Below are 57,230 nucleotides of genomic sequence, written 5' to 3'. Positions count from 1 at the left end.
CCGCCAGGTAGCGCGCCCGCTGCCAGGGTGAAGCCTGCCCCAGATCAACATCACCGATGTGGATTTTGCCATCATCGGGCGTGAGCACGCCGCTGATCGCCCGGATCAATGTGGATTTACCGGCGCCATTAGGGCCGATCAGCGCCACAATCTGCCCGCGTTCCAGACTGAGCGAAATATCCTCCAAGACACGCCGTCCTTGTAAGACGACCGTCACATGCTCAACCGACAGTTTACCAGCTGCCTCTGGATCAACCAAGGCCGACGTCATCTTCCTAACGTTTAGGTTCACGCTACCACCTCCCTCAGACGCGCTTGCAGCCAAGCCGCGGTCTCTAACAGCGAAGGCCCATCATGAATCAGATTCTGCCCGCGCTGTACGGTCGAAACAATCACCCGTAAATCGGGAAGCATCTTATCCCACCCGCGCTCGCGTTTCAATGGTTCTGCATCTACCGGAAAATCCGGTTCGGAAAAGAGCACCCACACCTGTGGCTGCGCCGCCACCACTGCAGTTAGATCCAACGGCAGATAAGCCGCCGCACGGGTTCCGAAAATATTCTGCCCTCCGGCAATTTCGATCGCATCATGGATGAACGTGAGTGCACCGGGTGTGCGCGGGTGTGGTCCAAACCAGAGTTCGGCATAAACCCGCGGACGAGGTTGCGGCGCACGGACGGCTACCTCCATCCAACCTGCCTGCCAGCGCGCCACCAGTGCGCGCGCTGCTTGCACGGTATCCATTAAGCCACCCAGCACAATCACGTTCTCCCATATGCCATAGATGCTGTTTGGCAGCGGTAGTACAAACACTGGCCATCCCTGGCGCACAAGATTTTGTGCCAAAGAGCGCTGCACTCCCGTGGTCAGCAAAATGAGGTCCGGCTGTAACTCGTGCAAAAGAGATTCATCTACATGCAGGTAATCACCCACGACCGGCACGTTCAAGTTGGGCACATAACGCCCACAGTAGGCAGAAACCCCAACCACCCGCTCACCACACCCCATGGCAAACAACGCCTCCGTCCATCCCGAAACCAGACTTACCACCCGCCGTGGGGGGTAGAGAAACTCTACCTTCTGCCCTAACGCATCACAGAACAAACGGCGCTTTGTCATCTTAACCTATCCCTTGGGTTTTGCTACGTCGCAAGAGCCAAAGGAAGAACGGCGCACCCGCCAGGGCTGTAATGACCCCTACCGGCAGTTCCTGAGGTGCAAGCAACACCCGCGCCAACACATCCGCCAGCAGTAATGCCGTTGCCCCACCCAAGATACTGTGCGGGATCAACGCCCGATAATCCGGGCCAAAAAGCAGACGCATAACATGGGGAACAATGAGCCCAATAAAACCGATGATCCCGGCAAAGGCGACCGCGGCGGCAGTGCTTAGAGCAGCTGCCAGCAAGATGACCATGCGCACACGCGGCACGTTCAATCCCAACTGCTGCGCCTGCTCATCCCCAAACTGCAAGACGTTCAACGCATGCCCACTGATCATTAACCCACCTAATCCTAATAAAAGATATGGCAACATAACGCCCACGGCCTGCCATCCCCCTAGGGCGGCACCTCCCAGTAACCAGGCCAATGCCCGCCGCAACTCGCCGGTGGAGCGTAACATCAAAAACGAGGTCAAAGCCGAGGCGAAGGACGAAACTGCCACCCCGGCCAGGATCAGATTTGCCGTCGGCAGCGCCTGCCCACTGCGCGCCAGGGCCATCACCACCAACACAGTGATCATCGCGGCGAGAAAAGCCGCCGCCGGCACCGCCATCAGCCCCCAAAACGAGTAGGGCCAGCGCAAACTCATGGCAAGCACCGCCCCAAAACCGGCTCCCGAAGCCACACCGATCAGATAGGGATCGGCAAGAGGGTTGCGGAAAAGCCCTTGATAAGCGGCACCACTTCCGCCCAGGGCGGCGCCGGTTAATGCAATCAACACCGTTCGCGGCAGGCGAATCTCCCATAAGATGGTATGATGCGCGGAATTCGCCGCTTGGCCAAACAATGCCCGCCAGATTTCCCCTAACGGGATGCTCACGGCGCCAATGTGCACGCTTAGCACTAATGCCGCCCCCAGGGCCAGGATTAGGATGATCCAAGAAGAGGTCTTTTTCATTATTGGCAAGGTTGCGGCCCGAACCTGATCTTACCATCAGGATCGGGCCCAAAGGATTTATTTGAAGATTTCAGGGTGTAGGATTCTGGCCAGGTTCTCCAGCGCATCCACCAGGCGCGGGCCGGGGCGACTGATGGTGTCGTCATCAAAGGGGATGACCCGCCCCTCTTTGACTGCACGCAGGCTGCCCCATCCGGGACGTTGGGCTACACTTTCCGGCGTGATGCCCCATTTGGCATCCCCCAGCAGGATAATATCAGGGTCCGCCGCCACAATTTGCTCCAGGCTCATCTGCGCCCAAGCGCTATCGAGCTTAGCCGCGATATTCATGCCTCCGGCGCGGGCGATCAGCGCATCGTGGAACGAGCCGGGACCAGCCGTCCAGGGTTTGGCCGGGTCTTGAGATGCATCCAGTTCATAAAAGACCGTCGGCTTCTGGTTGATGGTGGCAATCTTGGCATCCACTGCCGCCACCCGTGCTTTAAGGCTCTCAATCAGGGCGGTGGCCTCTGCCTCCCTCCCAATCAGCCTTCCGACGGCCTCAAGATTGGCATATAGGTCTTCCAGCACGACCGGGTTGGGTACCAGGAACACTGTCAAGCCAGCATCTTCCATCGCCTTGACCTGTTCAGGGGATTGAATCCCAGCGGCCAGCACCAGGTCTGGCTGGAGAGCCACCAGTTGTTCTAGGTTGAGCGTCTCCCAAGTGGAGCCAATATCGGGCACCGTGGTAACTTCAGGGGGAAAATCCGAAAACGAATCACGCGCGATCACTTGACCCGCAGCGCCCAAAGCAAACAAAATCTCGGTATTCGAAGGCGCCAGCGAGATGATGCGCTGCGCTGGGGCGGCCAGCATAACCACCCGCCCCAAGCCATCCGTGGCGGAGATTTGGGCAGGGGTGGAGGTGGCACCAACCGTAGGTGCCGACGTTACCGTTGGCAGGACTATCCGTGTTTCGGTCATGGTTGGCGTTACCGCAGGTGTGGCCGAAACACAGGCCGTCAGCGTCAGGATTAAGAACAAAGTCAGAGCCAGAAAACGAGATAATGGTTTCATTGTTGGTCACTCCACAAAAAAGGGAACTTTTGAAGTGAAAGAATAACTCGCAGGGCTTGAAGCAAAGCCCAGTTCACATGGCCAAAAGGCCAGTCAGATGGATTCAAATTCGCGTCATCGTCGTTTCATCCGCGGCTCCGGCATTCAAAACACGACCTCCCTGTCGGGGTGACAGGGAGGTGAGAAACCAAGGCTGCCAGAGCATCGGTTCCCACCTCCTTTCCACGAGAGGTTGGCGAACCCCTACCGGGCGGGCGACCTGGCTTAGAGGACCTTAGCCCTCCTCACAGTTGCGGGACAGCACCGGACTTGCACCGGTTTCGCCTTTAAGCCGCTCCATCCGGGGAGACAGGCACCCGGCAGGTATTATGAGGTTGTCAAACTGAGATGATTGTAAGCGCGGGCGAGGTTCTTGTCAAGAAAAGGATTGCCAAAACGGCTCTTCCCGACTATAATAACGCATGTCTCGGGGCGTGGCGCAGCCCGGCTAGCGCGCTTGCATGGGGTGCAAGAGGTCCTGGGTTCAAATCCCAGCGCCCCGACCAATAAAACCTGACCTCCTTTCATCACGGCTCGTACAAGAGCCGTTTTTTAATCTTCGACATAAAGATTTCTATACCTCTACATTGAATAGACAACGGGCATTAACGGGATAATTGAGTATCTTCCCTAAATCCATAACCTGCTATAATCATTTTAGCGGGGTTGTATCGCGTGTCATAACTCCCTACCCCTGACATGTGTCTTTGCCCCTTTAAGGAACTTTCCGGAGGGATTTGACGTCATTATTTGGATGGATGCCCTGGATTTATCCCATTTGATTTCTTAAGGTAGGAGGAGAAGTATGAGAAAAATATCCCCTTGGGTCACAATGATTACGCTCATCCTGGCGTTACTCATCGCCGGGTGTTTCCCCCTGGGACCGCGTCCCAGCGGCAACCAAGCCGCCACCTACGCCGCCCAAACCGTGGAAGCACGCTTGACCGAAATGGCTTTGCAGACCCTGATCGCCCAATTAACCGTCACACCGGCCATCCCCAGCCCCATCCCCACCGCTACACCGGCCCCCCAAGAGGCCACGGCCACAACCTTGCCCCCCACCACTGCACCAACCGCTCTGCCGACCCTGGCGCCGGCAACGCCGACCGCCACGCCTATTCCCTGTAACTGGGCCAAGTTCGTCAAAGATGTTACCGTGCCCGACGGCACGGAGTTCCGCCCTGGCGAGAGTTTCACCAAGACTTGGCGCCTGCAAAATATCGGTTCCTGTACCTGGACGGCCGATTATGCTCTGGTGTTCGTCAACGGCAACGCCATGGATGGACCCGCTTCTCAGAAGTTGAACACCACCGTTCGCCCGGGCGAAACCGTGGATATCTCGGTTAATCTGAAGGCTCCCACCAATCCCGGCGATTACACCGGCAATTGGAAACTACGCAGCGCCGATGGGGTGGTCTTCGGCTTGGGACGCAATGCCGATCAGCCCTTCTGGGTCAAAATCAAGGTGACGCAACCCTCTCAAGTTGCATACGACCTGGCAGCGAACTATTGTACTGCCGAATGGCGCACCTCAACTGGCGTACTAACCTGCCCTTCGAGCGGAATTGACACCACCAACGGCTCGATCACCATTAACAACGCACCGAAACTGGAAGGCGGCCGCCAAGAAGATGAACCGGCGATCGTTTCCGTTCCCTCCTCTGGGGATGGCGGCTTCATCAGCGGTAAATTCCCGGTATTCAAGATCGCCAAAGGCGACCGCTTTAAGGCCATTATTGGCTGCTTGGATGGCGCTCCGAACTGCAACGTGATGTTCCAGTTGAATTACATCGCCGATGGTGGCACCGAACAAAATCTGGGCTCGTGGAACCAAACCTCAGATGGAAAGTGGGAGTCCCTTGATATTGACCTGAGCAGTCTGGACGGCAAGTCGGTACAGTTCATCCTTAAGGTGCTCAATAACGGGAACTCCCAAGATGATCTGGCCTTCTGGCTGGCGCCGCGTGTTGTGCGCTAGACCTTTCACCCGGCCCTCCCAACCAGGTGGAGGGCCGGGACTTTCAACCAAGGGCCAAAAGCCCAGGAGTAAAAAATGAAATCCTTGTTCTCTTCTCAATCCCGCCTGCGCTTTCCTCAGTCTAGCCTCTGGTTTAGCCTGATGCTTATCATTGCGCTTGCCCTTCCCCTATTACTTCCAACCGGTTTGGTGCAAGCCTATTCCGGTTATCCTACTTTTGATATCGTCTCGGTAAAGCCAGATGAATCGGTCACCATTAAAGTGATCAATCTACCCCCCAACCAAACCTTCACCGTACGCATGGGCAAAATCGGCACCCGCGCCATCGGGGGCATTGAGGTCGGGCAGTTCACGTCGGGTAGTGGTGGCACTCAAACGCTTACGTTCAATATCCCCGCTGCGCTCAAAGGATTGCACCAGATTTCCATCCGCATGGACAGTAAGCCCGGTGGGTACTTCGCCTACAACTGGTTCTACAACACCGCTACCGCAACCGCCACCCCAGGGCCCACGGCCACCCCTGGCCCTACCCCCACCCCCAAACCCACCTCAAGCGGGTATACCGGCATCCCTACCTTCACCATCCTGAGCGTGGTCGCGGATGAAAAAGTCACCATCCGCACCCATAACTTTCCCGCCAACCAGTCCTTCACCGTGCGCATGGGCAAGTATGGCACCAAGGGTATTGGTGGCATTGCTGTCGGGAACAGTGACTCGGGCAAAGGCGGCGTGCTGGAATTCACCTATACTATCCCGGCGGAATTGAAGGGTCAAAGTCGCATCGCCATCCGCATGGATAGCCCCGCTGGCTTTTATGCCTTTAATTGGTTTTGGAACAACACCTACCCCTAGACCCCTAACCTGAACAAAACCAGGGGCAGTCACAAGGGCTGCCCCTTTTCTCTATCTATTGTAGTGAATACTAGGACAAACGTGCCCGCAAAATGGCCTCAGTCATGCGCACCGCCCGCACCACGGCCTCAACGTCATGCACGCGCACAATATCTGCCCCCCGTTCCACCCCCATAACTACCGCTGCCAGGGTGCCTTCCAGGCGTTGGTCCGGGGGCAAGTTAAGCGTATAACCGATAAAGGACTTGCGCGAAGGTCCTAAAAGGATCGGATAGCCCAACGCCTTAAACGCCTCCAAGCGTTGAATTAGAACCAAGTTTTGCTCCACGGTCTTCCCAAACCCAATCCCCGGGTCGAGAATAATATGTTCGCGGGGCACGCCGGCGGCTTGGGCTATCCCGACACTGGCAAGCAGTTCGCGCTTGATATCTTCGATCAGATCCTCATAGTCAATCCCCACATACCGCCCGCCCAGGCGCTCACGCAGTTCGGCGTGCTGAGGTTGACTGCGATTGTGCATCAGGATCACCACCGCCCCATATCGTGCCACCACCTCAGCCATACGCTCATCGGCGCGTAACCCCCAGACATCGTTGACCCAATGCGCTCCCAGGCGCAAAGCAGCTTCGGCCACCTCGGCCTTGTAAGTATCCACCGAGAGGATAACATCCCAGCCCTGCTTGCTCAAAGACTCGATAACTGGCAAGACCCTCGTCATCTCTTCTTCGCCGCTGACCGGTGCCGCCCCCGGTCGTGTGCTCTCACCCCCGATATCCAGAATATCCGCACCAGCCCGAACGAAGCGTTCGGCTTGCGCCAGGGCCCGATCCACCACTTCCCCCTCACTCAGTAATCCATCCCCGGAGAAACTATCCGGGGTCACGTTAATAATACCCATGACATACGTGCGCTCGCCCCAGCGGGGTAAAGGTGTTGTTCGGGTCATTCCTTACCTCCGTTCTCTTCGTCTCATCCAACCTGCGGCCATACCGCAGCCGCCTCAGCCCATATTTCAATTTCCCGACAATCCACCCGCGCGCGTAACGCTTCAAACGTTTCATTAAGTAACGGATGGCGCCCTTGGGGATAGAGATCACACAGCGGCACCAGCACAAACGCCCGTTCTGCCATACGCGGGTGGGGCACAGTCAATTCCGGTAAATTGATTACCATGTCTCCATAAAGCAAAATATCCAGGTCAATCAAGCGCGGTCCATAACGCACCCCGGGTTGGCGCCCCAATTGGCTTTCCAGAGTCTTGAGATAGTGTAACAAAGGCAGAGGTTCCAGTCGCGTGCGAGCTTCAACCACCATGTTCAAAAAACGCGGCTGTTCGGTGATGCCCCAAGGCGGTGTCTCATACACTGCAGAAGCCCGCAACGGCTGGACCTCCGGCGGCAGGGCCGCCAATGCCCGACGCAAATTTGCCAAGCGGTCACCCAGGTTCGTGCCCAGTGCCAGATAAACGGTTACCCAGGCTGCTCCATGGTTCGCCTCTGTGCGCATGGTCACCTCAAACCGGCGAGATAACCAGGCCAATCAGATTGGATTGTACCTCGCTGACCAACACAACCTTTTCTACCTCTCTGCGGGTAATGTGTTCAGCCCATGCGTTTAATAGAGCGGGCAAAGGCTGGTTCGGCCAGGGGATGGCGGTATAAGCCCACCCAGCAGGCAAAGGGAAAGGAGATGTCTCCGGCATATCTAACCCCATCACTGAACCGCTGCCCTCGCCGTCCAGGCCATGCTGGCTCAGCCAGTCATTCCACATGTCAGATGACATCATCTCCCGTGTAAAGGGTATCAGGGGCTCCAGACGCGCCTGTGGCAAGCGGTTGTAACGCCCCACACCTGCCGCACTCGCCAAAACACTCCAGGCCACCCCTTCATTCACCGGCTCCGCCAATAAAAGCCACTCCCGTTCATGATAACGCAGCCCTGTTACCCGGTCCTGCAGCCACCGTAAGGCGCTGGGCGCAGAAAAAGGGGGCCAGGTGTAGGTCAAACCGGGCATGTCAGAGAAAGCACTCCCCGCCAGAATATGGCTCTCTTCGACCCAGCGGGGCTTAAGGCCGCTGGCCAGCAAAGACGACATCACCCCTCCTTCGACTGCAAGCCCACCAGCGACCCAATACGCTTCACCCATCTCCAGTTATTGATTTCGTAGCGCGTTGATCAAATCCGCCAATAACCCGTAAGCCGTCGTCTCCGGCCCAGGATCACTCTCTACAATCCCCAATCCGGGCAGGACATCAAGCTGAAACTCAACGTAGGAACTGGTACCACTGATGGCGTACAGCGCCGAATCGGCGGAGACCCGCTCTGGACGCACCCGCGCTTCCAACAACAGATCACCCTGGCGGCGTGCCGTGCACACCAGTTTCCAGCGCTCACCCGCTGCGCGCGCTTCGGCTACTTGCTCCCGGGTCAACTCTCGAATCCCCTGCCGTTCCACCTCTTGGGGTTTGAGCGGAATGCCCATTAGCACCGTCACCAGCGCCGCAACCTTGATCGCCGCATCCCAACCGTCAATATCGGCGCTGGGATCGGTCTCGGCAATGCCAATCGCCTGCGCCTGGCGTACCGCCTCTTCAAATGTGCGTCCCTGCTCCATCTCGCCCAAGATGAAGTTGGTGGTGGAATTAAGGATACCCCGAAAGCCCTGCAGGTTCACCGCCGGTAATGGGCCGCGGAAGAGCGAGAAAATCGGCGCTCCATCCATGACAGCCGCTTCAAAGAGAAAGCGCTTACCGCGGCTGGTAGCCATTTCGGTTAACTCTTTATAGGCATGAACAACCGGGCCTTTGTTCGCGGTAATGGCGTGCATGCCTTTTTGCAACGCTGCCTTAATGTGGTCTATTGCCGGCTGGCCGGTGAGGTGATTAACGGGCGAAGTTTCAATCATCACTTCCGCCGAACTCGCGTATAGAAAGTCCAGCGTGTTTTGGGGTACTGGCTGGGCTGAAAGAACATTTAGAGATTGACCGCGTTCGCTCAATTCCAGCGCATGATTAAGGTTGATCCCGCCGGGATTGATGGCTGCGCCGTGTCGCCCGGTCACAATCCCGGTCACGATCACCTGCCAGCCAAACTGCTTGAGCAGTTCCGGCTGTTTGCGTAAAAGCAAGCGAGCAAAAGCCCTCCCCACATTCCCAAAACCGACCATGGCCAGGGTTACCTGTCGCGTCATCGCTCATTCCTCCGCTTGTCTGTGATCATCGTGAATATCATGCATGTTGTACCATAAACCCCCAGAATGTCAAACCTAAACCGGTGGCCAGGGGTAGTATCGCCGCCCGGTCGGAGGGCGAGGGAAACAACCCCCACGAAGCAAGCGCTGTGCCCGCCGTAAGAGGGCTTGGATTTCGGCGGTGCTTAAGAGGGCCTCCAGCGTTGCAACCCACGGCGCAGAACGTCTTTCCAAAGCGCTAACAAAACGCTCAATGTCGTCCGCATACGGCGGTGGAATGGGCTCCCCGGCGAAATCCCACACGACCGTGCGCAATTTATCTTCTACGTGAAAACAAATCCCATGATCTATCAACCACAAATGATGATCATGGTCAAACAGAATATGTCCTCCCTTGCGATCGGCATTGTTGACCAGGATATCGAACAGCGCCACCGGGCGCAAACGCTGACGATCCTCAGGGGTAAAGGTGAAGTAGTGATACTCCGGGTCGTGGGCAATGAAAAATTGCAGCGAGCCTTTGCCCAATGGCCCTTTGCGCCGATAAATCGTGGGCGGCACCAACTCCCAACCCAGCGCCTGGCTTACCACATAGGCCGCCACTTCACGCAGGGCTAAAGTGCCAGGGGGAAAATCCCACAAGGGTTGTTCGCCCCGGGTAGGCTTGTAAACCGCTGGAATGTCCTCATCCTGATAATGCACCTGTACCAAAAACGTATCATTGGAGCCGAACAGCATCTCCCCTCGTAGCGTGATCTCCCCATGCTCCAACGCCTGGATGATCCGCGTCTCGTCACTTGTGCCACCCATTCGCTTACCGGCTCAGTTCACACCCTCAGGATCAATGTTTGTGCCCATTACGACGGGGGCAAAAATGGCCCTCGGGATCCATCGGCTCCCCGCACTGGGGACAAATCGGTCGCCCACGATTAACCACCTCTAAACCCCACGCCGCAAGCGCCAATAACTGAGAACGCGTGCACCAAAAGCGCACCACTGAAGTTTCCTCTTCTCCGCCTTCATCAGCGACCAGTTCATAGGCTACCAGGCAGACTAAGTCACGATCGGGGTCATAAGCCAACCCCATCTCACCCACGCGGAAGAGCGGATCCACCGGTGGCTGAATGTGCATGGCCACTTCCTGGTAAAGCGGTGACGCTGGTGGCAAACCGGGATAGCGCCGGCCCAGTTCCTCTAAGAACTGCGTCACGCCCAGGGCCAAAGTTTGCAACTGCACCTTTTCGATGAGCAAGGTCACCGACTGCGCCCCCTGCCAGGCCTGGAGGTAGAAAACGCGCTGGCCGGGCTTACCAATAGCATCGGCGGTGATGTGCGTTACCGGATCTAAGTCAATTTCCGTCCGTGGCATAGGATAAGTTCAGCCTCCTTGGTCTTATTTTAACCGACCTCAGGCGACCAGGGGTGCTTTTGCCCATGGCTTAACTGCGCTTGAGGGCATCCAACCGTGCAGCCTCAAGTTTAAGAGGTTGAAATAGTAACTGATGACATCAACCTAACCTCTCCCCCGCTCCAAACCACTTTTTCGACCGTCACTTCACGTTCACCCAACAGCCGCTGCACCTGCATCCGAAGCCGTTCCACCTCGCCACTGGTGAAAAACCGCACCTTGCCCGCACGGCCCAATGGCGTCAACCAGCCTCGTTGGTCCAATACGCGCTGGGTTTGGCGGGCCACTGCTGGGGCTGGATCAATCACCCGCACCTCTGCCCCCGTAATTTCTTGAATCAAGGGGATCACAAAAGGATAATGGGTGCACCCCAATACCACGGTATCAATGCCCTCTGCCAGCATGGGCCGGAGTGCCCGTTCCAGGATCTGGCGCGGGGTCTCGCCATTTAAATCGCCGGCTTCAATGGCTTCCACCAGACCCGGGCAGGTATCTTGATACAGGCGTACATGGCTGGCAAAGCGTTCCACCACCGAGGCATACAATGCACCCTGAAAGGTCGCCGGGGTAGCCAGCACGCCCACGCGCCCGGTCTGCGTCTGTTCTGCTGCGGGCTTGACCGCCGGTTCCATCCCCACAAACGGCACGTCGGGGTACATCGTGCGTAAATGGTATAACGCGGCTGCTGAGGCCGTGTTGCACGCCACCACAATTACCCGCGCCCCATGGCGGAGCAGAAATCGGGTAATTCCTTCGGCAAACCCACGCACTTCTTCCAGAGACCGCGGACCATACGGGACATGCGCCTGATCCGCCAGGTAGATGACAGGATGTTGAGGTAATAGCGCGCGGATCGCTCGCAAAACCGAAAGACCGCCCACGCCCGAATCAAAGATCCCAATAGCTACTGCTTCAGCCGTTGTATCCACCTTGCGCTGCCTGTATCAAGGCTTCAAATAATGCCAGGTGCGGTGGGGAATCCAGACGCCGTTCCGGATGCCATTGCACCCCCAACCCAAAGGGATGTCCGGGCACTTCCACCGCTTCAATCAGTCCATCCGGCGCCCACCCGACCGCCTTTAAACCCGGCGCCAAGCGCTCAATCCCTTGGTGATGATAGGAATTGACCCGAAGTTCAACGGTATTTACCACACTGGCCAGCCGACTGGAGGGATCAATCCGCACAGGATGTCCGACTTCCTCGGAGCGGTGCGCCACCTGAGGGCCCAATTGATCGGGCAGGTCGGTATAAAGTGTACCCCCTAGCGCCACGTTGATCACCTGAATCCCACGGCAAATCCCCAAGAAGGGCCACCCGTTTTCCACTGCCATACGCACCAGGGCGATCTCGGTAGCATCACGGCAGGCATCCACACCATAGACGCTGGGGTGAGGTTGTCCACCAAAGAGGGCAGGATCTACATCCGCACCTCCGGTAAGCAGCAAACCATCCAAGCGTTGAAACACCCGATGTACCGCTTCATCGTCGCGGAGGGCGGGAAGCAATACCCCAATGCCCCCCGCCCGTTCCACGGCGGTAATATAGGTCTCGCTGATCGCGAATAAACCCTCATCGTCCTTGAACTTGCGCCCTAATGTGATACCGATAAGAGGTTTTGGCATTCAGGCTTTACCTCTAAACCCAACGCAGATCAGTCGGTCTGTTCAACCAGATAGTTTTGCAACCCCATGTGGCTGATCTGATCCAATTGAGCCTCGATCCAGTCAGCATGGTCTTCTTCGTCTTGCAAAATGCTTTCCAGTAGAGCGCGTGTGCCGTGATCGGCTTCCTCAACTGCCAGCCGGATGGCGGCATTATAGGCTTTTATGGCGTCGTATTCAGCTTGCAGATCCCCTTTTAGTTGGACTTCAACCTCCTCGCCAATGTGAAGAGGGTTTAACTGGCTCACAATCGGTTTGCCTTCCAGGAAAATAATCCGTGCGATCAGTTTCTCGGCATGGTGCATCTCGGTGATGGCGCGCTTTTCGATGGCTTCATGCAGTTTCTCATATCCCCAGTTGGCGCACATTTCTGAATGCACCATGTACTGGTTGATGGCGGTCAATTCATCCGCCAGGAGGTGATTGAGTACATCAATAACCTTAGGACTCCCTTTCATGGCTGACTCCTTTCCCTGAAGATAGTAGATTCAAGTGATCTGGCATTACACGCTAGCCCGTTCTTTCTGTATTATAAGCCCTAGCACCAGCCCCAATGCCCTTCTTATACCTCCCAATCCTCTACCTCGTGGTAGGGGATTGGCGCAACATCGCGCTGCCGCTCTTCCCGACCGCTGACCACAGGTGGTGTTGATTGCGGGTAATAAAACGTCTGACGCAACGCCCAGGTTAACGGCCCGCTCTGGCGGTAACCCTGATACGTCCCCCAGAACTGCGCCCAGCGGAAGCGCATGACATTCCACCACTCGCGCCGCCACACCCCCTCTCGGCGTGCTACCTGCCAGTCATTCCACACGTTGCTTACCCACAGGCGTACCAGATCCCGTAAACCAAAACGCTCGTGAGGATAAATCTGCTTGAACGCCATCCCTTCTCGTCGGTAGCGGTTATAAATTCCACGCCAGGTCTCGCGGTGAACGTGAATCACCTCGGCTTCGGCCACATAACTGATGGCATAGCCCTGCGCTTGTGCCCAGCGCGCCCAGGCCAGGTCTTCCAGTGCCGGTAGCGACTCGTCATAAGGGTGCTGTTCCCATAAGGCACGCCGGATGGCTGCATTGGCGTTGTTACAAAATGGATGCGGCTGGCGCGGAATAGATTGATCCGGATACCAACGGCGAAAAATCTGGTGTTCCGAAAACTTGGTCACCGCATGCCCACGCTGCTTACCATAGGTCAGCGCCACTTGAGCGTCCTCAAACGGTTCCAGTAAACGCTCCAACCAATCCGGGTAGACCGGATAGACATGTGCACTGGCCATCACGATAAAAGGCGCTGTGGCCTCACGAATGCCATAATTTAGCGAGCGCCCAAAGGTGAATTCCTGGGGTTGGATGTGGGTAATTTTTACCCCGTAGCGCTTCGCAATGGCTACAGTTGCGTCGGTTGACCCCGAATCTACCAGTATCACCTCAACGTCGCGCAGAGTCTGATGACGGATACCCTCCAAGAGACGACCGATATGTTGCGCCTCGTTATACGCCCGAATCACCACCGAACAAACCGGCATGGTTATCCCTCAGACATAAGGGGTAGTGAATGTGCAAGCGCACCCTCTGCTGGTTCTAAGACAAAAGGATTGCCGCGGGTAATACCTTCGACAATAACGCGTAAGGTCGGCGATGCTTGAGGTAACAGCGCCTGCCAATCAAACGGCTTCAAACGCACGAACCCTGGCCAAATGCCATCCTCTTCGAGATAATCCTCAAATGGCAATGAAGCCACGAAAAGTTGATAATATAAGAACCGCCGCGCCTCCCGAACGAATTCGGGAGGGACTTCGATGCGTTCTGCGTTCAAAAAAGCCTCCGCCTGGCGCAGATATTCTCCAGCGTTGGGAGGGAAGAACACCGTGGGGTACTGCGTGTAACGGGCACGCCCCGCACACAGCACCGGCACGCCCATAATCGAGGCTTCTAGACCGATAGACGAGTTATAGACCATCACGAACTTGGAGCGCTGAATGAGTTCATACGAACTGAGATACTCGCGTGGTCCGACAAAAACCACATTGGGCAGATTTTTCACCCCGTGTTGCTCCACCCACGCCGCCACCGTCTCACGACTTTCTTTGCCCGGGCGCAACTCATCCGGATGGGCGCGGATGACAAATAGGGTTTCCGGGTGGGCGCGTATCAGATCTAAAAGGGCGTTCAGCCAGGCAAACATATCTGGGAACAGGGTGTTGGCATGCGGTTGGCTGGTATCAAAAATGACGTTGGTGAAGACCGGCACCACTTGACGGAAAGCACTCAAACGCTGCTGCCAGGTTTCATCCAAGCCGCGCATCTCCGGCCAAAAGCGAATACCCGCCATGGTAAACTGCCCCTGAAAGCGCTGCGAGAGATAGGCATCCAGGCGCGCTTCTTGCTCCGCCGTGAGGGTAAACTCCGTTGGAATCTGGATCGGATAAGCAGTGGCTTCCCCTTCCGTAAAGAAGGCCGAGAACGGGCGCAATCCTACTTCATGGGTGATAACGCGAATGCCCCGCTGCTGCGCCACCCAACGCGCCGTTGCCTCGGGGTAAAACTGACCGTTAAAGACCACAACCGCCAGCGGCTGCACCTGCTCCACAAGGGCAGCGAACTGCTTTCCCACGCTCCATGCCGAAAGGATATATTGGCGATACAGATAACGCGTCGGTTCATCATCCATCAGGGTGTGGCGCCGTAAAATCCAGCGCATTGCCGGTAGCACCAGCGCCCCTAACGGCATCCCTTCATAAACCAAATCCATCAACGCGTTCAGGGTCAATCCTTGCAGAGCCGCTCCCAGTTTTGGCTCTTCCTGATAGATAAAAGGAGCGACCTGGGCATGCGCATACACTGCCCGCGACTGGGCTAAGCAAGAGGCACACGGCGGGAGACGGGTAGGATCATCACGATCCGTCCCTAACACACATGGTCGTAGCCCCTGATGGCAAACAAAATGCACTACGGGCGTCCCGGAGAGATGCAAGGCCCAGGCGGTCAGTAGTGAGAAGGCCGCGTTCAGGCTCAACCCGACCAAGCGCGTGGAGGCATTAAAGAGGATAACCGGCGGTGTGCGGGCGTCCACCGGGGCGTGGGCGGCCACTTGCCGCCCCAGCCAGCGGAGGTGAAGATTATTCTGCCAGCGACGCGCTCGGTGCCTTATGCTATTGTGTAAGCGCGCGAGGGACAACGGGGAAGGTGGCACGCTTCAGACTCCAAACCGACGCAGTTTCCGCAGAGAGGGCAACTCGCTTTCGTAAACGCGCTTTACCCCATCCCCCAGGGCTTGCTCGGTCACTCGGATATACTTCACCAGGCGCTCAAAGCCACCGGGCTCAACCGAAGCCGCCTGATCACTCCCCCACATCGCTCGATCCAGCGTGATGTGGCGTTCGATCAGGCATGCACCGAGAGCAACGGCCACCACCGAAGGGATCAAACCCACCTCATGGCCGGAGTAGCCAATGGGAATATCGGGATATTCTCGTTTTAGAGTTTGGATCATGCGTAAATTGAGTTCTTCGGGCGGGCAGGGATACGTGCTGGTGGTATGGCAGATTAGCAGATTGTCAGGATCCAGCAGTTTCACGGCCTCACGGATTTGCTCAAAGGTGGACATACCAGTCGAGAGGATGATCGGGCGTCCAGTCGAGCGCACCTTGCGGAGCAGGTTGTGGTCGGTGAGTGCGGCGGAAGGGATTTTATACGCCACCGGGTCGAAAGCTTCCAAAAAGTCCACCGAAGGTTCGTCCCAGACCGAGGCGAACCAGGTAATGCCCAATTCACGGGCGTGGGCGTCAATTTCGCGGTACTCGGCCTCACCAAATTCCATCTTGCGGCGGTAATCCAGGTAGGTGATATACCCCCAGGGGGTTTCCCGCATGACATTTTGTTGGTCGGGTGGAACACACAATTCAGGGGTGCGCTTCTGAAATTTCACCGCGTCCACCCCGGCCCGATAGGCCGCATTCATCAGACGCTTGGCAATCTCAATGTCGCCGTTATGGTTGATCCCAATTTCGGCTACGATGTAGGTTGGATAACCCTCCCCCACCCATTGCTCGCCGATTTTAATCGCCTTCGCCATGATCTCTCCTTAAAAAGATGATTTCAAAATTCAGGCAGGGCAGAATCATACCCTTCCCAAGGGTTATCGTCAATGCCTGCTGAATGTGCACCCGGCGAAGATCAAAGCGCCTGCTCCGGGTGGAGCAGGCGCCAGTTCGTTGCTTCAACACCAAGGGTTCTAGAACAACCCCACCACGCGCCCGGTCTCAAAATCAAGGTCAATATCGTAAAAAGCGGGGCGAGTGGGCAAGCCAGGCATGGTGCTGATCGTGCCCAGCAGGGGGTAGAGGAAACCCGCCCCCACCGACGCGCGAATATCGCGCACCGGGATGCGAAAGCCTTTGGGCACACCCTTGAGGTTGGGGTCATGGCTCAGGCTGAGGTGGGTCTTGGCCATGCAGATAGGCAACTTGTCAAAGCCCAGCCGCGTGTACTCTTCGATCTTGGCCTCGGCCTCGGGCAGGTAATCCACACCATCAGCACCATAAACCTCACGGGCAATGATTTCAATCTTTTCCTTGATCGGTATATCCAGTGGATAGAGGAAGCGGAACTGGGAGGGTTTCTCTGCTGCCTTGACCACGGCCTCGGCCAGTTCCACAGCACCTTCGCCGCCGAGTTCCCAATGGCGGCACACCACCGCGGCTTCGGCACCACCTTCTTCCACTGCCACCTTACGAATGAGTTCCAACTCCGCCGGGGTGTCGGTGGCGAAAGCATTGATCGCCACCACCACTGGCACGCCGAATTTGCGCGCGATGCCAATGTGTGCCAGCAGGTTGCCCAGACCGGCGCGGAGCAAATCCAGATTCTCTTCGGTGTAGGCGTGATCCAGCGGTTTGCCAGCCACCACCTTAGGTCCACCGCCATGCATCTTGAGCGCCCGCACTGTGGCGACCATCACCACCGCATTCGGCACCAGGCCGGAATAGCGGCACTTGATATCGAAGAATTTCTCCATACCCATGTCGGAACCGAAGCCGGATTCGGTTACCACGTAGTCGGCCAATTTGAGCGCAATCATATCAGCGATGATGCTGCTGTTACCGTGGGCGATGTTGGCAAACGGTCCAGCATGGACAAAGACCGGTGTGCCTTCCAGCGTTTGCATCAAGGTCGGTTTGATGGCGTCTTTCATCAGAACGGTCATCGCGCCGGCAACGCCTAAATCGTCGGCGTCAATTGGCTCACCCCGGCGGTTAGTACCGATCACTACGCGCCCAATGCGGCGGCGCATATCGGCCAGATCCGTGGTGAGAGCCAGGATCGCCATTAATTCGCTGGCCACGGTAATATCGAAGCCGGTTTTGCGCTCCATGCCCTTCTCTTCGGGGCCCTGGCCAATGGTAATTGCCCGCAGAAAACGATCACTGGTATCAATGACCCGCCGCCAGGTGATCGAATCGGGGTCAATATCCAGGCGTACAAAACGGCTACGCTCTTCAGGAGTCATCTCATCCGGATCGGTTTTATCAATGCCTAACTTGCGCAGCCGATTCCACATATTGCGGGCGAAGTGGCGCTTGCCGTTCTTATCTTTGGGGAAAAGACGTTCAAAAAGTTGCTCGTCGGTGGCGCTGGCTTCGTGCAACATACGGGCATCAATAGCCGCTGCCAGCAAGTTGTTGGCAGCCGTGATGGCGTGGATATCGCCAGTCAGATGCAGGTTGAAATCTTCCATAGGAATGACCTGGCTGTAGCCACCACCGGCAGCCCCACCTTTGATCCCAAAGGTTGGCCCCTGACTAGGCTGACGTAAGCAGGTGACCACACTATAGCCCAGGTGCGCCCCCAGGGCCTGGCTCAAGCCCACTGTTGTGGTGGTCTTGCCCTCGCCCAGAGGGGTCGGCGTGATTGCGGTCACATCAATGTACTTGCCATTCGGGACATCCTTGAGTCGTTCGAGCACCTCCAGACGCACCTTGGCCTTGTAGGGGCCGTAGAGTTCAATCTCCTCGGGGAGTAACCCCAACTCCTCGGCCACCTGAGTGATGGGTTTAAGATCGGCTTCCTGAGCGATTTCAAAATCAGGTGGAACGGGACTGCGCCGCTTCAGCGGGGTAGGCTGGAAGGGGCGGCGCTTCGTAAGGCCGGATTTTTGTGACATGGCTGCCTTCTCCTGGGGAAATGATTAGGGCTCTGCTAATATTATCCTCCAGGATGAGACGAAAATCAAGGAAACAGGGTAATTTGTCAGACATATTTATGAGGAATGTCTATTGTCCCGAAGCCGAAACATAAGGAAGTGGTGCGCGGACAAAGGTCTCCACCGGCAACACATCCACCAGTTCGTACTGCCGCGTTCCTACCCCCAATGCCTCAGCATACTGGGTGACCAGATAGGGGTTTTTATATGGCCCATGCAGCCAGGCCAGTGGGTGTCCTTCGCGGGTGTGCACTTCCATCGAGGTCGGCACATTCTCTTCAATCAGAGGAGTACGGGCGGTCGCATCCAGCACCGCCTGATCCACCGCCACTAAATCATCCGAGCCAAAAATGCCAGCATCGGGCAGGATGGGCATCCCGGTGAAGCCGAAACAGTCACACACCGGCGTCATGTGCGTGGCCAGGACAATATGCACCGCCTTCCCTGGCGCAAAGGTGGACATCACAATCGAGGCACTAATGGCACAGGCTTCCTGAAACGAGGCAAAGTTGACCGGATCAATCTTCAGGCTCCCCGGCGGTGCCACCTGTAAGCAGCGTCCGCACTGATTACAGTTATCCACGTGAAGATGAAGGTGATCCGGGCGCTCTTTATCCTGCACCAATGCGCCATGAGGGCAGGATTCGATGATCTTCTGACGCAAGGCTGGATCGGGGCATTTTTCGGGGAACCAGTATGGGTCAAAGTGACAGACGTCGTGCATGGCACTGCGCGTTTCGGCTACCATACAACCCAATGCCAGATTCTTGATCGCCCCACCGTACCCGCATGAAGGATGCCCTTTGGCATGCGCCAGGTTGATCAGGAAGGTCGCTTCCTCGATCAAGCCAGCCACTTTCCACTCACGAATATTTTTGTACGGGCGGGTATGGGCGTAATAATAGCGTTCCTGTGGTCCTGCGGCGGGATAGATGGGGCATCCCACGACCTCGGGGGTGTACCCACGGGTTTCAGCTCCGGCTACATCCCACGAGACATCGGCAATGAATGGCTTACCTCCACCTTCCTTAACGGCTTGAACCACACGGCGCACGAAGACCGGATGCACGGTGGAGTAACCGACGTTGTTGCCGGTATGCATTTTGATCACTACCAGTTCATCCTTAACCCGATCTCGCAGGTGCAAACGTTCCAGAATCAAATCGAGTTTAGCGGGTAGCGTTTCGCGCCAATCTAGGCGCGCCTGGCGGGGGGAACCGAAATAGACCGTCGCTCGACTCATCACACACCTCAGTCATGGGGGATAACAAATAAATTATAGCGGGGGTTAAGAAAAAAGCCCTGGAAAAGGGCTTTAAACCAAAAAAGTCTCTTGGCAACGACCTACTCTCCCAGGGGGTCGCCCCCCAAGTACCATCGGCGCTGACGGGCTTAACGACCGGGTTCGGGATGTGACCGGGTGTACCACCGTCGCTCAAGTCACCAAGAGACTTTTTGGTCAATTTTAAAGGTTCAGTGAATAGTGTGAGTGGGCCTTGGTAAGACCCAACCGGTCAAAGAGACCTGAGTTCTCCGCACCACGTCGGAAGCCCTCGGCCATTAGTACGGCTAAGCTCAACGCATTGCTGCGCTTACACTTGCCGCCTATCAAGCAGGTAGTCTACCTGCGGCCTTACTCCCTTGACGGGATTACAGGGATCTCATCTTGGGGCGAGCTTCCCGCTTAGATGCTTTCAGCGGTTATCCCTGCCAGACATGGCTACCCAGCGATGCCGTTGGCACGACAGCTGGCACACCAGAGGTCTGTCCACCCCGGTCCTCTCGTACTAGGGGCAGCTCCCCTCAAATCCCTTGCGCCCACAGCGGATAGAGACCGACCTGTCTCACGACGGTCTGAACCCAGCTCGCGTACCGCTTTAACGGGCGAACAGCCCGACCCTTGGGACCTTGTCCAGCCCCAGGATGCGATGAGCCGACATCGAGGTGCCGAGCGAGGTCGTCGATGTGAACTCTTGGACCTCACCAGCCTGTTATCCCCGGGGTAGCTTTTGTCCGGTAAGCCACGGCCCTTCCACTCGGTACCGTGGGATCACTAAGCCCGACTTTCGTCTCTGCTCGACGCGTTGGTCTTGCAGTCAAGCTCCCTTGTGCCTTTACACTCTACGGCTGGTTTCCATTCAGCCTGAGGGAACCTTTGGGCGCCTCCGTTACCTTTTAGGAGGCGACCGCCCCAGTCAAACTGCCCACCTGGCACGGTCCCCCACCCGGTTAACGGCGTGGGGTTAGGGTCTAAACATGATCAGGGTGGTATTTCACCGGCGGCTCCACCGAGGCTGGCGCCCCAGCTTCTCAGCCTCCCACCTATCCTACACAGACCATGCCCAAACTCAATGCCAAGCTGCAGTAAAGCTCCACGGGGTCTTTTTGTCCTGCTGCGGGTAGGCCGCATCTTCACAGCCATTTCAATTTCGCCGGGTCCCTCGTTGAGACAGTGCCCTAGTCGTTACGCCATTCGTGCGGGTCGGAACTTACCCGACAAGGAATTTCGCTACCTTAGGACCGTTAGAGTTACGGCCGCCGTTCACCGGGGCTTCGGTTCGGAGCTTCGCTTGCGCTAACCCCTCCCCTTAACCTTCCGGCACTGGGCAGGCGTCAGCCCCTATACATCGCCTTACGGCTTAGCAGAGACCTGTGGTTTTGGTAACCAGTCGCTAGGGCCATTTCACTGCGACCCCCCGGCGCTACGCGGTTTAGGCTCACGCCAAGGGGCACCCCTTCTCCCGAAGTTACGGGGCCAATTTGCCTAGTTCCTTAACGAGGGTTCTCCCGTTCGCCTGGGTATACTCTACCCGTCTACCAGTGTCGGTTTGCGGTACGGGCACCCGAGATTCAACGCTTAGAAGCTTTTCTTGGCAGCAAGGCTCAGCTCACTTCGCCTTACGGCCCGCCATGGTGTCTCAGCTCAGCCGGCGGATTTGCCTACCGGCCTCATCGCCTGACACACCATGCACCTGCACGACCAATCGCAGGCTGGCCTACCTCGCTGCGTCCCTCCATCGCTCCTCTCGGGTGGTTCCGGAATGTTGACCGGATGTCCATCACCTACGCCTTTCGGCCTCGGCTAAGGGCCCGACTAACCCGACGCGGATTGACCTGGCGTCGGAAACCTTAGACATACGGCGAACACGGTTCTCACGTGTTTTACGCTACTCATGCCTGCATTCTCACTTCTACACGCTCCAGCCGTCCTTCCGGTCGACCTTCCCCGCGTGTAGAACGCTCCCCTACCGCCCCAGCCTAGGCTGGGACCCATGGCTTCGGTATCAGGCTTAGCCCCGTTGAGTTTTCCGCGCAGGGTCACTAGACCAGTGAGCTATTACGCACTCTTTAAAGGATGGCTGCTTCTAAGCCAACCTCCTGGTTGTTTCAGTAACCCCACATCGTTTCCCACTTAGCCTGAATTTTGGGACCTTAGCCGATGGTCTGGGCTGTTTCCCTCTCGACCACGAATCTCATCACCCGCAGTCCGACTGCCACGCTATGGAGTAGCGGCATTCGGAGTTTGATTGGGTTCGGTAAGCAATAAGCCCCCTAGCCCATTCAGTGCTCTACCTCCGCTACTGAACGCGTGGCGCTAGCCCTAAAGCTATTTCGGGGAGAACCAGCTATCTCCGGGTTCGTTTGGCATATCACCCCTACCCACAGCTCATCCCCTAACTTTGCAACGTTAGTGGGTTCGGGCCTCCACGAGCGGTTAAGCTCGTTTCACCCTGGCCATGGGTAGCTCACCCGGTTTCGGGTCTAATCCCTGCGACTCAGCGCCCTATTCAGACTCGCTTTCGCTACGGCTCCGGGTGTCACTCCCTTAGCCTCGCCACAGAGATTAACTCGCAGGCTCATTCTCCAAGAGGCACGCTGTCAGGCCTAGCGGCGCGCACCCGGCTTTCGCCGGAGCACCGACCCGCTATTAGCCCTCCAACTGCTTGTAGGCTTACGGTTTCAGGTTCTATTTCACTCCCCTCGCCGGGGTACTTTTCACCTTTCCCTCACGGTACTTGTTCACTATCGGTCGCCAAGTGTATTTAGCCTTGGAGGGTGGACCCCCCAGCTTCCCGCCGGATTAGCGTGCCCGGCGGTACTCAGGGTCCTGGCGGGAGGCAATTCGCTTTCGCATACGGGGCTATTACCCTCTCTGGCAGGCTTTCCCACACCTTTCTGCTAGCAAATTGCTTTGTCACTCCCATGTGCCAGGCCCTACAACCCCACCCCGGCAAGCCGGGATGGTTTGGGCTGTTCCCCTTTCGCTCGCCACTACTCAGGGAATAATTTCTTTTCCTCTGGGTACTTAGATGTTTCAGTTCCCCAGGTTCCCCTCGCTCCGCCTATGGGTTCAGCGGGCGATGCCAGTGGTTCACCACTGGCGGGTTTCCCCATTCGGAGATCCCCGGATCAACGCCTGTTCACGGCTCCCCGAGGCTTATCGCAGTGACCCACGTCCTTCATCGGCACTTGGCGCCTAGGCATCCACCGTAAGCCCTTAGTAGCTTCCGTACGTGATACGGAGAACCCAGGACTCTTTGTTTTTTGTCCCGTCGAAATTGGGCCTTACGTTGTTTGGCCTACATCACACTATTCACTTTTTAAGGTGCTGCTCCGATCTGACGATCGGGCGCCGTTGGCTGGCGCTCAGTGCCCCTCACCCTGCGGTCAGAACCACTCAGCACAAGCCAACCTGCACAACCCTAACTTGTTAATTTTCACGCGGCGACCCGGCTCACCGCCGGGTCGTCATCTTACACCCTTGCGGTTTGCCTTACGGTTCAGATCACCAGACTACTTCGATTCACGTACTCCGTCAACCTCGTCCTTCTTTTACCTCTGCCGTTTCCGGCTTCCTCCGTGTAACTCAGTGGAGATGAGGGGATTCGAACCCCTGACCTCCGCCGTGCAAAGGCGGCGCTCTCCCAACTAAGCTACATCCCCGTGTTCGGGGCAGTGGGCCTTTCAGGAGTCGAACCTGAGACCTCGCCCTTATCAGAGGCGCGCTCTAACCAGCTGAGCTAAAGGCCCATCCGGTGCCGCCCGCACCTTAACAACTGAGAAGTGATAGGAAGTTCACCCTGCGACCCGACCTCGCCACCGCTGCGAGGATTTGAAGGATCACAGTTTGCGCAAGTTGAGCGTCCCTCCGCAGAGGGTTGCTCAGCGCTCCCTAGAAAGGAGGTGATCCAGGCGCACCTTCCGGTACACCTACCTTGTTACGACTTCGTCCCAGTCACCAGCCCCACCTTCGACGGCGCCCTCCCTTGCGGGTTAGGCTACCGGCTTCAGGTGTTGCCAGCTCCCATGACGTGACGGGCGGTGTGTACAAACCCCGGGAACGTATTCACCGCAGTATGGCTGACCTGCGGTTACTAGCAACTCCGTCTTCATGCAGGCGGGTTGCAGCCTGCAATCTGAACTGAGGCCGGCTTTGGGGGATTGGCTCCGCCTCGCGGCTTCGCGACCCATTGTACCGACCATTGTAGCGTGTGTGTAGCCCAGGACATAAAGGCCATGCTGACTTGACGTCATCCTCACCTTCCTCCGGCTTAAGGCCGGCGGTCCCGTGTGACACATGTAACACACGGCGAGGGTTGCGCTCGTTGGCGGACTTAACCGAACATCTCACGACACGAGCTGACGACAGCCATGCAGCACCTGTGCAGGCTCCCCGAAGGGTCGGTCACCTTTCGGCTCCCTACCACCTGCATGTCAAGCCCTGGTAAGGTTCTTCGTGTTGCATCGAATTAAACCACACGCTCCGCTGCTTGTGCGGGGTCCCGTCAATTCCTTTGAGTTTTAGCCTTGCGGCCGTAGTCCTCAGGCGGTGGACTTATCGCGTTAGCTTCGGCACTGATGGATTTTAACCCACCAACGCCAAGTCCACATCGTTTACGGCTAGGACTACCGGGGTCTCTAATCCCGTTTGCTCCCCTAGCTTTCGCGTCTGAGCGTCAGAGACAGTCCAGGGGGCCGCCTTCGCCACTGGTGTTCCTCCGGATATCTACGCATTTCACCGCTACACCCGGAATTCCACCCCCCTCTACTGCTCTCTAGTCCAGCAGTATTGAACGACCTCTCCCGGTTGAGCCGGGAGATTTCACATCCAACTTGCCGGACCGCCTACACGCGCTTTACGCCCAGTAAATCCGGATAACGCTCGCCTCCTACGTTTTACCGCGGCTGCTGGCACGTAGTTAGCCGAGGCTTATTCGGAGGGTACTGTCCTTCCTCATCCCCTCCAAAAGCGCTTTACAACCCGAAGGCCTTCATCGCGCACGCGGCGTCGCTGGGTCAGGCTTTCGCCCATTGCCCAATATTCCCTACTGCTGCCACCCGTAGGTGTCTGGCCCGTGTTTCAGTGCCAGTGTGGGGGGCCACCCTCTCAGGCCCCCTACCCGTCATCGCCTTGGTAGGCCGTTACCCTACCAACTAGCTGATGGGACGCAGGCCCATCCCGAAGCGGCTTGCGCCTTTAGTTCTGCGGCCTCTAATCCACAGAACCACATGGGGTATTAGCAGCCCTTTCGAGCTGTTATCCCCCTCTTCGGGGTAGGTCACCTACGCGTTACTCACCCGTTCGCCACTGAGTGCGTTACGAGAACACACTCCGTTCGACTTGCATGTATTAGGCGCGCCGCCAGCGTTCATCCTGAGCCAGGATCAAACTCTCCGCAAGAGTTTGAATCGCCTTTTCAGGCGTCAAGGTTAAACTCACCGGATCGACAGGTGCCTTCCTATCACTCTTCAGTTGTTAAGGTGCTGCTCTCCGAGGGCCAGATTCTACCCATCCTCATCACCCCTGTCAAGGGCCGCCGATAAAACCGCCGATGTCAATCCTGCGCTCTCCTTTCGTCCAGCGGGGTTAACACCGGCTTCACTCACGACACCCTTGTCAGGCCTGGTCCCTCTTGAGACTTACCTGTTCAGTTGTTAACGATCCGCTCTTTGTGAGCAAGATCGCCCTCACCTTGGGACTCTTATTGTACCGAGTTCCCGCCAGGCTGTCAAGAGGTTTGCGCGCCTTCTTGGGCGTTGCATGCCGCTTTGCTCGGCGCTTGTCACACGCTGACGATCTCAACTCGCCAGCGCGGAGGTTGGGCCCCTCTCTATCCACTTGTCATCCATCTGCCGGTCGCCCGGCGAAATGGGCGCCTCGTTCCGAGGCAGCGGGCTTGATTATACTCGGCCTCTTATCCGTGTCAAGGGTATTGATGGCTCATTTTTGCACTTTCTCAAATTGTGAGGCGAACTGATGCGCTAACCGCAATGGTTCTGGTAATCGAAAACCCCGCGCACAGCGCATAACCAGATCAAGCGCCGTCTCTAAACTGACCCGGTGACCAATCGAGACATAGACGGGCTTAACCCCTGAACGGGTTCGCAGCGCTGCGCCTACCACCTCCCCCTGATCGTAGAGCGGCTGCCAGGCGCCCGGCCGATCCTCCACCGGCGCATGCTGCCCCACCAGGCGCGATTTTGCCACCCCAACGGTCGGGATATCGCACCATACCCCCAGGTGACTGGCAATGCCCAGGCGACGCGGGTGGGCGATGCCCTGTCCATCCACCAGCAAGACATCCGGCCATTCACTCAGTTGTGCCAGGGATTCTAAAATGACGGGCATCTCGCGAAATGACAACAGACCTGGAATGTACGGGAAGGTCACGACTTTTCGCGCCAGCACCTTCTGCCGTGGTTCCAATGCTGAAAAATCCAACACCACCACAGCGGCACGGGCCACGCGCCCCCCATCCTCGAATCCCACATCCACGCCGGCCACCGTGCGTATTTCTCCCAGGTAATCCTCGCGGATCACCCGTTCCCGCCATTGGTGTTGAATCGCCATAGCCGCTTCGGGACTTACATCCCAAGGATGAGGAGGAATGGATGGCAAAGGCATTGTCGGTCTAACCTCCAGTTCCGAACCCAAGTACGCCTTAATAATAGCCCTTTTTGGCATACAGGTTGCAGCCCGCCTGCAGGGAACTTTTCACCCGCGACCAGCGTCTGGAACTCACGCTCACAGGATGATTTCTCGGTATAATTCAGAGGACATATGCGCGTCGAATCGCTTTCCTTCCCCCGTTTGGACTCACGCCTGCACCAGGTGCTGATCATCCTGGCCACCGCAGGCTTGTCGCTGATTGTTTTGCTGCTGAGCGCAACTTTGCTCTTTCAACTCTGGTTTGCCGGGCGCATCTTCCCCGGTGTGAGCGTGGCTGGCGTGCCCGTGGGCGGGTTAACCCCTACGGCTGCCGCCCAACGCCTGGCTCAGGAATGGACTTTTCCCCAAACCGGGCGCATTTTGCTTCAAGATAAAGAACGGGTCTGGCTTTTCACCCCTCAGCAACTTGGGTTATTCCTAGACGCCCGAGCCTCGGCGGAACAGGCCTTTCGCCTGGGGCGATCGGGCTCGCTTCTGACGCGGTTCAACGACCAACTTACCGCGCTTTACAGCGGAAGCACTGTTGCCCCTGTGTTGATCTTTGATCAGCGCATTGCTCACCAGCAACTGGTTAACCTCGCCCGAGAGATTGATCGTCCGGTGCTCGAGGCCAGCCTCGGCCTTCAGGGCACCGAGGTGATTGTGCGTTCGGGCGAAATTGGCCGCACTCTGGATGTCGAAGCCTCATTGCTTCTGCTTACCCATCAGTTACAAACGCTCACAGATGGCGTCGTACCGCTAATCGTACGCGAGACCCCACCGCTGATCCTGGATGCCAGTGCTCAGGCCGAAGTCGCCCGCCGTATCCTCAGCCAGCCGCTGACGATCACCCTGCCCGAAGATCAGCCCGATTTTGGCCAGGTAGGTCCGTGGGTCTTTGACCCACCTACGCTGGCCGGCATGCTTGCCATCGAACGCGTGCAGAACGAACAGGGGGCCACCTATCAGGTGACGCTCCAGCGAGATGCCTTGCTTAATTTCCTGAGCAACCTGGCGCCCACCCTGGCTAAAGACCCCCAAAACGCACGTTTCATTTTCAACGATGACACCCGTCAATTGGAACTGATTCAACATGCCGTCATTGGGCGCCGCCTCAACATCGAAGCCAGTCTCCGCACCATTCAGGAAAAGGTCACCCAGGGCGAACACACCGTTGCCCTGGTCTTCGATTACAACCCACCGCCGGTCACCGATGATGCCACCGCCGAGCAACTGGGCATCCGTGAATTGATCCACGCCGAGACGAGTTACTTCTATGGCTCCAGCCGCGAACGGGTGCAGAATATCCAGGCTGCGGCGGCGCGCTTCCATGGCTTGCTGGTGGCACCGGGCGAAGTATTTTCCATGGCTCAGGCCTTGGGGGATATCACTCTCGATAACGGCTACGCCGAAGCCCTCATCATTGTCGGCAACCAAACCATTAAAGGGGTTGGGGGCGGTGTGTGTCAGGTCAGCACCACCCTCTTTCGGGCCGCGTTCTTTGCCGGTTATCCAATCATCGAGCGCCATGCTCACGCCTATCGGGTCTACTACTACGAGAAAGTGGCCGGCAACCGTATCAACCCCCGTCTGGCCGGCCTGGACGCAACCGTTTTTGTCCCATTGGTGGACTTTAAGTTCAAGAACGACACCCCCTACTGGCTGTTGATGGAAACCTACGTTAACCCCGCTGCCAGCACTTTGACCTGGAAGTTCTATTCCACTTCCGATGGCCGCCGTGTCGAGTGGGACACCACTGGCCCAATCAATGTGGTGGATCCGCCCCCGCCACTTTACCGCGAAAACCCCGACCTTGCACAGGGAGAGATCAAGCAGGTTGATTGGGAAGCCCAAGGCGCTGATGTGATCGTCACCCGCACGGTCTACCGCAACGGCGAAGTGTATCTGCAAGATACGTTCAAGACCCACTACCGCCCCTGGCAAGCCGTCTATGAATATGGCCCCGGCACCGAGGTACCAACCCCGGAAAGCAACGAGGGGTAAATCTCATCCCTGGAATTATTCAGGCCACTCCCAGGGGGCTACAATCAGGGGCGTTTGAGCATCGGCAGCATGCCCCAAGAGAGGCAAATTCCAAGCGGTAGCGATGGTCTTGAGCAGTGAGTAATGATTGTAAGGGGTATCGTCCTGAAAACCACGTTTGACCCAGGATGAAATCAATACCGTGGCGACGCGCCCACCGCCTGGCTCAAAACCACAACAACCCTGTTCACTCTGGCCTTCATCCCAGGTCAGGATGATCAAACCCTCTTTAGCCAGCGTGGGATACGCCCACAGACGCTGCAACCACGTATCTACCCACGCATCAACCACATCCAGCCCACAGTCGTGCCCGGAATTGCACAAATCGGGAGTGATGAAAGCAAAATCGGGCAATTGTCCGGTGGCAAGGTCGTTTTCCAAATCGCTCAACGCCACCACGTGATTCTGGCACCGCTCCGTATCGGTGCGGATGGGATCAAAGTAAATAAACGGATTGTGCTTCGGCGCATAACGGCGAGTGTATTGCAGGTAACACGGTTGGGGCATGGCTTCCTGATAGGTCTTCCAGGTGCGCCCGCTGGCTTCGATCAAATCCGGTAGGCTGGTGGCATTGATATAGCAATCAATGCAATTGGTGCGAACGCCAAAGGTGTCTCCGCCAATGAGTGCCAGATAGTTGGGTAAACTTGGGCGCGTAATGGCATAATAACGGGTTAGCAGCGTGTAGTCGCTTGCCCAGCGGTTATAGACCGGCATCTGGGGATTGCCGATCACCCGCGTGATCTCGCGGTTTTCAAAGATCAGAATCACAATATGCCGAAACGCCGGCACCACGGGCCGCGGGGTGGCGGTCACGGTTGGTGTAGGAAAAAGCTTTTCGGTCGCACTGGGGGTAAAGGACGGTGTCAGCGGGGCAACCAGAGGGGAAAAAGTGGGCGACGGCGTTTCCACCCTTGGCGAGGGAGAAATCGGGGACGAGACCGCTGGAGCACAGGCGATCAACAACACAATCAGCAACGTTAGCCCCACGGTTCGGAGCACCCCACCTATGGGGAGATTAGCGCCCAGGAACGCGGTAAACCTCCAGGTCACGAGACCTTTTGGGTCATTGCTCCGCTTCAGAATCATCTTCTTCAAAGCGTTCCCAGGCCTGGGGGCTCCAGCCAAAGCGCCCGCGCAATGGGACAAAACTGACCGGTAGAATATCCTCATAATCCACACGCCCCTTTTCTTTCGTCCACACTTGCAACACCTGGCCCATATAATCTCCAATCGGGATTACCAAACGCCCCCCTTCATCCAATTGCTCCAATAACGGGGGTGGTGGGGCAGCCGCGGCGGCAGTTACGATGATGCCCTGGTAGGGTGCCGCTTCCGGATAGCCCAAACTGCCATCACCACAAATCACAGTGATGTTTTTTAACCCCAAGCGCTCAAACGTCGCCTTTGCCCGTTGTGCTAACACCTCGTGGCGCTCGATGGTATAGACCCATTTGGCTAACACGCTGAGGATGGCTGCCTGGTAACCGGAGCCGGTGCCCACTTCCAGCACCTTTTCATCTCCCTGGAGTTGAAGTAGTGAGGTCATGAGGGCCACGATGAACGGCTGCGAGATCGTCTGCCCTTTACCGATGGGCAGGGGGCCATCATCGTAGGCGCGTGAGCGCAGTGCTGGGGGCACAAACTCATGGCGCGGTATGCGCCGGAAAGCCTCCAGCACCCGCGGATTGCGAATCCCGCGCCGTTCAATCTGCTCCACTACCATGGCTTCGCGCCACGCCGCAAAGACATCTTCACCAGTCATGCTCGCCTCCACTGGCTCAGCCCTCCCAGCCGATTACCCGCCCCAATCCATATTGTACATAATTTAGGGCGCCGGAGATGCGTTTAATTTTTCCCTGGCCCCGGGCAAGGCAGGCAAAGCTCACCTCGACGGCGTTGACCTTTGCATAAGAGCGCGCGCAATCTGACGATCCAATTTACCCATCGGGTAGTGTGAGAGATGGGCTAATGGCACCCATTCCAGCGCAGTAGCCTCCAAGGGCTGTGGCTCGCCACCTACCAGCCGGCAGTGAAAGGCATGCAAGGTGACTCGAAAGTGACTGTAGGCATGTTGAAAAACCCCCACCTTCGCACCTACCTCAATCGTTGTTCCCAGTTCTTCTTGGATTTCCCGTTCCAACGCGGCTTCCAGGCTCTCGCCGGGTTCCTGCTTGCCGCCCGGGAATTCCCACATCCCGCCCAGCAATCCTTGCGGCGGGCGTTGCGCCAGCAACACCCGTCCCTCGCGCCAGATCACCGCCGCAGTGACGATGTAATGAGGCACAGTTTTCCGCGGCTGCCGAACTGGGCGTTGCGCCTGCGTGCCCCGTGCCCGAGCCAAGCACAACTCAGCCAATGGGCACACATCACAACGGGGCGAGCGGGGTGTACACACCATTGCCCCCAAATCCATCAGGGCCTGGTTAAAATCACCGGGCCGCTCCGGGGGTATATGCTCTTGCCCCAACCGCTTTAACTCATGTTCTCCGGCCGGAGTATTGACCGGCATGTCTAAATCGAACAGGCGCGCCAGCACCCGCCGTACATTCCCATCCAACGCCACTACCGGTTCACCCAAAGCAATCGAAGCAATCGCCGCCGCGGTATAGGGACCGACCCCTGGCAGGGACTGCCACTCTTCTGCCTTTTGCGGCCAAACGCCATCCCGCTCTGCGATGATAACTTGTGCCGCTCGGTGCAACGCGCGGGCCCGGTGATAATAGCCCAAACCCTCCCACAAGCGCAGCACATCTTGCACCGAGGCTTCAGCCAGGGCTTCTAGAGTGGGAAAATGTGCCATCCAGCGCTCGAAATACGGTACGACTGTCTCGACCTGGGTTTGTTGCAGCATCATCTCCGAAACCCATACCCGATACGGGTTGGGAGGATCTTCACGCCAGGGCAGAGAACGGGCATTTTGGTCAAACCAGGCCAGCAGGCGCTGCGCCAGTTCGCTCACCGTGCCCTCATTTCAGAACTGAAAGCCGCCGCGAGCTTCCACAATCTTGAACGAATAATTCTTGACAAAATCTTGCAACTGGTCGTTAAGCGCTTTCCACTCATCAGATTGTAAAATTTGGCGCGCCTTGCTGGCCGAGGATGCCACAGCACCGACCAGGATTTGAGGGTGATCCCCAAAGACGGTAGCCCAGGCATCGCTGAGTTCAAACCCCAAGCGCTGCACGCCAGGAATAAATTCGCGCACCACGAACTCGAAATATTCCTGTTCGCGATCAGGGCGGATATCCCAAGACATCAACAACTTGACGGCCAAGGTTAACTCCTCTAATGATGCTGATACTCCAAAACAATCACTTGCGTTTCTTCCGGCAAAGCATTCACACTGTTGACTTTCAGCACCGGTTGCGGGGTGACCTCGTTCAACCCCATCGCCTTGAGGAATTTGTTCAAGCCATCCAGTTTAACCGCGCTATCCGGAGTGGCGTAATGCATCGGGATGACGATATTGGGTTCCAACAGGCTGACCACCTCGGCGGCTTTGGCTGCATTGAGCGTGCTCCCCCCACCCACCGGCACCAACACGATGTGCACCGCGCCCAAGGATTCCACCTCAGCCTGGGTCGGCACGCGATTAAGGTTGCCAAGGTGCAGGACGTTAATCCCATTATACTCAATCAAATACAAGGTGTTACGTGGTTCGTCCGTGGATTTTTTCCCCGTGCCGTTGGTCTGCAATCCCGTAATAAATACCCCGCCAATCTCATACTCACCCGGGCCAGTAATGACGTAGGGCTCCCCCTTTACCCCCGCAAGATAATTGTGTCCCGGAGCAGCATGACTGACGGTAACAATATCGGCTTTGAGTTTGAGCGGCGCATATCCCACCGCGCGATGGTCATAAGGGTCTGTGACCACCGTGGCCAGGTTGCGCTCGGTAATCCGAAAACAGGAATGACCGTACCAGGTAATCTCCATGTAGCCTCCAGCGTTCGCTATGATTATACCAATAAAGCCTCCGTGCTCAGGGACAGATACAATCTATGGCTGTGCTTTAATCTTCACCGCCCACTCCCGGCACCTCAGGCACCAATTCCGCCACTTGCACCCGCCGCAACGCCACTAAGGCCAGGGTATTGAAGAGAATCGCTACGCCCAGGTTAACACCGAACCCCAGTGAATAGGTTAATGGGCCCAAAACCGCTCCCACCGCTCGCCCCAGCGAAAAAGCGGCAATCGTTCCCGCCATCACCGTCGCCCGCAGGGCCGGGAACGTGCCCGACATCAACGGTAAGAAACTCACCAGAGCAAATTCAAAGGTCAGGTAAAAGAGAAACAGTCCCACTAATGCCCCGGTAATCGTCCTGCCCAGCAGGAACAACCCCACTGCCGAGAGGCTGTTGAGCACGATACCCACCGCCACCGCCCGTTCCTTGCCCAGACGATCCACCCACAGCGCCGAAATGCCTTCACCCAGCAGTTCCGAGGCCCCAATCACCACCGAAGCCGCACCCAACGCCGCCAATTGCAAGGCAAACTGGGACTCCAACCACAACCCAAACACCAGGTTAACCATCTCGTTAGCACTGGTCAGCGCCAAGCCCATCGCCAGGCCGATCAAAACGTGGGGAGAGTGCAGTAAAGCCCGCACCTGCAAGCGTGAGGTCGCTGCCGAATGCCGTTCTCCTTGCGGATCACGCGGCACCAACCACCACAGCACCCCTAGCAAAACGACCCCAACCAGAGCAAAGACCACGAACGGCGCCCACCAGATACGAACACGCTCAACCAGCCACCCCACCGCCGGGATCCCCAAGATAAAACTCAGTGACCATCCGAGTTCGGTGAGGCCCATGACCCGACCCCGTTCGGCATAGGCAACCCGATCCCCGAGAAAGGCCTGCATCGCCGGGAGGAACACCTGATAGGCACTGGCCATCAGGAACAATCCGATCATAAAACTCCCGTAGTTGGGTAAGAGCGCGACCAGCCCGCTCCCGAGGACAAACATCCCCAACCCGGCCAACATGGCTGGACGCCGTCCGTAACGATCCGTCAACGGTGCTAACAGTGGCCCCACCACGCCGCTGAACGAACGCAGGGTCAGTACCAGCGAAAACGCAGGTAACGAAACTCCTAAACCGCCCTGGAAGAATGAGAAGAAGGGATAGACCATGCGGTAACTGGTGTTGATTAAAATCCGAATCAACGTAAAAAGCCCCACCTGTACCCCTAATGGACGCATTGACCGTTTCATCGTTTTATCCTGTCAGGTAAGATGAGCGAACAATCGCCGCGCCGTGGGCATCAGAACCCCGGCGATTTGAAGCATCAGCAAACTGCACAAAAGAGTTAATAGCACGAAATGAGCCTGAATTCGCACCGCATCGCCTCCGAAAACGGGCGATTGGGGATGCAAAATGGTCTCCGTAGCCCCTAACTGCCACCACAAGAGGCCCGCAAACGCCGCGTTCAAAAACGCCAACACTCGCGGCTCACGCATCAGCCACCCGGCAATCTGAAACGCCAGGCTGACCCCCCACAACATCAGCGGCACTCGCCAGCGCGGTTCTTCCCAAAAAACGCCGCCCCAAATGGTTATCTGAAGATAGAGCGACATCGGTAGATAGGTGGACCAAACAAACAACGCCGTCCACCCCAACGCCGTTGATCGTTCTGCCCACACCAAACGGCGGGTCAGCCAGAAGACCAGCCCGGCCACGCCGGCCAGCGCATAGGCCGCCTTGCCCACCCACACCCAGGCCCCATGCAACAGCACCAGGCGCAGGGCGGTGCCCAGAACACGCTCGGTCGGGCCCAGAAGGGTCGCCACCGCGATCAATCCCAGCGTTATTCCCATTCCAATCATCCAATAGGAACGCTGCCAAACGGGTCTCTCGGAAGATAGCAATGCCGGCATATCAGGTTGACCTCCGGGTATAATTTTACCGCCACGCCCTTGCTTTCCGGAGTTGTGTTTTGCGTCCCTCTTCTACTGGCTCTCTCTGGCGGGGTTTACGGCTGGCTCTGGCCTTCCTCACCCGCGTGCCACTGCCTTCACCCCACCCCGCAATTCCTTTTGAGCAGGCACTGCCCTGGTTTCCCTGGGTGGGTCTACTGTTTGGTGGGATTGGCCTTGGACTCGCACAAGCACTGTCAAGGCTCTTCTCGCCTCTATTGGTGGCGTCACTAATCCTCTTCGCCTGGGCGGTCTTAAGCGGCTTTCTCCATCTGGATGGTTTGGCCGATTGTTGGGACGCCCTCTTTCCGCCCCTGCCACCCGAAAAGCGCTGGCAGGTGCTCAAAGACCCACACCTGGGTGCCTTTGGCGTCATCGGCTTGATGCTGCACCTGCTGGTCAAACTCATGGCGTTGCTTGCCGTACTCAATCTGCACCCCCTGGGCGTGTTAGTCGCCCCGGTGTGGGCGCGCTGGCTGGTGCTGTGGGTGGGGCGGTTACCCCCTGCCCGTCCGGAGGGGTTGGGAGCCACATTTGTACAGGCAGTCACCCAGCGCGCCCTGCTCTGGAGCAGTCCACTACCGTTGCTTGTGATTCCCCTCGGCGGTTGGCATAGCCTGATCGCCTTGCCCCTGGCGGCTGCGGGCAGTGCTGCACTGGGATGGCTGGCACGGCGCCGTCTGGGTGGTATTAGCGGCGACGTGCTGGGAGCCGTCATCGAGGTGAGCGAAACGCTGGTGCTGTTAGCCTTCGCAATTCCCTGAGGTGACGGTTCTTTTCAAATTTTGGAGCATAAACCCGATGAATACTCGCTTGAAAATCTGGTCTTTGCTTCGAATCGCGCTGATCATCTATGTGGGACTGGGGTTGATCTTTCACCTCGGTTGGGAAGCCGCCCAGGCTGAGTGCCGGCACGTTCAAGCCTCCCGAGGTGAGTTCGTCGAGCCAGCGGTCTTTGCCTGGCCACTACGCCTGGCATTTGACCTGACTTACTGGCCGGTTTATGCTTGGGCTAACTTGTACCATGACGGCGTCCTTTTTGCGACGCCCTGCACTCATTGAGATTACCCCGGAGATAAGAACCCCTTATGGCGTCACGTGTGACCTTCATCCTCGGCGGAGCACGCAGTGGTAAAAGCCGCTATGCTCAGCACCTCGCCGCCGCTCAACCCCACGCTCAGGTGCTCTTTGTCGCCACAGCCGAAGCCAGCGATGACGAGATGGCCGCGCGCATCGCCGCCCACCGTGCCGAACGACCATCCCATTGGCACACCCTGGAAGAGCCACGCCACCTGGCCGCCGCCATCACGGCCTGGCAGCCCGAACCGGAACTCATCCTGGTAGATTGCCTGACCCTTTGGGTCAGCAACCTCTTGCTCAGCCTGCCCGAGCCGCTGGACTCCACTGCTGCTGAAACCCTGGTGCAAGCCGAAACCGAAGCCCTGTTAAAATGCATTCAGACCAGCCGCGCCGCCTGGATCATCGTCTCCAACGAGGTTGGGCTGGGGTTGGTGCCGCCTTACCCCCTGGGGCGGCTCTACCGCGACCTGCTGGGGAACGTCAACCAGCGCCTGGCCGCAGCCGCGGATGAGGTGATTTTCATGGTCGCGGGGTTGCCCATGCGCCTCAAAGGTTAACCCACTGCAACCCTTGACCCCAGCAGTATAATAAATTCAGAGGAAAGGAGGCTGAAATGGTCACACTGGCTGACCGTTTGGACGCCATGACCCGCCCCGGCGAACTTTATACCCGCCTGGAAGACGGCACGGTGCAGTGCTACGCTTGCGCCCACCGCTGCCGCATCAAACCCGGGCGACGCGGTATTTGCCAGGTACGGTTTAACCGCGATGGGGTGCTGTATGTCCCCTGGGGCTATGTGGCCGCCTTACAGGTAGATCCGATTGAAAAGAAGCCGTTCGCCCATGTCCTACCCGGCAGTGAGGCACTGACCTTCGGTATGCTCGGTTGTGACTTTCACTGCAGTTTCTGCCAGAACTGGCTCACTTCGCAAACCTTGCGCGACCCCGCGGCGGGAATACCGGTTGAGTCCCTGCTCGAGATCACCCCGGAAGAGATGGTGAATCTAGCCCGCCGTAGTGGTGCTGCTGCCATTGTTTCGTCCTACAACGAACCCCTGATCACCTCGGAGTGGGCAGTTGCTATCTTCAAACAAGCGCGCGAAGCCGGCCTGTTGTGCGCCTACGTCTCAAACGGGAACGCCACGCCTGAAGTCCTGCAATATCTGCGTCCCTACCTGGACGCCTACAAAGTAGATCTCAAAACCATGCAGGATAAGCAATACCGCCAATTGGGCGGGGTATTACAACACGTCCTGGACACAATTAAAATGGCCTACGACCTGGGGTTGTGGGTCGAGGTGGTCACGCTGGTCATCCCCGGGTTCAATGACAGCCCGGAAGAACTGTGGGAAGCCGCGCGCTTCCTAGTTTCGGTCTCGCCGGATATTCCCTGGCACATGACCGCCTTCCATCCCGACTACAAGATGACCGATCCGCCCCCCACCCCGGCCAAGACGCTGCTGCGCGCTGCCGAAATCGGGCAAGAAGCCGGATTGCACTTCGTCTATGCCGGGAACCTGCCCGGACGCGTCGGAAGTTTAGAAAACACGTACTGCCCCCAGTGCCAGGCGCTCCTGATCGAACGACGCGGCTATATCATCCTGGACTATCGCCTGACCGCCGCTGGAACCTGTCCGCAGTGCGGCTACAAAATCCCCGGCATCTGGCCCAAAGACCCGCGCGAGGTGCGCCTGCACGGCTGGGGTTACCCGCGCCCGGTGCGCCGTCTGATCACCCCCTAAGCCAGTTCGCGCACCATGTAGTAATCGCCGCGGGCAAAGCCGCGCTGCTCGTAATATTGCCGCGTTCCAATCGCCGCGATTACAGCTAAGCGGCGGTAACCGCGTTCACGGGCCATAGCTTCTGCCGCCTGGAGCAAGCGGGTGCCAAGACCAATGTGCTGCGCCGCGCCGTGCTGTTCGGCGCCCACCGGCAGGGATTGACCGTATACGTGCACCTCACGGATCAGCGCTGCCCCTTCCAGGTCGGTAAAAGGCAGTTGCGGTGCCTCAGGCAAGGGGAATGAAAGGCGCAGGTAACCTGCCAGACGGTCATCCGGGGTCACGTAATGCAAGAAGTGTTCTTCGGCATAGGCGGCGCGGTAGATCAAATCGCTGAAGGTCAGGTGTTCCAGGGCTACCGGGCGGTCGCGCACTTCGCGGCAGCGGATACAGCGACACTGCTGGCCGCGCCGTGCCAGTTCAGCCAGCACGTCCTGGCGCAGGCTGGTGCGGCGATTTCCCGCCACCACGTAGGTCGAGGGAATATCGCGCACCACGCGATTGATGCGGCAATACTCCGGAACGGTAGGTTTAATGTCAGCGATCAGGTCAATCAAAGTTTCGGTTGAATACGGCTCATAATCGCCGCGCTGCCAATAGGCATATAACTCAGTGTTTTCCAACAACTGGGTGGGGTAAATTTTGATCTCATCGGGGCAAAAATCCACCCACAGACGAGCAAAATCAGCCCGGTCAGACTCAGGGGTTGCCCCGAGCAGGTTGGGCATCCAGTGCATCACGATTTTGAATCCAGCCGCGCGCAATAAGGCCGCCGCGCGCAAGGTCTCGGCCACGGTGTGCCCACGCTGGTTAAGCGCCAGGATGCGGTCATCCAGCGACTGCACCCCCATCTGCACCTTGGTCACCCCCAGGTAACGCAGCCAGCGTAGTTCATCCGGGGTGATTTCATCCGGACGGGTCTCGATAACCAGGCCTACGTTACGATGCGGTGCCGTCTCATTGCGCTGCTGGGCTTCACGTAGATCCTCTGAATCCACCTCGTTCAGCGCGTCCAAGCAGCGTTTGACAAACCATTCCTGATAATCGCGGCGATAGGCACTCCACGTCCCCCCCAAAATCAGCAATTCGATTTTATCCGTGGGGTGGCCATTGGCCTGGTAAGAAAGCAAACGTGAACGCACTTGGCGGTAAGGGTCAAATTCGTTCTGTAGGGCTCGCTGCGCTCCCGGCTCATCGGGCAAGTAACTCTTGGGCATGCGCACATCGGTCGGGCAGAAAATGCACTTCCCCGGGCAGGGGTATGGCTTCGTCAGCACGGTTACCGTGGTCACGCCCGATAGCGTGCGCACGGGTTTCATGCGCAATTTGGCCAGCAACGCTGCATCCTCGTTCAATTGCCCTTGCTGCACCAAGTGACGATAGGCCGCCACCAGCACCGATTTGGCCAAATGCCCGCCCTCTGGGAGCGGGTGACGACGAATGGCCTGAGCCACGTCTTCCCCGGCTTGCACGGCTTCAATGATACGCTGGGCCAATGCCAGACGTTCTGGCGTCAGCGCATAGTGCCGTTCCCAACGCTGTACCTTCTCATCCAAAACCACCTCACTCATCTTCACACCACCGCTAAAAGATCCCTCAACCCAAGTATAATCGCAAACGTGAAACCCGAAATTGCGGCCAAATTACTGGCGCTTAACGCTCAATTTTATCAGACCTTTGGCCTGGCGTTTGCGGCCACTCGCCAGCGTCTCCAACCGGGGATTTTGCGCGTCCTGCCACGCTTGCCCCTGACGGCGCAATGGCTGGATTTGGGGTGTGCCCACGGTGAAGTGGCGCGTTGGTTGGCGCAGCATCAATTTCAGGGGCGCTACCTAGGGCTGGATTTCAGCCCGGCACTGCTGGCCGAAGCACAAGCCTGGGCAGACCATCTACCGCCTGCTCTGGCAACTCGTTTTACCTTCCGCCAGGCCGATTTGGGTCACCCGGATTGGGTCACAGCATTAGACGATGCTCGCTTTGAGGTCGCGTTGGCATTTGCCGTTTTGCACCACATTCCCGGCCGGGTGAATCGAGAGCGCTTGCTTCATCTGGTGCGAGCACATCTTGAACCCGGCGCAACCCTGGTGCTCTCGGTGTGGCAATTTCAGCACAGCCCGCGCTTGCTGGCTCGTCGCCAGCCCTGGGCACGGATCGGCATTGATGAGGCCGACTTAGAACCCGGTGACACTTTACTGGATTGGCGCCATGCCCTGCCGGATCAGAGCGAAAAAGTGGGCTTGCGCTACGTCCACCAATTCAGCCGCGAGGAACTGGATGCTCTGGCTGTGTCCAGTGGCTTTCGCGTGGAAGAGACGTTCGAATCCGATGGTGAGGGCGGGCGGTTGGGCCTGTATCAGGTGTGGCGAGCCGTATAACGCTCACGGCTCAATCTGGCGCAGGGCACGGGTGCGCAGGTCGAATTCCAATTGGGCACCGTTCGCCGCTTCCAAGCGCAGCACACCGTCTTGAGCGGTAACAATGCGCAAAGTCCCAGCTCCAATGGGTCCTTCAACCCATTCTTCCTTCACCGCGCCTTCGGGCAGGACGATCAGCGCGCCTTGTTCCGGCGCATAGGTATGGGCCCCCGCATAGACCCATATCCATTGACCGTCCACCTCGCCCTGCCAGGCGTTGCGGGTGGTGAAATCATCCGGGCTGACTGGTGCGGCCACGCCTTCCACAATGCCCGGCTCGCGTGGCAGGCTCTGCACCGCCAGCGGCTCCGGCGGGCGCAACGCATTCGGATCGGCGGGTTTCGTCGGTGCGGGGCGAGATTGTGCTAACGCCCGTGCAGCTTCCTGGGTCTGTAGCGGGGCAATTTTCTGTTCCAGAAAAGCCCGTTGTTCGGGATCTTGGAGCACAGCCAGCGTCTGCGTGTAGTGCGCCAGCATTTGCTGCTGCCAGGAGGTAGCCTGACCGGGCGCTGCCATTGCCTGACGCTGAGAATAAAGCCCCAACCCGATCCCCAGACCCACCAAGATCAATAAAAGGGCAATATACGTCCCTTTTCTCGATAAATGCCCATTCACCATTCAACTCCCGATCGGATCAGAACGGCGAAGTTAAAAACCCAATCCAATCCGATGCATCCCGATTATACATCAAAGCCCCCGCCAGTGCGCAGGTCTCGATTTTTGGCAATGAGAATACCGGCGAGGGCTGATAGGTGGAGCTGAGGTCACGGCAACCGCAGTTATGCTATAGAGGCTTCCTGAGCAAGCACCAATTCAATTGGCGTTGCATGACCGATATTGTCTGAAATTGGGCAGCGAGCTTCGATCTCGCGGATAAAAGCCTCTTTTCCCTCCGGAGTCAAATCCCCTTCAATGCGGAGATAAACCCGAATTTGCGAAGCCCCTACTCGAACCGTTGGGTTCCTTCCCAGAAAGCCATCAGGGTCAATATCCCCTTCAACCCGTGCACTGAGATTACGCACAGGCAAATTGCGCTGTTGGGCAACGATTTTACCTACCGTCAAGAGGCAACTGGCCAGACTTATCAGTAAAAATTCTAACGGGGTAGGTCCGGCATCACTGCCCCCCATCTCGGCCGGTTGATCCACGTGCACAATGTGATGACGGGCGTGGGTTTCAATCCTGAAACCATTGATCTGACTTGCTTCAACGGATACTGTTTTAAGGGACATGGTTGTTGGTCCTCCTTCTATAACTACAAGGTAATGATGAAAAGGGGGAAAACCGACATAAGGCTCGTGCAACGGGTTATACTACGTGTCCCTCGGCCCCACCATCTAACCAAGGCCTTCATGTTCATTTTTATCCGACAATAGGGCACCCTCGGGAACTCTTGCGGTAATATCGGATGCAAAAGTTCCCGCTATGATCTATGCGTTTGCATGTGTCCAGCGGACGACTTAGATGCAAAAATCTTCGCCGCGCCAGATGCCATCCTCAGGCGGATGCACCAATGGCGGACGCTCTAGCGCCTGTTCGTGATGATGGCCGTTCCCGTTCTTGCCGTTCGTGGGCGGAGCTTCGTGCTGGGCGGCCAGAGTGTGCACCTGTTTCTCCAGTGCCTCCAAGCGCACCAGCACCGACGCCAAGGATTGCCCAATCGCATCCGGCAATTTGTCGTGCTGTAGGTCGGGGGCGGCGGGGCGCGGTTGACTGCGCACCACCACCTGCCCCGGCACCCCAACCACCACCGAATTCGGTGGCACCGACTTGACCACCACCGCGTTGGCGCCAATGCGACTGCCGCGCCCGACCACAATATTGCCTAGCACCTTGGCTCCGGCGCCGATCACCACGTCATCTTCAATCGTAGGGTGCCGTTTGCCTTTTTCCAGGCTAACGCCACCCAAGGTGACCCCGTGATACATGGTTACGTTATCACCCACTTCCGCGGTTTCACCGATCACGACCCCCATGCCATGATCAATGAAGAAGCGCCGTCCGATCTTCGCTCCGGGATGGATCTCGATCCCGGTCAGGAAGCGGTTGAGGGTGGAGAGCCAGCGGGCGATTAACTTGAGGCGGCGTCGCCAGAGCCAATGGGCTACCCGATGCAGCCAGATGGCATGCAAACCCGGGTAGGTCAGCAGGACTTCCAGAAACGTGCGTGCCGCTGGATCACGCTCAAACACCGATTCAATATCTTCGCGCAACGTTTGAAACACCTTTCCTAACATAGTCGCTCAAACTTTTTAGCCCTTACTGCACAGCCTTTGCTGCTAACATCTCTTCGGCCAGGTCGGCAAACAATTGCGTGCTGAGATAGCGCTCACCGAACGAGGGGATGATCACCACGATCAACTTGCCCGCGTTTTCAGGGCGCCGTGCTACCTGCAACGCCGCCCACGTTGCCGCACCGGAGGAAATACCGACCAACAAGCCCTCTTTGCTCGCCAGTTCGCGCGCGGTGCGAAACGCATCCTCGGCCTTAACGCGGATGACCTCATCATAGATGCTGGTGTTAAGGACATCCGGGATAAACCCCGCGCCGATGCCCTGGATGGGGTGCGGACCGCGCTGACCGCCCGAAAGCACCGGCGAGGCATCCGGCTCGACCGCAATCGCCTTAAACGAAGGTTTGCGCGCCTTGATCACCTCACCGACGCCGGTGATGGTGCCACCGGTGCCCACCCCGGCCACCAAGATATCCACCTGCCCATCGGTATCGCGCCAGATTTCCTCTGCTGTGGTGCGGCGGTGGATCTCCGGATTGGCGGGATTTTTGAACTGCTGGGGCATAAAGTAGCGCGCAGGATCGCTGGCAACAATTTCTTCCGCCTTGCGAATCGCCCCTGCCATGCCCTCACTGGCCGGGGTCAGGACTACCTCGGCGCCATAAGCGCGCATCACAATACGGCGTTCTTTGCTGGCCGTCTCCGGCATGGTCAGGATGCAACGGTAACCCCGCGCCGCGCACACCATGGCTAACGCAATGCCGGTATTGCCACTGGTGGGCTCCACGATCACCGAACCGGGGCCAATTTTGCCCTCCCGTTCGGCAGCATCAATCATCGAAACCCCAATGCGATCCTTGACGCTATGGGCCGGATTGTAAAACTCCAGTTTTGCTACCACCTCGGCCACACAGCCTTCGGTCACCCGGTTCAGACGCACCAGGGGCGTATTGCCGATCAGTTCGGTCACATCACGATAAATTTTCATCTTGGGCCTCCTTGAACCATTGGATTTATAGAGATAAATACAAAAAAACCAATCCGCCTTAAAAAGGCAGTGAACCGCAGGCTCTCTTTATCAGGAAGCGGGACTGCGGTTCACCGCCCGGCGGACTGGTTGTTCAGGTCTGAGTCAGATACCACAACCCTCAGGCCGGGGCAGCGCTTAGCCGCAGCCCCGCCCGGGACACGCGCATTGGCGTTTTCGAAGCATCACAAATCGCACAATAATTGTCTTCTTAATCATCAAAGCCTATTATAGGCAAAAACGGCAATCTGTCAAGAAAAAAACGCGTCTTTCGTGGTATGATCAACATGGGAGATTGGGGGGATACCGCATCAGGTTTGCTCTACCCTGTGACGGTTGACCAACTTTCCCTGCGCCTGACTTAAAAAGGGGTTGTCATATGTTGGACCTAACGCTACCTTCTGCGCTTGCTGCAGATATAACTTGGCGCGCCAGCCGCCAAACCTATTTGACTATCCGCTGGTTGGTTGACCGTGATCGCATCCCCCATGCATTCTGTGCCTACGCCTACTTTCGCTGGGTGGATGACTACTTGGACCAACCGACCTGTTCGTCTGCCAACCGCTTGAACTTTCTTCACCGCCAACAAGAGGTGATCACCGCATGCGAGCAGGGGCATCTTCCTCCCCGGCTTACCCCATACGAAAACCTGCTGGCAGTCCTGATTCAATCCGATCCTGACCCAGAGAGCGGCTTACGAACCTACATCCATCACATGATGTCCGTCATGCGGTTTGACGCCGAACGGCGCGGGCAAATGGTCACCGAAGAGGAATTGGAGCGTTATACCCATTGGCTAGCCGTGGCCGTGACTGAGGCTTTGCATTATTTCATCGGCCATCATTGCCCGCCCCCCCGCCATGAATTACGCTATCGTGCCGCTACCGCTGCTCATATTGTTCATATGCTGAGGGATACCTACGAAGACACCGCGCTCGGTTACTTCAATTTTCCCCGCGAGATTGCCGAAGCGGCCCATATCCTCCCCCAGGATATTCATAGCCCCCCTTATCGCGATTGGGTCAGGAACCGGGTAGAGAGGGCGCGCGAAGATTTCCAATCCGGCCGCGCCTACCTGGCACAGGTCCCAAATCTGCGCTGTCGTCTGGCTGGCTACGCTTATATCGGACGCTTCGCAGGCTTGCTTGAAACCATTGAGCGCGAAAACTACGCCTTGAGGCCCACCTATTCGGAATGCAAGCACCCCTTCCGCGGCTTGAGCATGCTGACCTCGGCCTTGTGGCAGACGTTCCTCCCCTCACGTACGAGGGCAACCGGTCTTACCACTTCGAAAGCAGGTTAGTCAGATGGCTCAGACGTCCGTTCTTATTATCGGCGCCGGCCTGGGCGGTATTGCCGCATCCATTCATTTGGCCCGGCGCGGTTATCACGTCACCGTCTTCGAAAAGAACGCCCACCCCGGTGGACGGGTAGATCGCTTTTACCGTCAAGGGCATTGTTTCGACACCGGCCCAACCCTCTTTATCATGCCTCATGTCTTTGAAGCCGAATTTGCCGCATTAGGCACACCACTCCATGCCGTTCTTGACCTGCACCGGGTTGATCCCACCTACCACCTGGTATTTGACGATGGAAGCAGTCTGTTTTTATCGTCAGATCTGAAAGCCATGCATGAGCAACTCGAAGCGCTGGAGCCCGGTGCCTTCCGCGGCTTCCTGCGCTACCTGGACGAAGGCTATCGTCATTACAACCAAGCCATGGCGTCCCTGGTCAACCGCGACTTCCGCACTGCCGGCGAATTTTTCAACTTGCGCAATCTGCCGTTGTTATTCTCCCTTAAACCGCTTTCGCGTCATTATGACCACATGGCAGCCTTCTTTCGCACCGCGCGGCTCAAGTCTGCCTTTACCTTCCAGGATGTTTACATGGGATTGAGCCCCTTTGAAGCTCCGGCCACGTTTTCCATGATGCCCTTTACCGAGATTGCCCACGGCGTGTGGTATCCACGCGGGGGCATGTACCAGGTCGTGGATGCCCTGAGCGATATGGCAGGCCGAGCCGGGGTAGAATTTGCCTATCACCAGGGGGTAAAGCAGATCGAAATCGCAGGACAACGGGTTAGTGGGGTGCGACTGGAGGATGGGCAATATGTCCCAGCCGACTGCGTCCTGGCTAACGCTGATCTTCCATATGTGTACCATAATTTACTTCCCCCAGACGGGCATGCGGCACGCCTGCACCGTAAACGATATTCCTGCTCGGTGATTTCCTTCTTCTGGGGGGTAGATCGCGTATATTTGGCGCTTGGGCCGCACACCCTATTTTTGGCCGAGGATTATCGGGAGAATTTTGACGCCATTGTCCACCAATGCCGTCTACCCGACAACCCCAGCCTGTACATCCACGCCCCCAGTCGCTTGGATGCCAATATGGCGCCGCCTCAACAAGACACACTCATCGCCATCGTCCCGGTGGGACATATGGATAACGCCCACCCGCAAGATTGGGCAGCCCTGATCGCCCAGGCTCGGCAGGCTGTCTTCCGCCGTCTGGCCCTACTCGGCATCACCGATTTAGAAGCCCACATCAAGTTTGAAACCGTCTTCGCGCCCCCTTCCTGGCAAAAACGATATAACTTGGTTAAAGGGGCAACGCATGGGCTGTGCCATAACCTGATGCAATTAGGTTACCTTCGCCCCCGCAACCGCCACCCGACCTACACCAATTTATTCTTTTGTGGCGCCAGCACCCACCCTGGCACCGGGATGCCCACTGCGCTGGTTTCGGCGCGCCATGCCGCCCAGCGCATTATCGAAATGCTGGAGCCCAGGCCCTAAGTCATCCCTCGCGCCGCTCCGATGGTAGCGGTTCCGCCACCAACCGGCCCCCGCGTACCGTGGCGCCGATGACCAGCCCGGCGCTGATCAGCACCATATTCTTGAAGATGTACTGCCCCTCCAGGGTAGGCGCATACGGAATACGGTAAAATACCTCAGCCGGGAACAGAAAAATCGGGGTGATAGTGCCCAACATTTGGAAGAAGAGCAGGAACAGCGTAGCGCGCAGGTAAAGCCCCACCATTAGACCCAACCCGATCAGGGTTTCCAACGTTGCCAGCAAGATGCGCGCCGCATCCGCTGACAGTAACCCCAGGCTGAGGGTGGTGATGGTACGCGTAGCTAGGCCCTCCGCCGGGCTTAAGCCCGGAAAGAATTTCAGCACCCCAAACCAGAAGAACACCACTCCCAGGCTGATGCGTAGTAACGTAATGCCATGCCGCGCCATCCACGCGGTTAAGAGCGGATCCACGCGGTGATAGAGTCTCAGCCACCAAGTTTTCATCCTAGACCACCTTTATTGTGATTTCAATCACAAAAAGTCTAATCCAAGGTTTCCAATAAATCAAGAGTAATTACACCTTTTATATAGAGATTAGACCATTAACAGCACCCCACCCATATATTTTGGACAATTTCAACCTTGACAGTTTAGAATATATATTCTATAGTTGATGTCTCACCCTCACTCTTTGGGTAAAGCCCTCTGGACGAAAAAGGCCAGGTGCAAAAATCGGTATAGGTTCAACCCACCGTCTTACCCACCCCAAAAGGAGCCCAAATATGAAGACCTCAAGTACCAAAATTATCCCCCACCTCTGGTACGATCAAGAAGCCAGAGAAGCGGCAGAGTTTTATGTCGCTGCCTTTGGAAACGGCTCTCAGATCACCAACATCACTACCCTGCCTGATACCCCTTCGGGAGATGTCGACATCGTTTCGTTCACCCTTGCCGGCCAGCCGTTCATGGCCATTAGCGGCGGGCCGCTCTTCAAATTCAACCCCGCGATATCGTTTATCGTCAACTTCGATCCCTCGCGCGATCCGCAGGCACGCGCCAACCTGGATGCATTGTGGACAAAATTATCCGCCGAGGGAACCATCCTCATGCCCCTCGACCGTTATCCTTTCAGCGACCATTTCGGCTGGATTGCGGACCGATACGGTCTTTCCTGGCAATTGATGTTATCCAACCCTGCCGGCGAGGAACGCCCTTTTATCACTCCCCATCTGCTTTTCGTCGGTGAGGTATGCGGAAAAGCCGAAGAAGCCATCTATTTCTACCTTTCCGTATTCAAGAACACCCGCCTTGGGAATGTCTTTCGTTACGACGAGGGGCAACCGGAAACGGCAAACCTGATCATGTTCGCCGATTTTATGCTCGAAGGAGAGTGGTTCTCCGCAGCCGATAGTGCCCATCCGCATGAATTCGCGTTTAACGAAGCCGTCTCATTCATGGTGTATTGCCGGGATCAGGACGAGATTGATGCATACTGGGAGAAACTCTCCGCCGAGCCCGCCGCCGAGCAGTGCGGTTGGCTCAAAGACCGCTACGGCCTTTCCTGGCAAATCGTCCCGGCAGAGATGGACAAAATGCTTCTCAACGGCACCCCCGAGCAAATCGCGAGGCTAACCCAGGCGCTTATGCCCATGAAAAAATTGATCCTTACCGAACTACGCAAGGCATTCTACGGATAGCCTAACTCTGTGTCCCTTATTCCCCAAGGAGACCCGTGCGGATAGCACACCTATCTATACTGTATCGCATCCAACGGCTCTATCCGTGCCCGCGCGTATCACCCACCCCATAAAAAAGCCGCCTGCGATCGAAACCAACGCAGGCGGCAATGCTCCACAAGAAATGGAAACTAGGCTGCGGTGCTCATCCCGAGATTCTCGAGGGCTTGGTTATAGGCCTGACCGTAAAGATGACCCATGACGGCCATGCCATAGACATAGGTAAGCAGTACACCCACAAAGCACAGGATTACACCCAGCGGTGCAATCAAGCCCACAACAAACGAGCCCACCAGCACGAGTAGATACGCTCCCGGCGCCGCGCGCACCAGACGGAACACCTCACCGAAATTCAACCCTGCCCCCAGTGAGCCTTTGGCCAGGAAGTTGGCATAGGCTGCCGGCAGCACCACCGCCAGGATCACGCCATAGATCACGCTGAACAGGCCTACACAGACCGAGATCAGCGTATAAAGTACAGTCACCGCATCCGAAACATTGGAACTGTCTATCCCCAGTAGTGAACTAAGGATTCCCACAAACATCGAGAGCAACACAATGGGCAGGGCATACACCAGGCCAATCACAAAAGCCTGAAAACCCCGCGCCAGATCGCCACCAAAATCCAAATCCGGCAGCGGCTCCGGATCGTGCGCCATCACACGGCGGGTGACACTCAACCCCCACCCCAAGACGATAAACTGCCCAATTATAGGGATCAGACCCACCAGAGCAGGGATAATGATTTTGCGCAACCAATCCTTATCCTGAAAGACAAATCCAAAAGCGCGTCCAAAGTCCATCACTGCCTCCTCACAATCCAAGGATATTTTTCATCATAGCAGCAGTCGGGCTGATGTACAAGCATCAGCCCTTTGCAATTTCCTTACACCTGCAATGTTCACGCCGCGGGGGTCGTGGGGGCATTAATGGTCTCAAAATAGCCCCGTACCTGGGCATCGCTGTAGAAAACCAGCGCCAGGATGCCCACGACCAGCGCGATCACATTGCCGAAGAGGATACAACAAATCTCCAAGATGGCAATCGTCTGCGAGAACTGCACCGGTACCGGTGGGTTCGCCAGCAGTTTGATCGCATACAGCACCTCAAACACCCCCAGGATCGCCGGGAGTACCGTCACCGGGGCGCACAACAACCCCAGCCCTAACGTGCCCAGCACCAGACCGCCCGTCAACCCCAACCCGGTTAAGATGTTGATGATGCCGCTGACCAACGTCAATACCCCGAGCGCCGTCACCATGCCCGGCTTCTCTAACGTTGGCCGGGGAGAAGCATATTGCGGAACCTCATTCATGAATGCACCACTCCTTTTTGCTTGTGATCTCCATGCCCCAAGGCGGGGCTTTTCAAAGGTATCTACGCACAACAAACGCCGGGGTTGCGCAAAAAGGGCTAAAAATGCTCAAACCGCTCAATCGGGAGGACGAAAATCACCGCACGCTGTTCGCCGGGTTCAGTGGGTGGGGTCAATGCCTTGCGGATTACCTCCAAAGCCGCCTCCACCCGCTCCGCCTCCACCCCAACCAGCAACGTGGATTTACCGCGGCGCAGAAACCCTCCGGTCGAGGCAATACACGTCACCCCGAAGCCCGCCGTGGTCAGCGCACGTGAGACAGGGTCGTTATCCACATCCCGCACGATGGCAATGATCATCTTCATCATGGCTCAGACCTCCTCAAAGTGCTCCACCACCAGGCTGAACACGGTCGCCCCACCCACCGTGACCGGCGTGGGTACGGGCAGAGCCAGGGGGGCGCTTTCCAGCGGCACAGCGATGTATTCCACGCGCTGGCGGCAGGTCTCGCGTAAGTCTTGCAGCGCCTGCTCCTCACGGATTTCAGGCAACCCGACCAGCAGGGTGGCATTACGGCGACCCAAAAACCCGCCCTGGCTGGGCAAACGGGTCACGGTGAAGCCGCGCCGCTCCAGTGCGCTCACTGCGCCATCGGCATCCTGCGCCTGCACCACCGCCAGAAACAACCGGTTAACCGGAGGAGAAGAGGGATTGGCTTCGGAGTTCATAACAACCTCCGTATATGGGATAAACGATCAGCCACCACCTGATACAGCCCAGGACCTTCCACTTTGAGCGTCGTATGCCCCGGGAACGTCACCAAGGCATCATCCTGAAGAAATTGTACCGTTATTCCCTGATATTGTACTGTAATCGGCCGTCGAAAAGGGTTATTGGGGGCGAGGATCACCTGATATGGGGAGATTGCAAATAGGCCCAGGGTGCGCAAGAAGAGCCCCAACGGCGCTAAGCCGTGTACCGCATGAGGTTCTCCCAAGCCGCGGCCGCTTTCGGCATCATAAGCGGCCCAAACGTCCCCACTTTGAGCCCAAGCCACGGCGATGCCTTCCAGCAAACGCCCAACCAGGTCGGCAGCCAGGTCACGGTAGCCGTAGCGCAGCAGGCCCTCCCCGAGGAACGTATTCCAAAGCGGAGCGAGGATTTGACCATATCCATCCTCATCATCACGTGGCCCCAGGCTGAAGCCGAGGCGCCGCAGGTAACGGGGGATAAGGGCACGTTCCACCATCTGAGCCGCCCGCTGCGGCGATGGGATGCCGGCCCACAGGGGCAAAAACAGGCTGAGATCCTCGAAACGGTACTCCCCGCTCATGATCTGCCCGCGCATGCCGGTAGGCAGACCTTGGACGATAACCTCATCCAAGCGCGCGAACAGTTCGGTGGTCACCGCCACCCCGTGATCACCGCGCCACATCATCTGGCGCGCCGGGATGACCACCTCTATCTCCCCGCTCGGCCCCGCGCCGCGCAGGATTAACCTCAGGGGCAATGTCCCGCTTTCCCCCCGTTCCATCACCAGCATCAGACGGCGCGGCGGCACCAATACCCGATCCAGATGAAATTCCCCATCCTGCGCAAACTGCAGCAGCACCTCACCGGCAGGCCAAAGGTGGGTTTGAGCATCGCGGTAGCGGTAGATGGCAGATTCACCATCCCAGGCCGCTTCAACCTCCTGGTGCAATGCCGCCAGGCGTGCCTGCAACCAGGGTAACGCCGTTTCATCCTGAACCCGCGTCGCGATCCGCATCAGGTTCTGACCCTCATGGTAAAGCCAGGCCGCCAGGGCCGGGCTTTCCAACCACGGCGTGCCGGCGCCATAACCCGCGGCCCCAGGGCGACGAAAGATGGGACTGCTTTCCAAACCAGACTGATAGGGATGATCCCATTCGGGGAAGCCATCCTGATCACGATCGTGCGCGGGCTCAAACCAGAGGCGATAAAATGCCATCAGGCGAGGATAGATCTCAGCCCACCAGGTGCTGTCATCCTCAAAGTAGGGGAAGAGCCGCCAGGCCAGGGTAGCCAGCAGGGGTTGGGCCAGGTAACGCCCGCGCTGCCCACCCAAACCCGGTCGCCAGTCAATAAATCCGTTTGCCTCTTGCACTGCCAGGAAGTTCTGCAACCATCCGCGCACCCACGTCGCCCCGCCGGGCAAGACCACCTGGCTCAGCCACCACGCATCCAAGGCCGTCTGCCCGGCCCAGTGGTAGGGATAGTCACTCCCATCCCCGCGCGCCGAAAAACCCTCTTCCGGCTGTCGCGTGAGCACAAATGAGGGGTGAGGCAAGTGCGCGCTGGCCGGAACGCAAAAACGCCACGCGGTACGTTGGGACTGGGCCAGGACGGCATCCCAGGTGGGGTTGCCGCTGGCAATGTGCACCTCCTGCGCCGCCTGCTGCCCCCGCAGGTGGGTGATGTGCGCCTCCCAGGGTTCGCGCAATCCTTTTAATGCGCGCTGGTAGGCTTCTGCACCCTGAGGAGCACGCGCGAACACCCAGGTCAGGGTATCCCCCTGGCCGGGTTCCAGCGTTAGCGTCACGCTCAATGCGCTGAACGGGGCTTCCACCGCCTGCGCCGCAGGGGCACTGAGGCCTGCTACCAGGACCCAACCCTGAGTAGTGGCTTCCAGCCAAAGGTGTCCTTCACGGCGGCGCGGGTGAAAAGTGCGCCCGTTATCCAAAAGCCGCAGCACCACCGCCCATTCCAATCGCATTGTGCGCGATTTCAACCCGGTGTTACGCAGGTGCAGCCGACCCAGCAAGCGGAACGAATCGGGCACCCAGGTCTCCGCCCGCACCTCCAGGCCGGGAAACGGCGCCCCGCGCACCACCGCATACGCTGCCTGGACCTCATCCACCTGAAGCGGGCGGTAAAAGCGCCGCGGATCGGCCACCGCCCAGCGCCCCTGCACAAAGCGCGGAAATAGGCGCAACTCGCGCACTCGTAGCCCCAGGCGCGTGCTCAGCGCCAGCGCCGGCGGCTCTCCCCCGCCCAATTCCCATGCCCAGATGGCATCATCGGTATAGCAGACCCCGCCATGGCGGGCATCCGCGGCCAGGATCAGCCGCCAGGGATCGTGAGGTAATACCGGGGGTTGCATAGAATTATTTTAGCCATCCTTATGTAGGGGGTCAAATACCGCTGACCTCATGGCCCAAAAACCCCCTCTCTTTACCTCCTACCCAGGAGGTCGCTCCGGCGCGAAGCCCCTATATACGGAAGGGACCTTTGTTGCATCGGCTGATTTCCAGGGGCAATGTACCGCTCTATTACCTGATAAATCCTACCTTATTTGACTCAAAAATTCTTAAAACTTTCTTAGAAATTCTTAGAATTTTTTCACAAACGCTTGACAAGCCGTTTTGACCTCGCTAATATAAAATCAGACGGGGTAATAACAAGTCCATGTGGCGGCGATGAACTGCGGGGTGGCGTTCTGGTCGCCAATCCGCCCAGAAAAAAAGGGGGGTACATCCCGCAGGGAGCCAATGGCGAAACCGGCCACAGCAAGGCCGGTTTTTTGGTCTCGACACGGTAGATCACAAACGAGGCGGCAGGGGGGCCACCGACCTGAACGGAGAGGGAGCGTGAGCATCCCCCGCCGCAAAGACCGGCTTGCCCCACAGCACCTTAACAGGCCGCCCGATTCAGGCGCCTACATAAAAAACCCTTGCCCCGGGTGGCGGCCCGGGCAAGGGCGGGGACACAGGGACACGGGTAGCGCCCGCTGTGCATTTCCATTATAACATGCCTGCCGGCAGAAAGCAATCGTCCACCCCGGGTGGCGGACCGGGGTGGACACACCGGCAGCGGGGAATGCCAGAGGCACGCTGCCCGTCCCGTCCCATGCGGAAAGGAGGTGAGCATCCGCTGCGGAGGATCAGGACGGGTCACGTTGTTTTAAGTACTCTGTTCTCACTGCACCTTAAAAATCACTTTTTCTAAATCCTATTGAAAAGAAAGGAGTGTTGAGCCATGACGAAGCGTTTGCCTCTGGCCTTTTTGGCCATCCTGCTGATCGTCCTGCTGGCCGGCCTGGGCGTGGCCTACGGTTTGTGGTCGGAAACCCTCACCATTAGCGGCACGGTGAACACCGGTGAAGTGGATGTGGGCTTTTCGGGGCCCTGGGTAGCCGAGTGGGTCGAGGTTAACGGTACGCCTCAATTAGAACCAAAAGAGAAGGATGGGGCAGCGGAGTGCTCTGCCAAGGCAATTGATTCGGATCTTACCAGTGACGGCAAGGAAACCATTGAGGTGACTGTTACAGGCGCCTACCCCTCCTATCACTGCCTGGTCAAGTTCGATATCTCAAACCTTGGCACGGTGCCAGTACACATCTCTAAACCGAAACCCGGTGAAGGGACCCCGTCTTGGGTAGAAGCCTCGGCCTGCTACCCTGAATGGTACCAACTCCACGCCAAAGATAGTGCCTGGGCTTCGATCCTCATCCACTTCACGAACAAGGACGGGGTGAATGAGAACGATAAATACAAATTCACCTTCACCATCCAGGCCTTGCAGTGGAATGAGGCACCGAGCGCAAGCAAAGATTCAGTCTCTACCTGCTTCGCACCTCCTGAAGGAATTGTGCCTGAACTGCAGGAGTAACAGCATAGTAACGGTTGGGGGCACCGAATTGGTGCCCCCAACAGGGCCCAGTGCTTTGAGGTAAGGAGAGCCTATGAGAACCAAACCCCTGATGCTTCTCACGTGTCTGTTGCTCCTGCTGCTGGGTGGCACCGGCGTGGCCTATGCCTTGTGGAGTGAAGTGCTTACCGTTGAGGGGACCGTTTATACCGGCGAGGTGTACGGAAAATGGACCTCGTGTATCTGCACCGATGAGGGCCTGGATCCATTTCCTCCAACTTGGCCATACCCCTACCCCAAGCCGCAACAGAAGGACGTCGGCAGCACCGCTTGTAGCATTGATGCCAAGGATCCTCGGATTCTCCATCTCACCATCTCCAATGGCTATCCGTCCTACTGGGGCAATTGCGAGGTTCACTTTGCCAACACGGGCTCGGTGCCGGTGGTTATCGCTGGGTATAAAGTAATCGCCAAAAATTTCACTCCTGCTTCGGGAAATGGCACCGAAGACGGTGAGATTTGGGTCAAATACTGGGATGGGGTAGGTACTCAAATGGAACCCTGCCCGGATGACTCTTGCGAACAGGCTTCCAGCCTGCAGTTCCACGTCGAGCAGCCTGCTGAGGAGAACGAGACATATATCTTCCAAGTTTTGGTTTGCTTGCGCCAATGGAACGAAGATGCCGACCTCGAGCAATGTCTTGCCGCCGCACCCAGTTACTAACATCACCGTAACGAAGGGGTAGGTGATGTCGTTCGCCCTACCCCTTCAATTCCACCCCCCGGAGGCCACCTGCTTATGCGCGAGTTCTTTCGTCACCGTCTGCTCACCTTTCTAAGTTCGCCGCAGACCCAGCGCGCTGGCTGGCCGGCGTTGGCGCTCAGCGCTGCGGCGGCTTACCTCCTTATCTACTTCCTCGCGCCCACCCTGGCGGCGGGGGTCAATTTCTACCTCCTCCAACCCCTGGCGTGGTTGCTCTTGGGTGGGGTGGCAGCCCTCCTCACCTGGAGCGGCTGGAGCACCTGGCCGCGCCCAACCCGCCTTTTGTTCATCTTTGCCCTTTTGCTCGGACTCATCCAAACCGCCGCTTTTTTGCTGGCGGGCTTTATCTTTGGCCTGGGTTACTCGCCGTATGCCCACCGCTTCCCGGCCGTTTTGGGCAACCTGTGGTACCTGGCGGCCGGTTTGTGCGGCCTGGAAGCCGCCCGTGCGACGTTCGTCTGCCGGCTGGGCCAACGCAACCTCCTTCTGGCGGTGGCTCTGGGGGCGCTCATTCCTACCCTTCTTCTCATCCCATTGGGGCGCTGGACTACCCTGAACACCCCACCGGAAATCATCGCCTTTCTGGGTGCCCACCTCTTGCCTGGCTTGGGCGAGGGCCTGGTGGCTGCACTCCTGGTCTGGCTGGGCGGGCCGCTCCCAGCCATCCTCTACCGCGCCTTGCCCCTGCTCTTTGAATGGCTTTCCCCCGTCTTGCCTAACCTGACCTGGTTGGTGCATGCGTTTATCGGCACCCTGGTGCCGCTGATCGGCTTTTTCTACTTACAGGGTTTCCTCCCCATCACGGTCGGTTCCAATGCCCCCACCGAAGCACCGACCACTCGTTCGGTCTCACTCAACAGCTGGTGGTGGGTTTTGATCATCGCGCTGACCGCGTTCTGGTTCAACACCGGCTTTTTCGGTGTACGTCCTTTTGTCGTCAGCGGTTACAGCATGAAACCCACCTTGGTGGCGGGTGATCTGGTCATCGTCCGGCCGGTCACCCCCGAAGCCATCCAAATTGGGGATATCATCCAGTTCCGCTTGCCGGGTGGCTCGGTAGTACACCGCGTGGTCGAAATTCAGCGCGAGAACGGCCACCTCACCTTCATCACCCAGGGTGATAACAACAACGTCCGCGATGACCCGGTCACCCCCGAGCAGGTGCAAGGGCGGGTGGTCCTGGTCATTCCCAAGGTGGGCTGGCCAACTCTATGGCTAAAACAGGTGGTGCAATGGCTCTTCTGACGTTATTACGCCGTATTCCTCGCCCGCGCCTGACTTTCCAACCACCGCTGTGGAGCCTGGCACTGGGCGTACTCAGCCTCTGGCTGTTGACCCTCTTTATGCCGGTCGGTCAAACCTTGTGGGCGGAGGTGCTGACCGTCTCTGGAGAAGTCAACACCGGTCAGTGGATCTTTACCGAGACCCCCACCGCAACCCCCACCCTGACCGCCACCCCTGGCGGCCAGTCCGGTACCACCATTAGCGGTTTCAAGACCGCCGAAACGCGCTGGTCCGAGGGCTTGCCAGCTGAGACGTTCATTGTCTTTGGGCAGATTTGCGTAACCAATGGCGGTGAACGCCCCACCGAAGGGCTGCGGATTGTGGACCAGGTAGAGATCAAGCCCAAGCAGCAAGAGTGGCAGCCGTCGGTCAACGCACGTTTGGAGTTGACGCCCGCCGAGCAACTCGCGCCGGGTGAAACGCGTTGCTATGACTATGAACTGGCCGTCCCCTGGTTGGCGGAAACCGCCTACCGCAATACGGCTACGGTTACCATCCTTAACCATTCCGGCTGGCTACCGGGAGGTAACCACTGCGCCGGGCCGGAACCCTGTCCCTTCGGCTTCACCACCCGCACCGATTTTGAACCCCCTGCCATGGGCAAGACCATTCCCGGACCCACCCAACCCAATCCGGGTGACGATGGCGGCACGATTATCCCTCTGCCACGCGGCTGGCAGCCCTCCCTTACGCCCAGCCTGACCGCCACTACTACCTTTACCTTGACCCCCACGCCCACCCTTGCGCCAACCGATACTCCCATCCCTCCCACTGAAACAGCCACCCTGCCTCCGCCGCCCACCGCAACCCCCACGCCGTCCCCAATCCCCACGGATACCCCTGAGCCCACGGCGACGCCTGAGCCCCCAACTCCAACGCCAGAACCACCAACCCCCACTCCTGAACCACCCTCAAATCCCCCACCACCTTCACCTGGTGGAAGTTAGCCCTGCTGCTCCCGCCAGACGCCGCAGCCGCTGCGGCGCCCCGCTCACCCCTGCGGGCGACTTTGCCCGCAGGGCTTGTGTTTCCCCTTGCCAAAGACCGCCCTCAGCGTTACCATACAGGCAACGTTGGATTCCCCACTCGTAACTCGCGCCGGAGGTTGGTTGTTCCATGACGGCTAAATCCCATTGGCTTATGATATTGACTACGCTGACGCTGAGCGCGCTTTTACTCGCTGCCTGCGGTAACCCTGCCCCCCAGGTCACTCCAACCGCTTCTCTCACCCCCTTTCTGCCCGGCCCAACCCAAACCCCACGTCCCGCCGCGACAGCCACACCGGCGGCCAGCCCTACACCGGCGGCCACAGCCACCCTGCCCTACCCGCCCGAAGGGTATGGACCGACTAACTTCCCGGCCGACATCAACCCCCTCACCGGATTACCGGCGAGCGATCCGGCTTTGCTCAATCGCCGTCCCATCCTGATCAAGGTGCAAAACCTGCCGCGCAGTGACCGCCCTCAATCCGGCCTCTCGCGCGCCGATATTGTCTATGAACTGTACACCGAGTACGGCTCCACCCGCTACGCCGCGCTTTTTTATGGCCAGGATGCCGAGCGCGTGATGCCCATCCGTTCGGCGCGCTACCCGGATATCAACCTCATCCGCATGTACAAGGCAATTTTCGTCTTTGGTAGCGCCTACGAACCCGTCTTCCGCCGCCTGGCCAATTCGGAGTTCGGTGACCGTTTAATCCTGGAAGGCAGCGATACTTGCCCTGCACTGTGCCGTTTTGACCCTAACGGGCGCAATTACCTGGCCGCCAACACCCAAGCCCTGC

Annotated in this window: 54 protein-coding genes, 3 tRNA genes, 3 rRNA genes and 1 riboswitch (2 of these 61 only partly in view); of the genes, 17 read left to right on the top strand and 43 right to left on the bottom strand. The window is 57.7% G+C overall.

The window, feature by feature from the left end:
* The 4 genes in view from QYE77_RS11130 to QYE77_RS11115 are tightly spaced (at most 57 nt apart) and all read right to left on the bottom strand, a layout consistent with a single transcriptional unit that may run on beyond the window.
* Positions 1-292, bottom strand: partial view of an ABC transporter ATP-binding protein gene (locus QYE77_RS11130; protein ID WP_315625477.1) — the 5' end (the start) only. It extends 641 nt beyond the left edge of the window; 292 of the gene's 933 nt are visible here — the first part of the coding sequence; it begins with the start codon at positions 290-292; its stop codon lies beyond the left edge, outside the window.
* On the bottom strand, positions 289-1,119 hold the full coding sequence (locus tag QYE77_RS11125) for an ABC transporter substrate-binding protein (RefSeq protein ID WP_315625476.1): 831 nt from the start codon (positions 1,117-1,119) through the stop codon (positions 289-291). Before QYE77_RS11125 ends, QYE77_RS11130 begins: the two co-directional genes overlap by 4 nt.
* A gap of 1 nt (position 1,120) precedes the next feature.
* The gene (locus QYE77_RS11120) at positions 1,121-2,122 is read right to left on the bottom strand and encodes a FecCD family ABC transporter permease (protein ID WP_315625475.1); all 1,002 of its coding nucleotides are present in this window, start codon (positions 2,120-2,122) and stop codon (positions 1,121-1,123) included.
* A 57-nt stretch (positions 2,123-2,179) separates the two neighbouring features.
* Positions 2,180-3,181 carry an ABC transporter substrate-binding protein gene (locus QYE77_RS11115; RefSeq protein ID WP_315625474.1) on the bottom strand — a complete coding sequence of 334 codons (1,002 nt, stop codon included), beginning with the start codon at positions 3,179-3,181 and terminating at the stop codon, positions 2,180-2,182.
* A 232-nt stretch (positions 3,182-3,413) separates the two neighbouring features.
* Positions 3,414-3,556, bottom strand: a riboswitch (cobalamin riboswitch).
* 92 nt (positions 3,557-3,648) lie between these two features.
* Here QYE77_RS11115 and QYE77_RS11110 point away from each other — a divergent pair.
* The 3 genes from QYE77_RS11110 to QYE77_RS11100 all read left to right on the top strand — a co-directional run bounded on the left by QYE77_RS11110 (position 3,649) and on the right by QYE77_RS11100 (position 6,050).
* Positions 3,649-3,726, top strand: a tRNA-Pro gene (locus tag QYE77_RS11110).
* A gap of 299 nt (positions 3,727-4,025) precedes the next feature.
* Positions 4,026-5,198 carry an NBR1-Ig-like domain-containing protein gene (locus QYE77_RS11105; RefSeq protein ID WP_315625473.1) on the top strand — a complete coding sequence of 391 codons (1,173 nt, stop codon included), beginning with the start codon at positions 4,026-4,028 and terminating at the stop codon, positions 5,196-5,198.
* Between the two features lie 75 nt (positions 5,199-5,273).
* Positions 5,274-6,050: a hypothetical protein gene (locus QYE77_RS11100; RefSeq protein ID WP_315625472.1), complete on the top strand. Its 777-nt coding sequence runs from the start codon at positions 5,274-5,276 to the stop codon at positions 6,048-6,050.
* 70 nt (positions 6,051-6,120) lie between these two features.
* On the opposite strand, the gene folP is transcribed toward QYE77_RS11100, so the two are convergent.
* From folP to nfi, 20 genes are all read right to left on the bottom strand, one after another.
* A complete protein-coding gene (gene folP, locus QYE77_RS11095) occupies positions 6,121-6,996 on the bottom strand; it encodes a dihydropteroate synthase (RefSeq protein WP_315625471.1) in 876 nt (291 codons plus the stop codon).
* Between the two features lie 23 nt (positions 6,997-7,019).
* Positions 7,020-7,556, bottom strand: coding sequence for a 2-amino-4-hydroxy-6-hydroxymethyldihydropteridine diphosphokinase (gene folK, locus QYE77_RS11090; RefSeq protein ID WP_315625470.1), 537 nt, complete (start codon positions 7,554-7,556; stop codon positions 7,020-7,022).
* Between the two features lie 7 nt (positions 7,557-7,563).
* Positions 7,564-8,145 (bottom strand): hypothetical protein, encoded by a 582-nt coding sequence (locus tag QYE77_RS11085; RefSeq protein WP_315625469.1) that lies wholly within the window; start codon positions 8,143-8,145, stop codon positions 7,564-7,566.
* 57 nt (positions 8,146-8,202) lie between these two features.
* Positions 8,203-9,240, bottom strand: a complete 1,038-nt coding sequence (locus QYE77_RS11080; protein ID WP_315625468.1) for a homoserine dehydrogenase — start codon at positions 9,238-9,240, stop codon at positions 8,203-8,205.
* A 75-nt stretch (positions 9,241-9,315) separates the two neighbouring features.
* Positions 9,316-10,050 carry an SCO1664 family protein gene (locus QYE77_RS11075; protein ID WP_315625467.1) on the bottom strand — a complete coding sequence of 245 codons (735 nt, stop codon included), beginning with the start codon at positions 10,048-10,050 and terminating at the stop codon, positions 9,316-9,318.
* 31 nt (positions 10,051-10,081) lie between these two features.
* Entirely contained in the window at positions 10,082-10,609 is a 528-nt protein-coding gene (locus QYE77_RS11070; protein WP_315625465.1) for a DUF3090 domain-containing protein, read from the bottom strand.
* Positions 10,610-10,719: 110 nt separating this feature from the next.
* Positions 10,720-11,577: a glutamate racemase gene (murI, locus tag QYE77_RS11065; protein ID WP_315625464.1), complete on the bottom strand. Its 858-nt coding sequence runs from the start codon at positions 11,575-11,577 to the stop codon at positions 10,720-10,722.
* Positions 11,561-12,271, bottom strand: coding sequence for a gamma-glutamyl-gamma-aminobutyrate hydrolase family protein (locus QYE77_RS11060; protein WP_315625463.1), 711 nt, complete (start codon positions 12,269-12,271; stop codon positions 11,561-11,563). The genes murI and QYE77_RS11060 overlap by 17 nt, the downstream gene beginning before the upstream one ends.
* Before the next feature lie 29 nt (positions 12,272-12,300).
* On the bottom strand, positions 12,301-12,768 hold the full coding sequence (gene bfr, locus QYE77_RS11055) for a bacterioferritin (protein WP_315625462.1): 468 nt from the start codon (positions 12,766-12,768) through the stop codon (positions 12,301-12,303).
* Between the two features lie 104 nt (positions 12,769-12,872).
* Positions 12,873-13,838, bottom strand: coding sequence for a glycosyltransferase family 2 protein (locus tag QYE77_RS11050; protein ID WP_315625461.1), 966 nt, complete (start codon positions 13,836-13,838; stop codon positions 12,873-12,875).
* A 2-nt stretch (positions 13,839-13,840) separates the two neighbouring features.
* Complete coding sequence (locus QYE77_RS11045; protein ID WP_315625460.1) at positions 13,841-15,505, bottom strand: capsular polysaccharide export protein, LipB/KpsS family; 1,665 nt, start codon at positions 15,503-15,505, stop codon at positions 13,841-13,843.
* A gap of 3 nt (positions 15,506-15,508) precedes the next feature.
* On the bottom strand, positions 15,509-16,387 hold the full coding sequence (locus QYE77_RS11040) for an N-acetylneuraminate synthase family protein (protein WP_315625459.1): 879 nt from the start codon (positions 16,385-16,387) through the stop codon (positions 15,509-15,511).
* Positions 16,388-16,546: 159 nt separating this feature from the next.
* Positions 16,547-18,475 (bottom strand): formate--tetrahydrofolate ligase, encoded by a 1,929-nt coding sequence (locus QYE77_RS11035; RefSeq protein ID WP_315625458.1) that lies wholly within the window; start codon positions 18,473-18,475, stop codon positions 16,547-16,549.
* 109 nt (positions 18,476-18,584) lie between these two features.
* Positions 18,585-19,757 carry a DUF362 domain-containing protein gene (locus tag QYE77_RS11030; protein WP_315625457.1) on the bottom strand — a complete coding sequence of 391 codons (1,173 nt, stop codon included), beginning with the start codon at positions 19,755-19,757 and terminating at the stop codon, positions 18,585-18,587.
* Between the two features lie 88 nt (positions 19,758-19,845).
* Positions 19,846-19,962 (bottom strand): 5S ribosomal RNA (gene rrf / locus QYE77_RS11025).
* 93 nt (positions 19,963-20,055) lie between these two features.
* A 23S ribosomal RNA gene (locus QYE77_RS11020) occupies positions 20,056-23,026 on the bottom strand.
* Between the two features lie 359 nt (positions 23,027-23,385).
* A tRNA-Ala gene (locus tag QYE77_RS11015) sits at positions 23,386-23,458 on the bottom strand.
* 13 nt (positions 23,459-23,471) lie between these two features.
* Positions 23,472-23,545, bottom strand: a tRNA-Ile gene (locus QYE77_RS11010).
* A gap of 146 nt (positions 23,546-23,691) precedes the next feature.
* Positions 23,692-25,196: ribosomal RNA gene (locus QYE77_RS11005) — 16S ribosomal RNA — on the bottom strand.
* Together the 16S, 23S and 5S rRNA genes with 2 tRNA genes alongside form the textbook arrangement of a ribosomal RNA operon.
* Before the next feature lie 540 nt (positions 25,197-25,736).
* Complete coding sequence (nfi, locus tag QYE77_RS11000; protein WP_315625456.1) at positions 25,737-26,420, bottom strand: deoxyribonuclease V; 684 nt, start codon at positions 26,418-26,420, stop codon at positions 25,737-25,739.
* A gap of 156 nt (positions 26,421-26,576) precedes the next feature.
* On the opposite strand from nfi, the gene QYE77_RS10995 reads away from it, so the two are divergent.
* The gene (locus QYE77_RS10995; RefSeq protein WP_315625455.1) at positions 26,577-28,448 is read left to right on the top strand and encodes a VanW family protein; all 1,872 of its coding nucleotides are present in this window, start codon (positions 26,577-26,579) and stop codon (positions 28,446-28,448) included.
* A 15-nt stretch (positions 28,449-28,463) separates the two neighbouring features.
* Here QYE77_RS10995 and QYE77_RS10990 read toward each other — a convergent pair whose 3' ends face one another.
* From QYE77_RS10990 to QYE77_RS10960, 7 genes are all read right to left on the bottom strand, one after another.
* Positions 28,464-29,540, bottom strand: coding sequence for an alkaline phosphatase family protein (locus QYE77_RS10990; protein WP_315625454.1), 1,077 nt, complete (start codon positions 29,538-29,540; stop codon positions 28,464-28,466).
* A 13-nt stretch (positions 29,541-29,553) separates the two neighbouring features.
* Complete coding sequence (locus QYE77_RS10985) at positions 29,554-30,252, bottom strand: protein-L-isoaspartate(D-aspartate) O-methyltransferase (RefSeq protein WP_315625453.1); 699 nt, start codon at positions 30,250-30,252, stop codon at positions 29,554-29,556.
* 120 nt (positions 30,253-30,372) lie between these two features.
* A complete protein-coding gene (gene mutY / locus QYE77_RS10980; protein ID WP_315625452.1) occupies positions 30,373-31,449 on the bottom strand; it encodes an A/G-specific adenine glycosylase in 1,077 nt (358 codons plus the stop codon).
* 12 nt (positions 31,450-31,461) lie between these two features.
* A complete protein-coding gene (locus QYE77_RS10975; RefSeq protein ID WP_315625451.1) occupies positions 31,462-31,764 on the bottom strand; it encodes a hypothetical protein in 303 nt (100 codons plus the stop codon).
* A gap of 11 nt (positions 31,765-31,775) precedes the next feature.
* Positions 31,776-32,426 carry an MBL fold metallo-hydrolase gene (locus QYE77_RS10970; protein WP_315625450.1) on the bottom strand — a complete coding sequence of 217 codons (651 nt, stop codon included), beginning with the start codon at positions 32,424-32,426 and terminating at the stop codon, positions 31,776-31,778.
* Positions 32,427-32,502: 76 nt separating this feature from the next.
* Positions 32,503-33,705 carry an MFS transporter gene (locus QYE77_RS10965; RefSeq protein ID WP_315625449.1) on the bottom strand — a complete coding sequence of 401 codons (1,203 nt, stop codon included), beginning with the start codon at positions 33,703-33,705 and terminating at the stop codon, positions 32,503-32,505.
* 12 nt (positions 33,706-33,717) lie between these two features.
* Positions 33,718-34,368: a hypothetical protein gene (locus QYE77_RS10960; protein WP_315625448.1), complete on the bottom strand. Its 651-nt coding sequence runs from the start codon at positions 34,366-34,368 to the stop codon at positions 33,718-33,720.
* A gap of 59 nt (positions 34,369-34,427) precedes the next feature.
* On the opposite strand from QYE77_RS10960, the gene cobS reads away from it, so the two are divergent.
* The 4 genes from cobS to amrS are packed head-to-tail and all read left to right on the top strand — an operon-like array spanning position 34,428 to position 37,228.
* Positions 34,428-35,171: an adenosylcobinamide-GDP ribazoletransferase gene (gene cobS / locus QYE77_RS10955; RefSeq protein ID WP_315625447.1), complete on the top strand. Its 744-nt coding sequence runs from the start codon at positions 34,428-34,430 to the stop codon at positions 35,169-35,171.
* Positions 35,172-35,208: 37 nt separating this feature from the next.
* A complete protein-coding gene (locus tag QYE77_RS10950) occupies positions 35,209-35,469 on the top strand; it encodes a hypothetical protein (protein ID WP_315625446.1) in 261 nt (86 codons plus the stop codon).
* Between the two features lie 26 nt (positions 35,470-35,495).
* Positions 35,496-36,044, top strand: a complete 549-nt coding sequence (cobU, locus tag QYE77_RS10945; RefSeq protein WP_315625445.1) for a bifunctional adenosylcobinamide kinase/adenosylcobinamide-phosphate guanylyltransferase — start codon at positions 35,496-35,498, stop codon at positions 36,042-36,044.
* Between the two features lie 56 nt (positions 36,045-36,100).
* Positions 36,101-37,228 (top strand): AmmeMemoRadiSam system radical SAM enzyme, encoded by a 1,128-nt coding sequence (gene amrS / locus QYE77_RS10940; RefSeq protein WP_315625444.1) that lies wholly within the window; start codon positions 36,101-36,103, stop codon positions 37,226-37,228.
* Here the strand turns inward: amrS and QYE77_RS10935 are convergent.
* Complete coding sequence (locus QYE77_RS10935) at positions 37,225-38,838, bottom strand: elongator complex protein 3 (RefSeq protein WP_315625443.1); 1,614 nt, start codon at positions 38,836-38,838, stop codon at positions 37,225-37,227. The genes amrS and QYE77_RS10935 overlap by 4 nt on opposite strands.
* 48 nt (positions 38,839-38,886) lie before the next feature.
* Between QYE77_RS10935 and QYE77_RS10930 the strand changes: the two genes are divergently transcribed.
* Complete coding sequence (locus QYE77_RS10930) at positions 38,887-39,642, top strand: class I SAM-dependent methyltransferase (RefSeq protein WP_315625442.1); 756 nt, start codon at positions 38,887-38,889, stop codon at positions 39,640-39,642.
* A gap of 3 nt (positions 39,643-39,645) precedes the next feature.
* Here the strand turns inward: QYE77_RS10930 and QYE77_RS10925 are convergent, their stop codons facing one another.
* From QYE77_RS10925 to cysK, 4 genes are all read right to left on the bottom strand, one after another.
* Entirely contained in the window at positions 39,646-40,299 is a 654-nt protein-coding gene (locus QYE77_RS10925) for a hypothetical protein (RefSeq protein ID WP_315625441.1), read from the bottom strand.
* A gap of 161 nt (positions 40,300-40,460) precedes the next feature.
* Positions 40,461-40,913, bottom strand: a complete 453-nt coding sequence (locus QYE77_RS10920; protein ID WP_315625440.1) for an OsmC family protein — start codon at positions 40,911-40,913, stop codon at positions 40,461-40,463.
* 228 nt (positions 40,914-41,141) lie between these two features.
* Positions 41,142-41,906, bottom strand: a complete 765-nt coding sequence (cysE, locus tag QYE77_RS10915; RefSeq protein WP_399390590.1) for a serine O-acetyltransferase — start codon at positions 41,904-41,906, stop codon at positions 41,142-41,144.
* 34 nt (positions 41,907-41,940) lie between these two features.
* Positions 41,941-42,903, bottom strand: a complete 963-nt coding sequence (gene cysK, locus QYE77_RS10910) for a cysteine synthase A (RefSeq protein WP_315625439.1) — start codon at positions 42,901-42,903, stop codon at positions 41,941-41,943.
* Between the two features lie 418 nt (positions 42,904-43,321).
* On the opposite strand from cysK, the gene QYE77_RS10905 reads away from it, so the two are divergent.
* Together QYE77_RS10905 and QYE77_RS10900 are read left to right on the top strand one after the other, a co-directional pair.
* Positions 43,322-44,245 (top strand): phytoene/squalene synthase family protein, encoded by a 924-nt coding sequence (locus tag QYE77_RS10905; protein WP_315625438.1) that lies wholly within the window; start codon positions 43,322-43,324, stop codon positions 44,243-44,245.
* Positions 44,246-44,249: 4 nt separating this feature from the next.
* Positions 44,250-45,740: a phytoene desaturase family protein gene (locus tag QYE77_RS10900; protein WP_315625437.1), complete on the top strand. Its 1,491-nt coding sequence runs from the start codon at positions 44,250-44,252 to the stop codon at positions 45,738-45,740.
* A gap of 1 nt (position 45,741) precedes the next feature.
* Here QYE77_RS10900 and QYE77_RS10895 read toward each other — a convergent pair whose 3' ends face one another.
* Positions 45,742-46,245: a DoxX family protein gene (locus QYE77_RS10895; protein WP_315625436.1), complete on the bottom strand. Its 504-nt coding sequence runs from the start codon at positions 46,243-46,245 to the stop codon at positions 45,742-45,744.
* A gap of 278 nt (positions 46,246-46,523) precedes the next feature.
* On the opposite strand from QYE77_RS10895, the gene QYE77_RS10890 reads away from it, so the two are divergent.
* On the top strand, positions 46,524-47,438 hold the full coding sequence (locus QYE77_RS10890) for a VOC family protein (RefSeq protein ID WP_315625435.1): 915 nt from the start codon (positions 46,524-46,526) through the stop codon (positions 47,436-47,438).
* 170 nt (positions 47,439-47,608) lie between these two features.
* Here QYE77_RS10890 and QYE77_RS10885 read toward each other — a convergent pair whose 3' ends face one another.
* The 5 genes from QYE77_RS10885 to QYE77_RS10865 all read right to left on the bottom strand — a co-directional run bounded on the left by QYE77_RS10885 (position 47,609) and on the right by QYE77_RS10865 (position 51,913).
* Positions 47,609-48,280 carry a DUF4013 domain-containing protein gene (locus QYE77_RS10885; RefSeq protein WP_315625434.1) on the bottom strand — a complete coding sequence of 224 codons (672 nt, stop codon included), beginning with the start codon at positions 48,278-48,280 and terminating at the stop codon, positions 47,609-47,611.
* A 98-nt stretch (positions 48,281-48,378) separates the two neighbouring features.
* The gene (locus QYE77_RS10880; RefSeq protein ID WP_315625433.1) at positions 48,379-48,792 is read right to left on the bottom strand and encodes a hypothetical protein; all 414 of its coding nucleotides are present in this window, start codon (positions 48,790-48,792) and stop codon (positions 48,379-48,381) included.
* A 98-nt stretch (positions 48,793-48,890) separates the two neighbouring features.
* On the bottom strand, positions 48,891-49,160 hold the full coding sequence (locus QYE77_RS10875) for a cyclic-di-AMP receptor (protein WP_315625432.1): 270 nt from the start codon (positions 49,158-49,160) through the stop codon (positions 48,891-48,893).
* Positions 49,161-49,163: 3 nt separating this feature from the next.
* Positions 49,164-49,520 carry a cyclic-di-AMP receptor gene (locus QYE77_RS10870; protein WP_315625430.1) on the bottom strand — a complete coding sequence of 119 codons (357 nt, stop codon included), beginning with the start codon at positions 49,518-49,520 and terminating at the stop codon, positions 49,164-49,166.
* Positions 49,517-51,913 (bottom strand): hypothetical protein, encoded by a 2,397-nt coding sequence (locus QYE77_RS10865; RefSeq protein ID WP_315625429.1) that lies wholly within the window; start codon positions 51,911-51,913, stop codon positions 49,517-49,519. The genes QYE77_RS10870 and QYE77_RS10865 overlap by 4 nt, the downstream gene beginning before the upstream one ends.
* 875 nt (positions 51,914-52,788) lie before the next feature.
* Here QYE77_RS10865 and QYE77_RS10860 point away from each other — a divergent pair.
* The 4 genes from QYE77_RS10860 to QYE77_RS10845 all read left to right on the top strand — a co-directional run bounded on the left by QYE77_RS10860 (position 52,789) and on the right by QYE77_RS10845 (position 56,394).
* On the top strand, positions 52,789-53,421 hold the full coding sequence (locus QYE77_RS10860; RefSeq protein WP_315625428.1) for a hypothetical protein: 633 nt from the start codon (positions 52,789-52,791) through the stop codon (positions 53,419-53,421).
* Between the two features lie 73 nt (positions 53,422-53,494).
* Complete coding sequence (locus QYE77_RS10855) at positions 53,495-54,124, top strand: hypothetical protein (RefSeq protein WP_315625427.1); 630 nt, start codon at positions 53,495-53,497, stop codon at positions 54,122-54,124.
* A 75-nt stretch (positions 54,125-54,199) separates the two neighbouring features.
* Positions 54,200-55,408 (top strand): signal peptidase I, encoded by a 1,209-nt coding sequence (locus tag QYE77_RS10850; RefSeq protein ID WP_315625425.1) that lies wholly within the window; start codon positions 54,200-54,202, stop codon positions 55,406-55,408.
* On the top strand, positions 55,375-56,394 hold the full coding sequence (locus QYE77_RS10845) for a hypothetical protein (protein ID WP_315625424.1): 1,020 nt from the start codon (positions 55,375-55,377) through the stop codon (positions 56,392-56,394). The genes QYE77_RS10850 and QYE77_RS10845 overlap by 34 nt, the downstream gene beginning before the upstream one ends.
* Here the strand turns inward: QYE77_RS10845 and QYE77_RS10840 are convergent.
* Positions 56,377-56,565 (bottom strand): hypothetical protein, encoded by a 189-nt coding sequence (locus QYE77_RS10840; RefSeq protein ID WP_315625423.1) that lies wholly within the window; start codon positions 56,563-56,565, stop codon positions 56,377-56,379. The two genes, QYE77_RS10845 and QYE77_RS10840, sit on opposite strands and share 18 nt — an antisense overlap.
* Between QYE77_RS10840 and QYE77_RS10835 the strand changes: the two genes are divergently transcribed.
* On the top strand, positions 56,564-57,230 hold the 5' portion of the coding sequence (locus QYE77_RS10835; RefSeq protein WP_315625422.1) for a DUF3048 domain-containing protein. 554 nt of this gene lie beyond the right edge of the window; only the first 667 of its 1,221 coding nucleotides appear in the window; the start codon lies at positions 56,564-56,566; its stop codon lies beyond the right edge, outside the window. The two genes, QYE77_RS10840 and QYE77_RS10835, sit on opposite strands and share 2 nt — an antisense overlap.

Origin of the sequence: Thermanaerothrix solaris (assembly GCF_032334255.1) — a bacterium.
In the GTDB taxonomy this organism is placed as follows: Bacteria; Chloroflexota; Anaerolineae; order Anaerolineales; family Anaerolineaceae; genus Thermanaerothrix; species Thermanaerothrix solaris.
The sequence above is the reverse complement of the archived record's forward strand: the minus strand, read 5'-3'. Positions and strand labels throughout refer to the sequence as shown.

Bases quoted from the DNA above. Each gene is read 5' to 3' on its own strand.
- QYE77_RS11125 (WP_315625476.1), bottom strand. From the start codon at position 1,119: ATGACAAAGCGCCGTTTGTTCTGTGATGCGTTAGGGCAGAAGGTAGAG.
- QYE77_RS11120 (WP_315625475.1), bottom strand. From the start codon at position 2,122: ATGAAAAAGACCTCTTCTTGGATCATCCTAATCCTGGCCCTGGGGGCG.
- QYE77_RS11115 (WP_315625474.1), bottom strand. From the start codon at position 3,181: ATGAAACCATTATCTCGTTTTCTGGCTCTGACTTTGTTCTTAATCCTG.
- QYE77_RS11105 (WP_315625473.1), top strand. From the start codon at position 4,026: ATGAGAAAAATATCCCCTTGGGTCACAATGATTACGCTCATCCTGGCG.
- QYE77_RS11100 (WP_315625472.1), top strand. From the start codon at position 5,274: ATGAAATCCTTGTTCTCTTCTCAATCCCGCCTGCGCTTTCCTCAGTCT.
- folP (WP_315625471.1), bottom strand. From the start codon at position 6,996: ATGACCCGAACAACACCTTTACCCCGCTGGGGCGAGCGCACGTATGTC.
- folK (WP_315625470.1), bottom strand. From the start codon at position 7,556: ATGCGCACAGAGGCGAACCATGGAGCAGCCTGGGTAACCGTTTATCTG.
- QYE77_RS11085 (WP_315625469.1), bottom strand. From the start codon at position 8,145: ATGTCGTCTTTGCTGGCCAGCGGCCTTAAGCCCCGCTGGGTCGAAGAG.
- QYE77_RS11080 (WP_315625468.1), bottom strand. From the start codon at position 9,240: ATGACGCGACAGGTAACCCTGGCCATGGTCGGTTTTGGGAATGTGGGG.
- QYE77_RS11075 (WP_315625467.1), bottom strand. From the start codon at position 10,050: ATGGGTGGCACAAGTGACGAGACGCGGATCATCCAGGCGTTGGAGCAT.
- QYE77_RS11070 (WP_315625465.1), bottom strand. From the start codon at position 10,609: ATGCCACGGACGGAAATTGACTTAGATCCGGTAACGCACATCACCGCC.
- QYE77_RS11060 (WP_315625463.1), bottom strand. From the start codon at position 12,271: ATGCCAAAACCTCTTATCGGTATCACATTAGGGCGCAAGTTCAAGGAC.
- bfr (WP_315625462.1), bottom strand. From the start codon at position 12,768: ATGAAAGGGAGTCCTAAGGTTATTGATGTACTCAATCACCTCCTGGCG.
- QYE77_RS11050 (WP_315625461.1), bottom strand. From the start codon at position 13,838: ATGCCGGTTTGTTCGGTGGTGATTCGGGCGTATAACGAGGCGCAACAT.
- QYE77_RS11040 (WP_315625459.1), bottom strand. From the start codon at position 16,387: ATGGCGAAGGCGATTAAAATCGGCGAGCAATGGGTGGGGGAGGGTTAT.
- QYE77_RS11035 (WP_315625458.1), bottom strand. From the start codon at position 18,475: ATGTCACAAAAATCCGGCCTTACGAAGCGCCGCCCCTTCCAGCCTACC.
- QYE77_RS11030 (WP_315625457.1), bottom strand. From the start codon at position 19,757: ATGAGTCGAGCGACGGTCTATTTCGGTTCCCCCCGCCAGGCGCGCCTA.
- nfi (WP_315625456.1), bottom strand. From the start codon at position 26,420: ATGCCTTTGCCATCCATTCCTCCTCATCCTTGGGATGTAAGTCCCGAA.
- QYE77_RS10995 (WP_315625455.1), top strand. From the start codon at position 26,577: ATGCGCGTCGAATCGCTTTCCTTCCCCCGTTTGGACTCACGCCTGCAC.
- QYE77_RS10985 (WP_315625453.1), bottom strand. From the start codon at position 30,252: ATGACTGGTGAAGATGTCTTTGCGGCGTGGCGCGAAGCCATGGTAGTG.
- QYE77_RS10970 (WP_315625450.1), bottom strand. From the start codon at position 32,426: ATGGAGATTACCTGGTACGGTCATTCCTGTTTTCGGATTACCGAGCGC.
- QYE77_RS10965 (WP_315625449.1), bottom strand. From the start codon at position 33,705: ATGAAACGGTCAATGCGTCCATTAGGGGTACAGGTGGGGCTTTTTACG.
- QYE77_RS10960 (WP_315625448.1), bottom strand. From the start codon at position 34,368: ATGCCGGCATTGCTATCTTCCGAGAGACCCGTTTGGCAGCGTTCCTAT.
- QYE77_RS10950 (WP_315625446.1), top strand. From the start codon at position 35,209: ATGAATACTCGCTTGAAAATCTGGTCTTTGCTTCGAATCGCGCTGATC.
- cobU (WP_315625445.1), top strand. From the start codon at position 35,496: ATGGCGTCACGTGTGACCTTCATCCTCGGCGGAGCACGCAGTGGTAAA.
- amrS (WP_315625444.1), top strand. From the start codon at position 36,101: ATGGTCACACTGGCTGACCGTTTGGACGCCATGACCCGCCCCGGCGAA.
- QYE77_RS10935 (WP_315625443.1), bottom strand. From the start codon at position 38,838: ATGAGTGAGGTGGTTTTGGATGAGAAGGTACAGCGTTGGGAACGGCAC.
- QYE77_RS10925 (WP_315625441.1), bottom strand. From the start codon at position 40,299: ATGGTGAATGGGCATTTATCGAGAAAAGGGACGTATATTGCCCTTTTA.
- QYE77_RS10920 (WP_315625440.1), bottom strand. From the start codon at position 40,913: ATGTCCCTTAAAACAGTATCCGTTGAAGCAAGTCAGATCAATGGTTTC.
- cysK (WP_315625439.1), bottom strand. From the start codon at position 42,903: ATGAAAATTTATCGTGATGTGACCGAACTGATCGGCAATACGCCCCTG.
- QYE77_RS10905 (WP_315625438.1), top strand. From the start codon at position 43,322: ATGTTGGACCTAACGCTACCTTCTGCGCTTGCTGCAGATATAACTTGG.
- QYE77_RS10900 (WP_315625437.1), top strand. From the start codon at position 44,250: ATGGCTCAGACGTCCGTTCTTATTATCGGCGCCGGCCTGGGCGGTATT.
- QYE77_RS10895 (WP_315625436.1), bottom strand. From the start codon at position 46,245: ATGAAAACTTGGTGGCTGAGACTCTATCACCGCGTGGATCCGCTCTTA.
- QYE77_RS10890 (WP_315625435.1), top strand. From the start codon at position 46,524: ATGAAGACCTCAAGTACCAAAATTATCCCCCACCTCTGGTACGATCAA.
- QYE77_RS10885 (WP_315625434.1), bottom strand. From the start codon at position 48,280: ATGGACTTTGGACGCGCTTTTGGATTTGTCTTTCAGGATAAGGATTGG.
- QYE77_RS10880 (WP_315625433.1), bottom strand. From the start codon at position 48,792: ATGAATGAGGTTCCGCAATATGCTTCTCCCCGGCCAACGTTAGAGAAG.
- QYE77_RS10875 (WP_315625432.1), bottom strand. From the start codon at position 49,160: ATGATGAAGATGATCATTGCCATCGTGCGGGATGTGGATAACGACCCT.
- QYE77_RS10870 (WP_315625430.1), bottom strand. From the start codon at position 49,520: ATGAACTCCGAAGCCAATCCCTCTTCTCCTCCGGTTAACCGGTTGTTT.
- QYE77_RS10865 (WP_315625429.1), bottom strand. From the start codon at position 51,913: ATGCAACCCCCGGTATTACCTCACGATCCCTGGCGGCTGATCCTGGCC.
- QYE77_RS10860 (WP_315625428.1), top strand. From the start codon at position 52,789: ATGACGAAGCGTTTGCCTCTGGCCTTTTTGGCCATCCTGCTGATCGTC.
- QYE77_RS10855 (WP_315625427.1), top strand. From the start codon at position 53,495: ATGAGAACCAAACCCCTGATGCTTCTCACGTGTCTGTTGCTCCTGCTG.
- QYE77_RS10850 (WP_315625425.1), top strand. From the start codon at position 54,200: ATGCGCGAGTTCTTTCGTCACCGTCTGCTCACCTTTCTAAGTTCGCCG.
- QYE77_RS10845 (WP_315625424.1), top strand. From the start codon at position 55,375: ATGGCTAAAACAGGTGGTGCAATGGCTCTTCTGACGTTATTACGCCGT.
- QYE77_RS10840 (WP_315625423.1), bottom strand. From the start codon at position 56,565: ATGGAACAACCAACCTCCGGCGCGAGTTACGAGTGGGGAATCCAACGT.